Below are 56,935 nucleotides of genomic sequence, written 5' to 3'. Positions count from 1 at the left end.
CCGGGATGTGTGGGAGTCTGTGAGCGCTTTCGCAAACACTGCCGGGGGCCTCATCCTTCTCGGCCTCGACGAAAGCAACAGCTTCAAGCCTGCAAAGAGCTTCGCCATAGACAAGGTTCTCGACCAGTTCGTCGCCGGCATGGGCGACGGCGATCTGAGCGGCACTCGCGTTGCCCAGCCCCCTGCCTACCACCTCCATAGGTTTGCGTTCGAAGGATCCCCCGTGCTTGCGATTGAGATCGAGGAGCTCGAAGCGGACAAGAAGCCCTGCTATATAGTCGGAAGGGGCTTCGTAGGCGGAAGCTACAAGCGCGTAGACGACAAGGACATCAGGCTTTCGCCCACGGAGATCTACTCCCTCACGAACTTCCTCAAGCCCTCGCGCGCCGACAGGCAGCCAGTTGAGGCGGCAACCGGAGACGACCTGTCGTCAAAGCTCGTCAACGACCTGCTTGACCGCGAAAAGGATTCGCGGGCGCTGCGCGGCGCGAAGACGAGGGATGCCAAGATGGCACGCCTCGGCATCACCAGCGAAAAGGGCGACGTATGTCTTGCGGGCCTTCTCGTATGCGGAAGCTACCCCCAGCAGTTCTTCCCCAAGCTTGTCGTGGACGTTGCCGTTCATCCAGGGGCGCAGAAGTCCGATCCAGCCGCGCCGATGCGATTTCTTGATCGCGTGATATGCGAAGGCCCTGCGGGGGAGGTGGTAGAAGATGCCTATCGGGCCATCGCGAAGAACCTCAGGACGCGCTCGGTCGTGCGGGGCGTTGGGCGCGTTGACGAGCTCGAGATACCCGAGGAGGTGCTGCGCGAGGCGCTCGTCAACGCCGTCGTTCACCGTGAGTACGGGGAGTACTTCGTAGGGCAGGCGGTTTCGGTCGACATCTACCCCGACAGGGTTGAGGTGACCAACCCGGGTGGCCTCTGGGGCGGAAAGACCCTGGAGAACATCGGCGACGGCATTTCCGCCTGCCGCAACGCTGCTCTCATGAAGCTTATGTCGCTGATGCCTCTCCCAGGTGGCAGCGGCATGTCTGCTGAAGGGAACGGGAGCGGCATTCCCCTCATGAAGAGCGCCATGGCGTCTCGTACGCTCGCGGAGCCTCGGTTTGTCGCAGGCTTAGACAGCTTCAAGGTCGTTCTCGCAAGGGGCGATGCTGGAATTGCCGAAGGTGGGCAAGGGCCTAGCGAGATTGCGTATTATGTCGTCTCGCACGAGCAGGCCCGACAGCCCCGATGGTCGCGCGCGGAGTGGCGTCAGCGCATTCTTGCCGTTCTCGACTCAGACGAGCCTCGGGGCATACGCGAGATTGCCGAAGCGCTTGGCAGGCAGCCCGAAAACACGAGGGGCTACGTCAAGGCGCTTGTCGAGGAAGGAGCTGTGATAGCTACCGCTCCCCAGACAAGCAAGAACAGGAAATACCTCTTGAGCTCTCAGCCCTTCGCCGCTGATCACTCGAAGTTAAGTGACCAAGTTGAGTGAAGAACGAAGAGTTAAGTGAGTGATGCGCACGCCAATTTGAGTGAGTGGCGCAACCTTGTTCGGGTGATGCGCGGGGCTTGCGCCCGCATGATGACGAGCGCAAGCCCCACATTAAGTCCCACGTGAGCCCCAAGCGCCTTACGGCTCCGCGCTGCCGCTCGGCGAGCGGCCTTACGGCTTCATCAGCACCTTCGCGGCGGGGGCGTGGGACGTGATCTCCTGCTCGATGCGGTCGAAGCACTCGAGGATGTTGATGCCCTGGGGGCAGGCCTCCTCGCAGGCGCCGCAGCGGAGGCACTCGCTCGGCAGCTTCTTGCCGCCGTTGAACCGCACGACGAAGCCGAGCTGGTAGTGCGCCTCGGCGGGGTCGCCGTAGTTGATGAAGTGGTTGAGCACCGTGAGCGAGCCGGAGATGCCGATGCCCGCGGGGCACACCTTCGCGCAGTAGTCGCAGCCGGTGCAGGGCACGATGCCGCTCGAGCGCATCGCCTCCTGCGCGCGCTTGATGGCCGCGTGCTCGGCCGCGGTCAGCGGCTGGAAGTTCTCGAACGCGCGGCAGTTGTCCTCCACCTGCTCGAGCGTGTTCATGCCCGAGAGCGTGCAGAAGACGCCCTCGGCGCTGGCGGCGAAGCGCAGCGCGGCGGTGGCGTAGGAGTCGTTCGGCATCTCGGCGTCGAGGATCTCGCGCACCGCGCGCGGCGGGTTCGCCAGAAGGCCGCCCTTGACCGGCTCCATGGCCACGACGGGCTTGCCGTGCCGGCGTGCCACCTCCACGCACTCGCGCTCGCGGAACGACGGGCTGTCCCAGTCGTTGTAGTTCACCTGCAGCTGGACCATCTCGGCCTCGGGATAGTCGGCGATGAGCTGCTCAAGCTCCTCGGGCGTGCAGTGAGCCGAGAAGCCGATGTGGCGCGCCAGCCCGCGCTCCCTCGCGCGCTTCACGAACTCCCATGCGTTGAACTGCTCGAACGTCGCGGTGCGCCTGCCGCCGAGGTTGTGCATGAGGTACATGTCGAGGTACTCCACGTCCAAGTTCTCGAGCGTCTCCTGGAGCTGGCGCTCGAGGTCCTCCTCGCAGGCGCAGTGGGTCCACGTGACGCACTTCGACGTGAGGAAGAACGAGTCGCGCGGATGGCGCTTCACGAGCGCCTCGCGCAGCGTGACCTCGCTGTTGGGGTAGGCCCAGGCGGTGTCGAAGTAGTTGCCGCCTGCCTCTAGGTAGCGGTCGATCATCTTCGCGGTGCGGTCGATGTCGACGGTGTTCGTCTCGCGCCCCTCAAAGCGCATGCACCCGAATCCCAGCGGGCTTATCTTGCTCACGTCGAACGTCATGCCTTGCTCCCTTTCCTCCTGATCCAGCTTCCAGCGTATCTGCCGATGTGAAGAGTTTAGCGCATGGCGTGCTGCTTCCGCACGGGGAGGCGAAGGTCGCAGCGATGCCGGAGTATTTCGCGAAGTAAGCTGAGCTGGCGAAGAGAGCACGCCAGACACGGAGGTGCAGCTTGTTCTGTTCGTAGGCATGGGCGCGGAGGGTTATACTTTGCCCTAGCTGAAGCTTGTGACCTTTCGAGGGCGGAGAGCCTGATGGACGGGCTGTTTTCGCCTCCAAGTACGACATCGCCTACTGGTACGCGCTGCTTGCCGAAGAGCGCTACCTGTTCGAGATAGGGCGCACGCTCTCCCTCGAGGACGGTTTGCTGGGATTCTTCCGCCGTGTTCTACGGCGGGCACGGCGACACGTACACGCGCGAAGAGGTCCAGGCGCTTCTGGATTAGCGAGGGAGGGAGGCTGCTATGCGGCGAGCGCAGAAGGCGAGCGGGCGACAGGCGGCAGACGCTTGCGAGGGCAAGGTCATTCGATCGGTATGCGGCGGTTGCCACAACTGCTGCCCGATCATGGTCAAGGTGGAGAACAATCGCGTCGTGCAGGTGGAGGGCGTCCCCGGCGATCCCCGCACAGGGGGCGCGCTGTGCGCCAAGGGCCAGGCGGGGCCGCAGATCGCGCATGACCCGCGACGCCTCATGTACCCGGTTCGCCGGGCGGGCGAGCGCGGTGAGGGAAAGTGGAAGCGCGTGAGCTGGGATGACGCTATCGCCGAGCTGGCCGGCAAGATCAAGGCGGCCCTCGAGGAGCAGGGGCCTCGCTCGGTGGGGTTCATCCGCGGCCAGGCGCCGGGCTGGGGCTTCACCTACGACATGACCCAGCGCGTCGCCCATGCGGTGGGCACCGACGTGGGCATGGGAGCCTCGGAGTGCTTTGTCCCGCGCGCCGTCATGGAGGGGACGACTTACGGCGGCATGCCTTCGCACTGCGACTACGACAATGCCGACCTGCTGATCTTCTGGGGCAAGCAGCCTGCGTTCAGCGTGGCGCCTTCGTTGCGCAAGATCTACGACGCGCACGAGCGCGGCGCGCGCCTGGTGTGCATCGACCCGCTTCGCTTCCACCTCGGCGCCACGGCAGACGTGCTCCTGCAGCCCGAGCCTGGCACCGACCTCGCCCTGATGCTCGCCATGATCTACGTCATCGTCGACCGCGGCCTGTGGGACAGTGAGTTCGTCGACGCCTACACGAACGACCCGGGCCTCAAGCGCCTCTCGGCTCATGTGCGCGGGGAGAACAACCAGGGCGTTCCCTACACGCCGCAGTGGGCTGAGGACATCACCGGCGTTCCCGCCGCGGACATCGAGGCGCTTGCCGTGGAGTACGCCACCACCAAGCGCGCGGGCATCGTCTCCGGGCACGGCCTGGAGGGACGCGTCAACGTCTCCCAGACCACGCGCGCCCTGTGCATCCTGCGCATCATCACGGGGCACCTCGATCGCGTCGGCTGCGACGTGTTCACGCCCAAAAGCCCTGATCGTGACCCTAACTTCACCCTGATCGACCACATGGTCGAGGGCTTCGAGCCCACGCACCCCACCAAGATGTTCCACGTGCCGCCCTACAACCACCCGGACTCCAGCTGGCCGCTGCTGTTCAGCGGCCAGGGGCTCATTCCGACGCCCGATATGTACCGGCTGATGCGCGAGGGGCAGCTGAAGGTGGCCGTCTTCCAAGGCGCCAACATCATGGTGACCCAGCCGCAGCCGGGCGTGACGCGCGCGGCCATGGCGAACGTCGACTTCATCTGCGCCATCGACCCGTACCTGTGCGAGACGGCCCAGCTCGCCGACTTGGTTCTGCCCGCCGCCACCTATCTCGAGCGCACTGAGCCCGAGTGGTTCAAGTCCGACGTGTGGCTGCCCATCCTGACCTTCCGCCAGAAGTGCGTCCAGGTGGGCGAGGCCCTGCCCGATACGCAGATCATGATCAAGCTGGGGCGCGCCTTGGGGTTCGAGGAGGAGTTCCCGACCGAGGACATCGACTACTACATTGACGCCGATCTGCGCCCGTCGGGCATAACCGCAGAGCAGCTGCGGAAAAACCCCAGCGGCATAGCCTTCGCGGACATCGAGTACGAGAAGTTCAAGACGGCGGGGTTCCGCGCGCCGGGAGGCAAGGCCAACATCTACGGCGAGGTTTTGGAAGCCAACGGGTTCGACCCGCTGCCGAGCTGGATCGAGCCGGTTGAGTCGCCGCGCGCCAGGCCCGACGTGGCCCGGGACTACCCCTGCGTGGTGTTTACCGGCCGCAGCGGCCCCATGTACGTGCATGAGCAGCGCCGCACCATCCCCTGGCTGCGCGAGATGCAGCCTGAGGCGTACCTGTGGATCAACGGCGCATGGGCGCGCGAGCAGGGGATCGAAGACGGCGAGCTGGTGGAGGTGTCCTCCCCGCGCGGCTCCATTCGCATCAAGGCGGAGCTGACGAGTGTGCTGAAGCCCGGTTGGCTGTACGTCCCGGGAGGTTGGGCCGAGCAGAACTACAACGAGCTGGGGATCGACGACGAGCTCGACCCCATCTCGAGCCAGGCAAACTACACCATGTGCCTGGGCCGCGTGGACAAGATCGGCGCGGACGAGGCAGATGCGAAAGGCACGGTGAGGTAGACATGCAGCATGCGTTCCATTTCAACGTAAAGAGGTGCGCGCAGTGCTTCGCGTGCGAGGTTGCGTGCAAGTCTGCCCACGGCCTGCGCCCTCATGCGCAAGAGGAGCCCGGTGCGAGCGGTCCGCGCTTCCGCCAGGTGGTCACGCTTGAGAGCGAGGACGGGTCTGCTCCCGTTCAGTATGTGAGCATGGCCTGCATGCACTGCGGCGATGCCGCCTGCATGAGCGTGTGCCCGGCGGGCGCCATCTACCGCGACCATGAGTTCGGCGCTGTTCTGGTGGACCACGCGAAGTGCCTCGGCTGCCGCTACTGCTCTTGGGCTTGCGAGTTCGGTGCGCCGCAGTTCGACCGAGACGGCCTCATGGTGAAGTGCGACATGTGCATCGATCGCCTCCGCGAGGGCAAGAAGCCCGCGTGCGTGCAGACGTGCTGCGGCGGGGCCATCACGCTCGAGCCGGTTGAGGGCGGCGTCAACGCGCCGCGCGAGACGGCGGCGCGGCGCATGAGCGCGGCGAAGCGTCTTCTGTAGGGGCAGCGTTGTCCGTCATCCTGAGGGAGGAGAGGCGAAGCGAGCTGCCGCTCATCGCGTTCACGACGCTGGTGCCGGCAGCCGAGGGCGTGTGCCTGTGCGCTCTCGCGGGGATGGGCGCCAGCGCGCTTGCAGAGGGGGGCGCGTTTGACCTGGCGGGGCTGGGCGCTTTGGCTGCCCTCGCCTGGGTCCTGACGAGCATCGGCATGGCGGCTTCCGTCGCGCATCTGGCCAAGCCCTTGCGCGCCCCTCGCTCGCTTGCCAATCTGAGGTCGTCATGGCTCTCTCGCGAGATCGCCGCCGTAAGCGTCTTCTGGGCGCTGCTCTTGGCGTGGCTTGCGGCGTGCGCCTTAGGGCGCACGGTGCTTGCGGTGGCGGCGAACCTCCTTGCGGTGGCGGCAGGCGCGGCGCTGCTCGTCGTGGTGGCGCTGGCGTACAGGGTCTCTCCGCGTCCGGCATGGTGCGGCTCCGAGGGCCTGGCCGAGCTGTGGGCCTGCGCGTTGGGCGCGGGCCCCGCGGCGTCTTTCGCGTTGGCGGGCGGTGACCCGATGCCCCTTGCGGCTTCCTGCGCGTTCGTGGCCGTCAGCCTAGGCGGGTTGGCGGTTGACGTGTGGTCGCATCGCGCGCGCAGGAGACGGCTTCAGGCGATCGCTCCCCGATCTGACGAGCGGGTTTCGCTCACGTTGGCGCGCTATGCGCATCTGTGGCCTTGCGTCCGGAGGCTCTGGGCTGCGGAGGGCGCCTGCTGCGTCGTCTTCGCGGCGGCCGTTGCGCTGGCGGGCGTCGGGGTGCACGGCGTCGTCGTCGCGGCGCTTGCCGCCGCTGCGGCCGCTGGCCAGCTGTGTGTTCACGCGCAGCATCGCAACCTGTTCTACGAGCTTCCCGTCCAGGTTCGCTGGGCGGCCAAGCTGCGCAAGTAGTCCGAGTCAGGGCGAGGCCGGGCATGGTGGCACAGGCGTGCTTCCGTTTGGAGGGGTTTGACGCTGTCGAGATGATGGTTTTATTATGTGATGGAAGTTGATTTCCGAAAGGTAATCGCGCCTCGATCATGAGGCGATTTCAGGGGGAGCGCCGCTGCTTTTCCTTGGAGCGAGGGGGATAAAGTGCGCACCGAGCATATGCAAGAGTATCTGCAGTTGGTGGAAGCAGGCAGCTTCACGGACGCAGCAAAGCAATGCCACGTGTCCCAATCTGCTCTGAGCAAGCACATAGCTTCCATGGAGGATGAGCTCGGCATCGAGCTCATCAAAAGGCCATCGGTTCCCCTCGAGTTCACGAAGGCCGGGAAGGCGTTCGCCAATGACGTTCGAAGGATCGTCGCCGAGTACAAGAGCGCCGTCGCACGGATCGATGCGATAAAAAGAGGGTCGTCCGAGACGGTGACCTTAGGCTATTACCATGATGCGTCGCAGCAGATCCTCATGGACCTGGGTACGGCGCTGAAACGCGGCGGCGTGCCGTTTGAGGTAAAGCTCCTTTCCCTGTCGGACGCTCAGATCAAGGAGCTGCTGAAGGCGCGGGAGATAGACGCTGCCATCACCATCGACGTGGACGAAGACCTGGCACCTCTGTGCAATGCCGTTACCCTCAAAGAGGAGCGCATGCTGCTTGCCGTGAGCAAGAAGAATCCGCTTTCGAGGCATGACAGGGTCAAGCTGTGCGACTTGGAGGGAGAGGTGTTTCTGCGTCCCGAATCTCGCAGCAGGGTGACCATCACCAAGCACCTCGAGGAGGTGTTCGGCGCTCTTCCGAACTATCGCAACGGCATGCAGCTCGTCGACGTTGACACGGTGCTGATGAGCGTGATGAACAACACGGGGGTGGCCCTCGTCCTCGAGCACAACCGCTCCATCTACGGTGACAGAATCCGCTTTATCGAGGTGGTTGAGGAGACGCAGTCGGGCTACGTCATCCCCGTTCAGTTCATGTGGCTCAAGGAGGCAGAGGAGTCGCGCACGATGAGGCGCAACCTCTTCGAATTGAAGCGCCTCTTTAGCGCTGCCAAGAAGCGACGCGACGTCTAGCTTCCAAAATAGAATACCTCATTCCCCCACGACCTGCGCTTTTAGACGCAGGTCGTTTTTTTTGCCCCCTTACCCTGCGGTTTTGCGGCAACTAACCTCAAGGGCGAAGCAGGATTCCCTGCACGAGAGACGAGATGGGAGTGAGGATTCTATGGTTGACGAGTCAGTATTCGGCGCTCAACGCGAGAAGCTGCCGCCGAGAAACCCCAAGGGCAGGAAATGGTCGGTGATGGCTGGGCTGACGCCTCCGCCGCCGCCTCAAGGGGTGCCTGGCTACGAGGGCTCCTCTGACATCAGCGACGTGGGCAACTACTTCATCGATGACAAGAGCTTCAACGAGAAGGACACGACAGCCCAGGCGGACGCCGAGTAGCCCAGGAAGGGAGAGAGAACATTGAGCACATCTGAAAAGACTGTCCACAAGGGAATAGGCTTCTGCGCAACCGGCCTCGTGTCGAACATTTGCGACGTTGACGTTCCCGCGGACAAGAGCAAGGTCACGCGCATCCGTCCGTATCGCTTCGACAGCACGGGTCCCATGGACTGCCTGCATCCGTGGCAGATCAAGGTGGGCGACAAGGTGCTTGAGCCTGGCACCAAGACGACGCTGACGCCCATCCAGCTCGCGTACAAGAAGCGCATCTACTCGAAGAACCGCATCCTGTACCCGATGAAGCGCGTGGACTGGGACCCGAAGGGCGATCGTCATCCGGAAACCCGTGGCGTGAGCGGGTACGAGCGCATCTCCTGGGATGAGGCCCTCGAGATCATCACGGACGAGATCCACCGCATCGTAACGGAGTACGGCGTCTCCTCCATCTACGCCCAGGCCGATGGGCACGGTGAGGCGAAGATCCTTCACGGCACTCACGGATGCCAGACCCGTCTTCTCTCTCAGATCGGGAAGGGTGACTACGCCTTCCAGTGCCGTCAGGCGGACAGCTGGGAGGGCTGGTACTGGGGCGCCAAGCACATCTGGGGCATGGATCCCTTCGGCAATACGTGCAAGCAGACCAACTTGGCGAAGGACGTCGCCGAGCATTCGGACGCGCTGCTCATGTGGGGCGGCGATCCCGAGACGACGCCCAACGGCTGGGGCAGCCAGATGCCGGTGCGCCTCGAGTACTTCTTCACCGAGTGCGGCGTAAAGCAGATCCATATCGCTCCCGACTGCAACTACTCCAACGCGGCCCATGCCGACAAGTGGATTCCGGTTCTTCCGAACACCGACGCCGCCATGCAGCTGGCCATCGCCTACGTGTGGCTGACCGAGGGCACCTATGACGAGGAGTATCTGCGCACCCATGCGATCGGCTTCGAGAACTGGGCTTTCTACGTCATGGGCGGCGAAGACGGCATTCCCAAGACGCCCAAGTGGGCAGAGGCTCGCTGCGGCGTTCCATCCTACACCATCAAGGCGCTTGCGCGCTATTGGGCCAAGCACCGCGTGTCTATCGGGCACTGCAACGGCGGCAGCTATATCCGCGCAGCGTTCTCCCATGAGCCGGCTCGCCTCGAAGTCGCCCTGCTGGGCATGCAGGGTTTGGGGCAGCCTGGCTGCAACCAGATCCTCTTCACGGACTTCGCGCTGTTCAGCTCCAAGGAAGTCAACATCTTCCCCGGTGGCGAGGAAATCCCGAACGTTGGCGGCGCCTATCGCGGCCGCGAGGACATCTGGCGCGAAAACCAGATCCCCAAGACCATGGTGCCCCAGGGTCTGAAGGGCGAGCCCATCGAGTGGTACAGCCATCTGGCATGCGGCCTCCCTCGCGATGACCAGTTCACGGGCCCTTCCAGTTCCCGCAGCCGGGTGACGCCGGCGTCAAGATGATCTGGTCTGACGCTCCTTGCTGGACGACGTGCTGGAACGGTGGCAACAACTTCCAGGATGCCGTGCGCAGCGCCAACATCGAGTTCTACATGATCCAGCACATCTGGATGGAGAACGACTGCAACTTCGCCGACATGCTGCTGCCCATCACTACCAAGTTCGAGGATACCGACATCGCGACTGACGGCGACAACGGCGCTTACAACGTCGTGTTCTATGAGGAAAACGCCATCGCACCGCGTGGCGAGGCGGTCTCGGACATGCACTTTGTGAAGATGGTTGCCAAGCGGCTCGATGAGCGCTTTGGCAACGAGCCGGCGTTCGAGGACATCTACAACAAGTATTCCGAGAATGATCGCTCGGACGACGAGTGGCTCAAGCTCGGCTTCGAGAGCAACATCGCTTCGGAGAAGATGACCTTCGAGGAGTTCAAGGACGTCCAGTCTTACGTGATCCCCACGCGCGAGAACTGGGAGGAGGAGCCCGCCGGCCTCATCGGGTTTTACAACGCGCCGGCTTGGTTCCCGCTTTCGACGCCTTCGGGGTATCTTGAGTACTACTCGACGGCGTTGGCCCAGGTGTTCCCCGATGACGTGGAACGCGGCCCCATCCCTCGCTGGGTTGACGAGAGCCCCGAGCATCAGGACCGCATCACGTCTGAGCGCGCTAAGGAATATCCGTTCCTGCTGGTGAGCAACCACCCGCACTGGCGCATCCACGCCCAGTTCGACGATGTGACCTGGTTCCGCGAGATCCAGACCTGCAAGATCACCGGCCCCGACGGGTACAAGTACGAGCCCATCTGGATCAACCCTGTCGATGCTGCTCGGATGGGCGTCAAGACCGGCGATGTCGCGCGCCTGTTCAACGAGCGCGGCAGCGTGCTCGGCGGCGTGTACGTGACCGAGCGCATCATGCCGGGTGTCGTCTACCAGGACCATGGCGCTCGTACTGACACCATCGTCCCCGGCTATGGCGGCCTTGACCGCGGCGGCGCCAACAACCTCATTGCCCCGAGCGCGGTGACCTCCAAGAACTGCGCGGGTGAGGTGACGAGCGGTTACTTGGTTGGTTGCGAGAAGGTGGATGTGTTCGCTCTGGCGGCTCAGTATCCCGAGCAGTTCAACCGTCCGTATGACCCCGATACGGGATTGATCGCCGAGTCGCGTTTCAACCTTGACTAACGGCAGAGGAGAGGACGAGATGAAAGTCATTAAATTTGATGCCAACCGCTGCAACGGTTGCTACAACTGTCAGATAGCCTGCAAAGATGAGCATTGCGGCAACGACTGGATGCCCTACGCAAAAGCTCAGCCTGATACCGGCTCTTTTTGGTGCCGCGTCGAGGAGCGCGAGCGCGGCTCGGTCCCGAAGGTGCGCGTGTCTTACATCGTTCACATGTGCCAGCACTGCGAGGACTGCGTGCTGATGGCGAAGGCTCCTGAGGCGGTGTACCGCCGGGAGGACGGTCTGGTCATCATCGACCCGGCAAAGGCTGAAGGCATGAAGGACCTGGTCGACGCCTGCCCCTATGGCGCGGTGTACTGGAACGCCGAGCTGAACCTTCCCCAGAAGTGCACGGGCTGCGCTCACCTGCTCGACGAGGGTTGGGAGGCTCCGCGATGCGTTGAGGTTTGCGGCCCCGGCGCCCTTACCTATGTGGACCAGGAGGAGCTTGCCAGCGAGGGGTGTGAGCAGATTCTGCCGGACGCCGACACCAAGCCGCGCATGGTCTATGCGAACCTGCCCAAGCGATTTGTGGGCGGCATCGCCGTTGACCTGCAGGCCGACGAGGTCGTCATCGGAGCCAAGGTTCAGCTCCAGAACAAGAAGACCGGGGAGCTGCTTGAGACCGAGACCGACGAGTTCGGAGGCTTCTGGTTCCACCAGATCGAGCCGAATGAGTACAGCGTCTTCGTCTCGAAGGAAGGCTATACCACGAGGGTGATCGAGACTTCAACGGTCGACAAGGACCAAAACGTCGGCGTCATTGAGATGTTCGCCGTATAGCTCGAGGTCAACTTGCCAGCCCTAGCTGAGGAAGTTGCTTCGCATGCTTCACGGCGCGGTCGCCGGAGGCGCCTCCAAAGCCTTCGGCGGCTGCGCCTTCCAAGTTAAAACACAGAGGGGATTTAATAATCATGAGTGGGAATTCCGCTATCGCCTTCAGAAAGAGCACGCGTCCTTGGGCTGTGCTCGTATGCTGCTGCCTGATGCAGGCAATTGGCTTCTATGTTCCGTCAATGATGGTGAGCACTTTTGTAAAACCGCTTATCACCTGGGGTTTGTCGGAAACGGCAGCACCGCTTCTGTCTTACTATACCGTTCAGCTCCTCTTCTCCATTCCGGTGCTGCTGTTCAGCGGTGCCATGCTGAAGAAGCTGGGTGCCAGCTGTCTGATCGTGATCGGCGCAGTAGCCTGCGGCGGTTCTTGGATCTTGTTTGCGTTGTTCCCGTCCATGCCGATGTACTACGCGACAGCTGCGCTGAACAGCTTGTACCCGCTGTGCTCTCTGTTCATCATCCCGGTGCTCATCAAGAACTGGTTCTACAAGAACATCGGCCTCTGGACGTCACTTGCCCTGGCCTTCTCTGGCGTGGGCAGCTTCATCCTGAGCCCGTTCATCACCGATATCATCATCAACAGCGGCTGGCAGGCTGCTGCTCTCAGCATGGGCGCTCTGCTTGCGATCTCCCTGAGTGCCGTGGGCATCTTCGTTGTTCGTCTTTCCCCTATTCCGCTTGGCATCCTTCCTCAGGGTGCGACAGAGGAAGACGTCAAGAAGCTTCTTGAGAAGGAGAGCGAGAAGAAGAGCAAGGCTGAGGAGCTCCATCTGCCCGGTGTTGCGTGGCGTGAGGCCATCAAGACCCCTGCGTTCGCCTTCTTGACGGTTACCATGCTGCTCATCGGCGTCCTGAGTGCCTTCAACACCAACGTCAACACCCTCGTCCAGTCTGCCGGCTACGGCGCTGTGGTCGCCGGGTTCACCATGTCGGCTGCAGCAGTCGGCCAGATCATCGGCAAGCCCATTGCCGGCGCCATCAAGGATAAGTTCGGCGCGGGTGCGGGCAACGCCTTCGGGTTCGGCCTGTCGGCGATCGGCCTCTGCGTCTACATTGCGGCGCTCTACGTTCACAGCGACCTCGTCATCTACGCTGCTGGCTTCATCACCGGCACGGGCATTACGGTCACCCTCAACATGCCGGCGCTCATCACCGACGATGCGTTCGGCCTGAAGGACTTCGACACGCTCTACTCGATCAGCAGCTCGTTGCGCGCGCTGGGTCTCGCAGTCACGAATCCTATCGTTGGCACGATCCTCGACACGTCGGGAACCTATCTGTCGGGGCTCATCATCTGGGTCGCTGCCGCCGTGCTCGTCATCCCTGCGGCGTTCATCGCGATCCGCTTCGGACACAAGCTCTGGAAAAACTAGCGGGTAATTGAGAGACGGCAAAGGAGTGGCATCATGGGACATGTCGACTACAAGATAACGATCTTCGAGTACGGTTCAGGCGCTATTCCCGAGACCATGCAGTACAGCAATCAATACACGTCGAACAGGGATTACAACGTCTTTGCCATCGCGCTTCTGCAGGGTGGCGGCAAGAACATCCTCGTCGACACGGGTATGGACCTAGACGACCCGGTCAAGCAGGGCTTGGCCAAGAATTTCCTGGACTACTGCCACAGTCCGCAGGAAATGCTGGCGACGGTGGGCTTGACGCCTGATGACATAGACGACGTTGTTTTGACTCATAGCCATTTCGACCACATGGGCGCTCTCGAGGTGTATCCGAACGCACAGTTTTACCTGCAGCGCGATGACCTGGAGGCGTGGGAGGACATCGCGTCCGATCCCAAGAAGGCCCTGTTGATGTTCATGTCCGTCGACGCGGAGGACCTCAAGCGCGCGCGTGCCCTCGAGGCAGAGGGGCGCCTGACCCTGCTTGACGGGGATGTGGCTGATCTGCTGCCGGGAATCGACGTCATCAAGACGAGCAGCGCCCACTCGTTTGCTGACCAGCTGGTGGTCATCCGCACGCCCGACGGCCCTTATGTCGACGCCGGGGATGTGGCGACGCGTCAGGGCAACATCCTCGGTGTTGAGGAGAAGCCCTTCTACCTGCCGCCGGCCATGGGCAATGCGGCGCCCTACGGCGCCATGAAAGCGTACGACGAGATAATGGCCATCGTCGGCGACGACATCTCCAAGGTGATTCTGCCGCACGACTCCTATCGCGCTGATCGCATGCCGTACGACGAGCCCAAGGAAGGGCTTAAGGTGTATCAGCTTCGCAAATTGGGCGCTCTGGTCGGCCGGCTGCCCTGGCGGGGCGTTTTGCCTGCTGACTGTTGCGGCTAGCGACTATCTCGCCAGCTTCAAGCGCTCGCGAGAAGTTAGCGAGGCTCGCTTTACGTTGGGTGGGGGACGCGTGCGTGCGTCCCCCACTCGCTCTTTGGAGCGGTTCGAGCAGACGCACCAGATATCCCTCGAGTCGCTCATTCGCGTATCCATTGCGCTTGGCTGCGAAGACGACTTCGGCGCGCTTGAATACGTGCCCGCCCTGCCGCTTGCCAGCCAGCCGACCGTCCAGGACCTTGACGGCATCGCTGCAGAGTGCGCGCATGCTGTGCACCGGCTTCTCCGAGGATCTTGATGCGCTGTTCGCTTTCGGCGGGCTGCCTTCCTACGCTTCGGCGGGCCAGCTGCGGATGGTCTTCATCCCGAAGAGGGTGATGAGGGCCTCGTCGACGGCGGCGCGGTCGGGCAGCTCGGCGACTTCCTTCCGGCCGCTGGCGCGCTTGGTGAGCACGCCGTCCTTGAGGCCGAGGTAGCCGTCCGCGGTACGCAGGTTCGCTATCTCGTGGTCGCGGAAGAGCGTGCCCGGCTGCGCGCAGAGCAGGTTGAGTGCGTTGAAGTCGATGTCCTCGACGGCGGCGGTGCACAGCTCGAGCTCCACCTGGCGCCGCTCGGGCGCTTCGTCGTCATACAGGTCGCGTGCAGCGCGCGTGACGCGCTCGACCGTCCACCAGGTGCTGTCGATGCGGCGAGGCGTGTAGAGCTCGCCAGCGACGCGCTGCTCCACGTCGTGCTCCAGCAGGAGCGCGCCGGCGGGCATGGGGCCGCCGAAGCCCACGTCAACGAAGAAGTCACCGTCGTCGAGGCGTACGGCGAGGCCGCGGTGGTTGATGGGCATGCGCGCGTCGCGTCCTCGCACCGAGCGGCAGAGCACGGGTCGCGCGTCGAACCCGAGCGCGCGCAGCAGCTCCTCGAACAGCTTGTTCAGCTCGAAGCAGTATCCGCCGAGGCGGCGGGCGACTATCTTGCCGAAGAGGGCGTCGACTTCTAGGTCGGGCACGGCGCCGCGGCGGTGCAGCGTGACCGTCTCGAAGGGCACGCTGCGCTGGTGCCGGCAGACGAGCGCGTCGAGCGCGGCGCAGTCGGCGCGGACGGGATCGGTGAATCCGATGCGGTCCAGGTAGGCCTGGGTCATGTTCTCGGTGAGCATGAGGGGTCTTTCTTCTCGTCGGAGCGTTGCAGGCTCCGCTCGTCATTCTGCAGGAAAGAGCGAGCAACGCAAAGGCGCGCAGCCTATCGAGTCGCGCGCCTGACGCAGGTGCGGCTATGCGTGCGGCGCAGGCGCTTGCGCTGCACGCCTTAGGCGTAGATCTCCTTCTCCACCACGAGCTCGTTCTTGATCTTCCCGACGAGCTTCTGCAGCGCGTCGATGCAGCGCGGGCGGATGTCGGCGCCGATGAGCACGTACATGAGCGAGTCGCCCACCTTGCAGGTGCCCTCGTTCAGCCAGACGCGGACGTAGTACACGCCGTCCCAGGTGAGCGCTTCGTTGACGGCGGCCTCAAGGCCGGCGGCGTCGTAGGAGAACTCGACCTGCGCCACCTCGCCGAGGCCCTCGACGCCTTCGCGCACCTGCGCCTTCGGCGTCACGCGCACCACGCCGTTGTGCGTGAGGAACATGCCGCACTGCGCCGCCTTCGGGTCGGCCTTCGCCTCCGCGAGCCACTGGTCGATTGACGGTTCCTGCTTTGCCATGGGAATCTCCCTTCGCTAAAGATAATAGTTCCGCCCCATTATAGGGGACTTTGAGCGGGGCGAGGGCTGGGAGTTTATGCAGGTTAGGGCTTCAAGTTCGGCGCGGCTCCCGGCGCCTGCCTTCTGCGCGCCCTCTGGCCCGGCCCCCGGCGCCTGCCCCTCGCGCCTGTCACCTCCTTGACAATGGCGGCGGATATTTTCCCGACAATTTACCTGATGGAAAAACGCGCCTTTGTTCGTCACGGTATACTGTGTGGACTTCACACGCTCGATGCTAGACTGTCGGCTTTGCGCGCCCTGCGGCGCCGAAAGTCGGCCCACGAAAGGACCCGCTATGTCTCTGCCCGCCTCTGACCTGACGAAACAGCCCGACAACCGCACCACCATGGACCTCGGCGCGGTGCTGCCGATGACTGCGGAGGTGCGCGACGACCACCTGTTCATCGGCGGCGTGGACATGGTCGAGCTCGCGCGCGAGCAGGGCACGGCGCTCTACGTGTTCGACGAGGCCGACCTCGTGAGCCGCATGGAGTCCTACCGCGACGCCTTCCGTGCCCGCTACGAGGACTCCGACATCATCTACGCGTCGAAGGCGTTTCTGAACAAGGAGGTCGTGCGCCTGGCGAACGCCGAGGGCATGTGCCTCGACGTGTCGGGCGGCGGCGAGCTGGCATGCGCGCTGAGCGTGGGCTTCCCCGCAGAGCGCGTGTTCGTGCACGGCAACAACAAGACGCCCCAGGAGCTCGAGGAGGCCATCTCCGCCGGCGTCGGCCGCATCGTGGTGGACAGCCGCATCGAGCTGGCGCGCGTGAGCGAGATCGCCGGGCGCCTCGGCAAAGTGCAGGACATCTACCTGCGCATCACGCCGGGCGTGGAGGCCGACACGCACGAGTACATCCGCACGGGCTGCGAGGACTCCAAGTTCGGCTTCAACATGCGCGATGACTTCGCGTTCACCTGCGTGGGCACGGCGCTTGAGACGACGAACGTGCGCCTGGCCGGCCTGCACTGCCACATCGGCTCGCAGATCTTCGCGCTGCACTCGTTCCGCGAGGCGGCGGCCGTCATGGTGGAGTTCATGGCGCGCATCCGCGACGAGTACGGCCACGTCATCGAGGAGCTCGACCTGGGCGGCGGCTTGGGCGTCGCCTACACCGCCGACGACCGGCCGTCCTCCATCGAGGACTTCGCCGAGGTGACCTGCTCCGCCGTGCGCGAGCTGTGCGGGCAGCACGGCCTGCCGCTGCCGCGCCTGATGGTGGAGCCGGGCCGCAGCCTGGTGGCCACGCCGGGCGTGACGCTCTACACCGTGGGCATCCTCAAGACGCTGCCGGGCATCCGCAAATACGTGGCGGTCGACGGCGGCATGTCCGACAACATCCGCACGGCGCTCTACCACGCCGACTACGAGCCGACCATCGCGAACAAGGCGGGCCAGCCGCGCACCGAGATCGTCACGCTGTGCGGCAAGCACTGCGAGAGCGGCGACGCGGTGGTGGTCGACATGCCGCTGCAGCACCCTGACCTGGGGGACGTCGTGTGCGTGTTCGGCACGGGCGCGTACTGCGCCACCATGGCCTCGAACTACAACGGGCAGCCTCGCCCGGCCGTGGTGTTCGTAAAAGACGGCGTCGCGCGCGTGGTGACTCGCCGCGAAACGTATAATGATCTCTATCAGCGAGACCTGTAGGTTCAGCGAGACCTGCAGGTCCGAGGGATTCGCGCTTCGCGGCAGAACGAAGGAGAGAGCACGACATGGCGGTTAGAATTGGCTTGGTGGGCACCGGCACGGTGGGCGGCGGCTGCATCGACATCATCTTGAAGCACAAGGACGCGTTTCTGCGCCACTACGGCATCGACATCGAGCTGGCGCGCGTGTGCTCGCTCGACCCGTCCGAGGCCGAGGCGCACGGCGTGGGGCACCTGTTCACGGACAACTTCCGCGACATCATCGACGATCCCGACATCGACCTGGTCATCGAGTTGATCGGCGGCACCACGTTCGCGCGCACGGTGGTGCTCGACGCGCTGGGCGCCGGCAAGAACGTGGTCACGGCCAACAAGGCGCTCATGGCCACCTGCGGCAAGGAGATCATGGAGACGGCCGCGGCCAAGAACCGCGAGATCGCCTTCGAGGCCAGCGTGGGCGGCGGCATTCCCATCATCGGGCCGCTGAAGCACTCGCTGATCGCCAACGAGATCAGCTCGGTCATGGGCATCGTGAACGGCACCACCAACTACATGCTCACGCGCATGGACGAGGACGGCATGGACTACGACGCCGTGCTCGCCGAGGCGCAGGCGAAGGGCTTCGCCGAGGCGAACCCGTCAGCCGACGTCGACGGGTTCGACGCCGCCGCCAAGATCGCCATCCTGGCGTCCATCGCGTTCAACTCGCGCGTGACCATGGACGACGTGTACACGCGCGGCATCACCAACATCACGCCCGTCGATCTCGAGACGGCGCGCGACATGGGCTACGTGGTGAAGCTGCTGGCCATCGCGCACCGCACCGAGGGCGGCATCGACGTGCGCGTCCATCCCACCATGATCCCGGTCGACCACCAGCTGGCGAAGGTGAACGGCGTGTTCAACGCCATCTACGTGACGGGCGACTTCGTGGGCGAGACGATGTTCTTCGGCGAGGGCGCCGGCGCGGGCGCGGCGGCGAGCGCGGTCATGGGCGACGTGCTCGAGGTGGCGCGCCACATGCAGCAGGGCATCGACCCCATCGTGGGATGCACCTGCACCGACGAGCTGCCCATCCTGCCGATCGAAGAGCTCTCGATGAAGTACTACATCCGCTTCACCGTGTCGGACCGCCCGGGCGTTCTGGCGGCCATGGCGGGCGTGTTCGCCAACCACGGCGTGAGCGTGCACTCGGTGGTGCAGCGCGGCCAGAAGAACGGCGGCACAGTCGAGATCGTCTACGTGACGCACACGGCCAAAGAGCGTGCGATTCGCGAGGTCATCGAGGAGATCCGCGGCCTCGACGACGTCCTGCACGCCGAGCCGTCGCTCATTCGCGTCGAGGAGTAGCGAGCTTCGCCCGGGCCTGCCTCGTTGGCGTGACGGCGGGGCGGGTCGGATTTCGGCAGGTGACGAGGCTTCGGCAGGCAGCCGGCTTTCGGCGGGCAGCCTCGGCAGGCGACGGGGTTCCGGCGGGCAGCCGAGTTTGATGGGAGTTTCGAAGGGGGTCGAAGAGGCCCCCTTCTTTACTCATAGATGCAGAACGCAGGGTGGTTTGTCAAACGTGCCTAAGAGGCGGAGAAGGAGTGCATTGATGCAGGAGAAGCGCGTGGGCGTTGTTTTCGACTGTGATGGGACGTTGCTTGACTCGATGGCGGCATGGCGGGAGCTGGAGTCAAGTCTGGCTGAGCGCGCGGGCGCGGAGCTCGCGAAGGAGGACACCGACGTCCTCACCACCATGACCATTCCCGAGTGCGGCGCGTATCTGCACGGCAAGTTCGGGCTGGGGGAGTCAGGCGCCGACGTCGAGCGGATGATCGACGAGATCATGCGCGACTACTACGAGAACCGCGCGATGGCGAAGCCGGGCGCGCTCGAGCTCGTGCGCGCCCTTGACGCGCGCGGCGTGCCCCTGGCGGTGGCGTCCTCCTCGCCCAAGCCGCTGCTCGACGCGGGGCTGCGCTCAGCGGGGTTCACGCCGTATCTGCGGGCGGTGGTGTCAGTTGACGACGTGGGGGCCTCGAAGCGCGAGCCCGCGGTGTACGACCGCGCGCGCGAGGCGCTCGGCACCACGCGAGAGCAGACCTGGGGCGTGGAGGACGCGATCTACGCCATCAGGACGCTCAATGCGGCCGGCTACCGCACGCTCGGCGTCCACGACTGCGACTTGTCCGCAACCAGGGATGACCTGAGGAGGGAAGCCGACCTGTTCGCAGAGTCCCTCGTCGAGGTAACCGTCGACATGCTCCTCGGGGACTCGTAAGGGACTCCCAGGGAACCCCTGGGGGTCCCTGGGGTCCTTGGGGGACGTTTTGCGGAATGCGTTTCGTAAAACGCAGCGGCGAAAGTGCGTTTTGAGAAACGTGGCGGCGAAAACACGTCGCGTAACACGTTGCGAAAGCGTGCGGCGAAAGCGCGTTTCGTAAAACGCGTTGGAAAAGACACTTCGGGAAGCTGTTTTGCGAAACACGTTGTGAGAAATGCCACAAAGTTGCGTTGCGAAAGTGCGTGGCGGAACGCGTTTCGATAATCGGCGGCGGTTGCGCGTGGCGGCTAGTCCCAGGGGTTCGCTTCGAAGAGGGGCTCGCGCTCGGCGGGGCGGTCGGAGTAGGGATCGTAACCGTCGTCGTCCTCGTTTTCCGCACGCAGGAAGGGATCGGGCGCATCAGCGTCACGCGGGACGACCGGCTTGTACACCACGCGCACGTGCGGCTCGCTGCTTGGCATCGCGAATCTTCCTCCTTGACGGCAGAACGAGTGTTTCACGTGAAACATTCTACACGTTGCCTCCGCCCCGCGCACCTCGCAGGCAGGTGCGCGTATCTGCGAGGTGCGCTTGCATGCGCTTATGCAAGATCGAGCGCAACTGCAAACGATGCGTCCGCGCGGGGCGCTCGCTGCGACGAATGCGACCAGCGTCCGCAACCGCCCTTCGCGCCCTTCGCCGCCCCGCGGATGCGCGCTACCCCTCTTCGTGCTTGCCGGTCAGGTTGATGTCGTAGGGCGTCGTCTGGTACACGTAGTAGTTCAGCCAGTTGGTGTAGAGCAGCTGGGCGTGGGCGCGCCAGGTGGAGCGCGGCGTGGCGGTGGGGTCGTCGTTCGGGTAGTAGTGCGCGGGCAGCGCGATGTCGAGGCCGCGCGCCACGTCGCGGTCGTACTCGGCCTTGAGCGTGCCGCGGTCGTACTCGGGGTGCCCGAACACGAAGAAGTTCGACGAGTCCGTCGACTTCGCGATATAGACGCCGGCCTCGTCCGACACGGCGACCAGCTCCAGCTCGGGGTGCGCCTCGATGTCGGCCGCGTGCACCTCGGTGTAGCGGGAGTGCGGCGCCTGGAAGACGTCGTCGAACCCGCGCATGAGCGGGGAGGTGCGCTTGACCACGTCGTGCTCGAACACGCCGAACACCTTCCGCGACAGCTCGTGCTTGGGCACGCCGTAGTGGTAGTAGATGCCGGCCTGCGCGCCCCAGCAGATGTGCAGCGTGGAATGCACGTTGGTCTTCGACCACTCCATGATGGCGCAGAGCTCCTCCCAGTAGTCCACGTCCTCGAAGTCGAGCAGCTCGACCGGCGCGCCCGTGATGATGAGGCCGTCGAAGTGGCGGTCGCGCACCTCTTCGAAGGTGGTGTAGAACGTCTCGAGGTGCTCGGCCGCCACGTTCTTCGCGTCGTGGCTGGCGGTCTGCAGAAGCTCCACCTCGATCTGCAGCGGCGTGTTCGACAGCTTGCGCAGGATCTGCGTCTCGGTGGTGATCTTGGTGGGCATGAGGTTCAGAAGCAGCAGCTTCAGCGGGCGGATGTCCTGGTGCATGGCCCGGTACTCCGTCATGACGAAGATGTTCTCGCTCTCGAGCGCGGCGGTTGCGGGCAGTGAGTCGGGAATGCGGATGGGCATGGCAGAAATCCTTTCAGACGGTACGTTCCGTCCACTATAAAGGAACTGCGTGCGCGGCGGCGCCATGTGTTCGGCTGCGCGCAATACGAAGATCTTGCAACTGGCTATCGAAGAAAACGCGCATCGGACTATCGGTTGCAAAACTATAATAGGCAAATCATCGCATTCGATGCCGTTGTGCGCCACGACGCAGCGCAGCGTGCGCGCCCTGCGCGCAGCACGCGCCGCGCCGCGACGCGCGACGGGCTAACCCAAGCCGAAGGAGCATCCCCATGACCCAGTCGATCAGCACCACCTGCGTGCAGGGCGGCTACCGCCCGGGCAACGCCGAGCCGCGCCAGATCCCCATCTACCAGAACACCACGTGGAAGTACGACACGAGCGAGCACATGGGCAAGCTCTTCGACCTGGAGGAGTCCGGCTACTTCTACACGCGCCTGGCGAACCCCACGAACGACTACGTGGCGGCCAAGATCGCCGAGCTCGAGGGCGGCGCGGCGGCCATGCTCACCTCGTCGGGCCAGGCGGCGAACTTCTTCGCGGTGTTCAACATCGCGGGCGCGGGCGACCACGTGGTGTCGTCGGCGTCCATCTACGGCGGCACGTACAACCTGCTCGCGCACACGATGCGCCGCATGGGCGTGGAGTGCACGTTCGTGGACCCCAACTGCACGGACGCTGAGCTCGAGGCGGCGTTTCGGCCCAACACGAAGTGCGTGTTCGGCGAGACCATCGCGAACCCGGCGCTCACGGTGCTCGACATCGAGCGCTTCGCCGCCGCCGCGCACGCGCACGGCGTGCCGCTGATCGTGGACAACACGTTCCCCACGCCGATTCTGTGCCGCCCCATCGAGTGGGGCGCCGACATCGTCACGCACTCCACCACCAAGTACATGGACGGCCACGGCGCCACCGTCGGCGGCGTGATCGTGGACTCGGGGAAGTTCGACTGGACGGCGCACGCGGACAAGTTCCCCGGCCTCACGCAGCCCGACGAGAGCTACCACGGCGTGGTGTACACCGAGCGCTTCGGGCTTGCGGGCGCCTACATCACGAAGGCGACGGCCCAGATCATGCGCGACTTGGGCTCCATCCAGGCGCCCCAGAACGCGTTCCTCATCAACATGGGCCTCGAGAGCCTGCACCTGCGCATGGCGCAGCATGCGAAGAACGGCCTGGCGGTGGCGCGGCACCTGGCCGCGCATCCGAAGGTGGCCTGGGTGCGCTACCCCGGCCTCGAGGGCGACGCCGAGTACGAGCGCGTGCGGAAGTACCTGCCCGAGGGCGCGTGCGGCGTGGTGAGCTTCGGCGTGGCCGGCGGGCGCGCGGCGGCCGAGACGTTCATGGCGAATCTCAAGCTCGCGCAGATCGCCACGCACGTGGCCGACGCGCGCACCTGCGTGCTGCACCCGGCCAACACCACGCACCGTCAGATGAACGACGAGGAGCTGGCGGCGGCCGGCATCTCGCCCGACCTGGTTCGCCTGTCGTGCGGCATCGAGGCCGCCGAGGACCTGATCGCCGACCTCGACCAGGCGCTCGCCGCCGTCTAGCTAACTAGGCGAAGATGATGAGCAGCCCCAGCATGAGGCCCACGATGACGGCGAACGCCGGGGCCTTGCTGCGGTACATCAGCACCGACTGGGGGATGATCTCGCCGAACACCACGTAGAGCATGGCGCCCGAGGCGAACCCGAGGCTGGCGGCCAGGCCGAAGGGCCCCACGTCGCCGAGCCACAGGCCCAGCCACGCGCCCAGCAGCGTGGGCAGGCCGCAGGCCGCCGTGAGCGCCACGGCGCGCGCGCGTCCCATGCCGCCCGAGATCAGGGGCACGCTCACGGCCATGCCCTCGGGGATGTTGTGCAGGCCGATGAGCACGGCCATGACCATGCCCGTGCCGAGCATGAGGTTGTCCGATATGGCGAAGCTCGCGCCGATGGTCATGCCCTCGGGCACGTTGTGCAGCGCGATGGCGCAGGCCATCACCACGCCCGCCACCATGAGGCTCGCGCGCGAGTCGTTGTTGCGCTTGTGCTCGGCCCAGTGGTCGGCGTGGATGAGCTCGTCGATGTCGTCGTGCGTCTTGGGGTGCTCGGCGGAGGCCACGTGGGGCACCTCGTCGTGCGTCCGCCGGTCGATCACGTAGTTCAGCCCGTACACCACGCCCACGCCCGCCACCACGGAGGCGATCACCAGCAGCACGCCCGGATCGAGCACCTCGCCTGCGGCCTCGACTGACTCGGCGAGCAGGTCGAAGCACACCATGGCGGTCATCACGCCGCCTGCGAACGCCAGAAGCAGGCTGATGGTGCGGTTCGAGTCGCTCTTGCACAGCGCGCCGACCACGCCGCCGACGCCGGTTCCGCCTGCGCCCGACAGCAACGTGACCAGCGTCACGAACCAGAACGGGTCCATCATCTCCATTGCGAAAGCTCCTCCTCGCCTCGTGCGCTGCGTGCCGCGTTGCCGTCTGCGCGGGCGCGACGTCGCTTGCAGTCGCGTTCGCCTGCGCCGCGCAGGACGTGCGCGCTCTTCGCGGGCCGTGCCTGCCTGCGCCGTCTGCTCGCGTTGCGTCCGTCCGCGCCGTGCTGTCTCACGCATGTCGCGCGAGGCGTAATCCTCCCAAAAGTTTCGTACGGCTCACTATGATAGAGAAAAAAGCAGCGGGGCGATTCCGAATTCGGAAACAGCATAAGCGTTAGCCAAGGCTAACCCTACGCCGGGCCCGGCAGCTGGTCCAACGTCGACCCGGCATCAACCTAGCAGCTTGCCCGGCGCGGACCTGCCCCCTTCGCCGCTTCCGCACCGCCCCGCCCAACCCCCGCCCCGTCCCACCCAACTCTCGCCCGGCTCCCGCCCAGCTCCCGCCCAACGTCCCGCCCAACTCCCGCCCAGCCCCCGCCCAACTCCCCGCCACCTCAGCCTCCATCGGGTATTCTCGCGGCTTTTCCGCATTTCTCGTTGACTTTCTCACGCGCGCGTATATACAATGCAAAAGTTCGCTTTCAAAAGCCCCGTAAACGCAGAGCGTGCTGCGGAGCGCGGAAAGAGGGAGTCCAGGCCCACACCCCGCGTGCTGGCGTAGGAAACCAGCGCCAAGGCAACCTGCACTTTTGAAAACAAACACATCCTGCAAGGCGCGCCAGCGCGCAAGCAATGGCGGTGAAACGCCATGTAGGACAAGCATTTATTGGAGGAACTTAAGTGAAGACGTATTATGCGAAGCCCGGTGAGGTTGAGCGCGAGTGGGTCGTCATCGACGCGGAGGACCAGGTTCTCGGTCGCGTGGCTGCCAAGGCCGCTCACATCCTGAAGGGCAAGCACAAGCCGCAGTACACCCCCCATGTTGACACGGGCGACTTCGTGATCATCGTCAACGCGGACAAAATCCGCCTGACGGGCACCAAGGCTGCGCAGAAGACCTACTATCGTCACAGCGGTTATCCCGGCGGGCTCAAGTCCGAGACCTTCGCGGAGGCCATGGCGAAGCACCCCGAGCGCGTGATCGAGCATGCCGTCAAGGGCATGCTGCCGAAGAACACGCTGGGTCGTGCCATGGGCAAGAAGCTGAAGGTTTACGCTGGTGCGGAGCATCCCCATGCTGCGCAGCAGCCCCGCAAGATTGAGATGGAGGGTTAATCATGGCGAATGAAGCTCTGTACTACGGCACGGGCCGTCGTAAGAACGCAGTCGCTCGCGTGCGTCTCGTTCCCGGCACCGGCAAGGTGACGATCAACGGTCGCTCGGGCGACGAGTACTTCGGCCGTGATGCTCTGCTCAACTACGCGAAGACCCCCTTCAAGGTGACTGACACCCAGGGTCACTTCGACGTGATCGCCCGCATCAACGGCGGCGGCATCTCGGGCCAGGCCGGCGCGCTGCGCCACGGCATCTCCCGCGCGCTGCTCGAGGCCGGCGACTACCGCGCCGAGCTGAAGAAGGCCGGTTTCCTGACGCGTGACGCCCGCGTGGTCGAGCGCAAGAAGCCGGGCCTTAAGAAGGCTCGCAAGCGCCCGCAGTTCAGCAAGCGCTAGTTTACGCAGCGGCATACGCTTTGCAGCAGACGGCTCGCCAGCAACCTGGCGGGCCGTTTCCTTTTGCGCGGTGAAGGCGTACGTTCCTGCACTCTGTGTCTTACGTGCTCGTCCGCGCTTGTTACCAGGGCACTTCCTCGTATATGATTCCGCGGGCCTCGAGCTCGGCGAAGAGCTGCTCGGGCGTGAGGGCCCTTATGGAGGAGCGGGCGAAGTCCTTCACGTTGCGCGTGATGATGTAGTCGGCGCCGACTTTGCTGGCGCAGCGCGCGACGAGACAGTCTTCGAAGTCGCTCCACTTCTGCGCAAGGGCCTCCTTCACGTCTTCGGGCGTGATCCCCACGATCTGCAGGAACGACAGGTCCTCCTCGATCATGCGCTGCGCCTCGGAGCTGCCGTAGTCCTTGCGCAGCAGGTAGTAGACGTCGGTTGCCATGTTAGCTGAGATGTACGTATTCGCCTCGCCCGTTATGCCGAGCAGACACACGCGGCGCGAGAGCTCGTAGAACGGCTCGCGTCTCCCGATGTGGTCGAGGATGACGTTGACGTCAATCATCAAGTCCATAGCGCTCCCTCAACCGCAGGTCGCGAAGCTCCTCGTCGGAAAGGCCGAGCGGTTCTTTCGTGTGGCATGCGTCGAATGCGGCGATGCGCCGGGCAGCTTCCTCGCGCGAGGGCTTCGGCGCGCTCTCGAAGGGGAGGGCGTCGTTTCGGACGGCGTATGCGAAGAGCTCCCTGACCGATTGCGAGGGAGTGAGGCCGTAGCGCCTCATGACGCGCGTGCCGCGCTCCTTCGTCTCCGCGTCAAGGCGAACGGTGAGCACTGACTCCATGATCCCTCCTCCAACAGGATGGTATTACATGTAATACAGTATAGGGAGATTGCTTTGCCTTCGCAAGAGCCTGCCCGCTCGCCCGCCTCAGCCCGCCTCGCTTGTCCGTGCCCCGCCCCCGCTCCCGCGCCATCGCTCCTCGCGCCCGCTTTCGTTACATATGCTTCTCCCGCCTGAAAACTTCCCGAAACATTCGGCCAGTAGTTTGATGAGGGTAAGTTACCGAGGGTTTTTCGGCGCGGGCATGGTATCGTATCTCCATGCGTCGTCGACGTTTTGCGAGGTCGGCGCCGTGCATGAGACATCCGCTTGAGCGCAAGTGAGGAGCGACACTTTTATGGCAAGGGTATCAGAGATCTACGGCTCAATGGTCTTCAACGAGCACACGATGCAGGAGCGCCTCCCATCGGCCACCTACAAGCAGCTCATGAAAACGATCAGAGACGGCGCGCCGCTTGACATCGAGGTCGCGAACGTCGTCGCCCACGCCATGAAAGAATGGGCCATCGAGCAGGGCGCCACGCACTACACGCACTGGTTCCAGCCGCTGACGGGCATCACGTCCGAGAAGCACGACGGCTTCATCGACCCCTGCGGAGACGGCCGCGCCATCATGAGCTTCTCGGGCAAGGAGCTCATCCAGGGCGAGCCCGACGCGTCCTCGTTCCCCTCGGGCGGCCTGCGCGCCACCTTCGAGGCCCGCGGCTACACGGCGTGGGACCCCACGTCCTACGCGTTCATCAAGGACGAGGTGCTCTGCATCCCCACGGCGTTCTGCTCCTACACCGGCGAGGCGCTCGACAAGAAGACGCCGCTCCTGCGCTCCATGAAGGCCCTCGAGGAGCAGGCCAAGCGCGTGCTCGCGCTGTTCGGCGAGTACCCGGCGCGCGTGACCACCACGCTCGGCGCCGAGCAAGAGTACTTCCTGATCTCCGAGAAGGACTACGAGCAGCGCCTTGACCTGGTGCTCACCGGCCGCACGCTCTTCGGCTACCCGCCGTGCAAGGGCCAGGAGCTCGAGGAGCACTACTTCGGCGCCATCCGCCCCACGGTCAACGAGTTCATGAAGGAGCTCGACGACGAGCTGTGGAAGCTCGGCGTGCCGGCGAAGACGAAGCACAACGAGGTGGCCCCCGCGCAGCACGAGCTGGCGCCCATCTTCGCCAACACGAACCGCGCCATCGACGAGAACCTGCTCACCATGGAGAAGATGCGCCTTCTGGCCAGCCACTACGGCCTGGTGTGCCTGCAGCATGAGAAGCCGTTCGAGAACATCAACGGATCCGGCAAGCACAACAACTGGTCCATCTCGGCGGGCAAGAAGAACCTGCTCGACCCGGGCGAGAACCCCATCGAGAACCTGCGCTTCCTGGTCTTTCTGACCGGCGTCATCCAGGCCGTCGACGAGTACCAGGAGCTTCTGCGCATGTCGGCCGCGAGCGCGGGCAACGACCACCGCCTCGGCGCGAACGAGGCGCCACCGGCCATCGTGTCCATGTTCCTCGGCGACGAGCTGGGCGCCGTGGTGGACGCGCTCATCGACGAGCACGACTACACCTCGGCCGAGCGCGTGGCCATGGACCTCGGCGTCGACGTGCTGCCGAACTTCCTCAAGGACAACACCGACCGCAACCGCACGAGCCCCTTCGCCTTCACGGGCAACAAGTTCGAGTTCCGCATGCCCGGCTCGACGCAGAACCTCTCCGACTGCAACATGGTGCTGAACGCCGCCATGGCGAAGTCGCTCAAGGAGTTCGCCGACGTCATGGAGGGCAAGTCGGGCGAGGAGCTCGAGGCGGCCGCCATCGACTACATCAAGCAGACGCTGCGCGACCACCAGCGCATCATCTTCAACGGCGACGGCTACTCCGACGAGTGGCCGGTCGAGGCCGCCCGCCGCGGTCTGGCGAACAACCACACCACGGCCGACGCGCTGCCGTGCCTCGTGAGCCAGAAGTCGATCGACCTGTTCAGCGAGTTCGGCATCCTCTCCGAGACCGAGGTGCGCAGCCGCTACGAGGTGAAGCTCGAGAAGTACAACAAGGTGATGAACATCGAGATCCGCACGATGAAGCGCCTGACCCGCCGCGACTACCTGCCGGCTGTCAACAAGTTCGCCGCCGAGGTGGCGCGCCACATCACCGAGGTGCGCACGGCGATGCCCGACGCTGACCTGTCGAGCCAGGAGGCGAAGCTGCGCGCGCTCGTCGAGGGCTCGGCCGAGATCAGCAAGCACCTCAACAAGCTGCACGAGCTGCACTACGCGTCGCTTGAGATCGCCGACCAACAGGAGCGCGCGGACATGAACGCGCACGAGATCATCCCCGTGATGGACGACCTGCGCGCCGCCGTGGACAACATGGAGATCATCGTGGAGCGCGAGTTCTGGCCCGTGCCCACCTACAACGAGATCCTGTTCTACGCGTAGGAGCCGCCGGTTCGGGCGGGCGTGCGCGCAGGCCGTTGTCGGTGTTCGGTGATTTGCCGCGGCTCCGCTATGCTCCCTCCTTCAGGGACGCAGCCACGGAGCTGATGATGTCGTTGCGCTTGATGTGCCCGATGACCCGCGCCATGGGGGCGGCGGCGAGCGGCAGGCCGGCGTCGCACAGGCTCACCAGGGCCTCCGCCATCAGCTCGACGGCCTCGTCGGTCGGCGCGATCGGGACGCCCGCGGTGCGCAGGACGGCGCCTGCCTCGGAGCTGTCCATCGGGTCGCGGTCTCCCATCTCGCGCAGCAGGTCGGACAGCTCGCGCGCGGCGGGCTCGCCCATGCTCGACGCGCGCGGCACGCGGCTGTAGCACGCCGCGGCCTCCTCGCGCCGACCCGTCTGCCAGAACGCGTAGGCCAGCCGGTAGTACAGGTAGAACACGCTGTCGTCGATCACGGCGTAGCGCAGCGCCTGCTTCGCCACGTCGATCACGAGGTCGTAGCGGTCGGCCTCCACGTAGGCGGTGATGAGGTCCTGGTAGGCCGACGGGCCCGACGGCGCCATCTCGACGCACGCCTTCGCCTGCGCGATGCCGCCGTCTGTGTCGCCCATGTCGGTGTAGAGGTGCGAGAGCGCCGTGCGGGCCGCGTGCGCCATGTCGGAGGCGCGGGCGTAGCGCATGCCCGGCTCGGCGCCGAGCCCCACGAGGTAGCGTGCGAACAGGCCCTCGCAGTACAGCGGCGCCACCTTGCCGGCTGCGGCGGCCTCGGGGTTCTCCTCGCGCAGGGCGGCGAGGTTCGCTGCGGTGAGCTCGTCGCCCTTCTGCACGATGTCCTCGAGCTGCGCGGTGGCCAGAAGCGGTGAGTCGTCGCGGTCGGCCATGGCGGCCTCGAAGCGCTCGCGCATGGCGAGGTCCTGCTCGCTCAGCACGTCGAGGTCGCACACGCGGTCGGCGTGCAGCGTCTCGGCCAGCTCGGGCGGCAGCGCGCGCGTGTCCTCCGCGAGGGGGATGCGGCGCTCGGGGAGGTTCGCGGCGAGGGGCTCGACGGGGAGGTTGTGCCCGGACGCGTCGGGCGATATGGCGAACTTCGCAGGCTTGATCAGGCCGAACAGCGTGGCAGGGTCACACTCGGTGCCTGGCGCGGCCATCGCGCCCTCCTTGACGGAGGGCATGACGCCCATCACGAAGGCCATGCGGTCGAACTCGAGCGAGAGGACCGCATCGCTGTCCAGGCCTCTCTCGTGCCCGTTGATGAGCACGCGCGTGATGCCCACGCTCGAGCCGAAGGCGGCTGCGGCGATGACCGTCGCCAGGCGCAGCGCGTAGGCGGCCGCGGCGGCGGGCTGCTGGCTCGCGCAGTCCTGCCACGCGCCCGCGCTCTCCACCCACCGCGAACGCGGCATCTGGTCGGGGCAGGGCAGCGTGACGTCGGCCACCACCGCGCCCGACGTCGTGTCGACGTCGAAGCGGTACTCGAGGCGGTAGGGCAGCATGAGCGACTCGCAGGAGCGGGCGAAGCGCGTGCTCACGTCCCAGTTGCCGCCGCGCGCGCCGGTCGCGCCGCTTATGGTGAGCAGCTCGTTCTCCTTCTCGGCCTCGGCCAGGCGCGTCTCGGCGAAGCGCGTGATGGAGCGGATGTTCTGCCAGTCCCACTGCGCATAGGCCGACTCGGGGTGGAAGATGGTGCGAGCCTCCGCCCGCACGGTCTGCCTGACGAGGATGAGGCGGTTCAGGGCCGACTCCACCCGCAGCACGCAGGCGCGCTGCTCGGGCGTCATGGAGCTGGCGTCGAAGCTGATCCAGTAGAGCCCGGTGAGCGAGAGGTGCCGCAGCTCGATCGGGTGCTCGACGGCGATGGGGCGCAGGTTGGCCGCGCCGGCCTCGGCGAGCAGGCGCGCGGCGTAGCGCTCGAACGAGGTGACGTCGTCCTCGCCCGGCGCGGCCATCGACACGCGGAACAGCAGCCCGTCGATGGCGTCGGGCAAGGGGGCCTCCTTGAATGCGGCGAGCACTTCCTGGGGGGTCCGCCTCGTTTCGGGCGCGGCTTCGGGCTCGGCGTCGCTGCCGGAGGCGGCGTCGGGGGCGGTCCCGCTGCCGGAGGCGGCGTCGGAGTCGCGGGGGTCTTTCCTATGGAAGAAGTTGAGCATGGGGACGCTCCTTGCGTGCTTGGGTTCCGCGCGTCGCGCCCCTGTCGGCCGGGCGCGGCGCGCCTGTCGATTGGGCGTCGCGTTCCCGCTGATCGGGCGTGGTGTGCGGCATGATGCTTCAGGGCATGATTGTGTCACAACTGGCGCCTTGGCGAAAGCCCTTTTCCCGTGCGTTGACGTGCAGGAAGGCTGTCAGCGCCTCATGTCCTCGGCCAGCATCGCAAGCGCTGCGTCTCCGGCCGGCACCGCAGGCGCCGCGTCTCCGGCCGGCATGGCCGCTGCGTCTCCGGCTGGCATGGCGCGGCCGGTCCTCGCCCCTGCCGCGACGCGGCGCCCGCATCCCTTCCCTTCGCCTCCTCTTTTCGATCCTGCCGGCGCGCCTCGTTTGCGGTAAGATGATCTGATCCAAACGGGGCGCGGCTCGCGTGCAGCGCGGCTCGCGGGTGCGTGCGGCTCGCGGGTGCGTGCGGCTTGCGGGCGCGTGCGGGTCCATGCGCAACACAGCTCGCGCGCACGGCTTGCGGGCTTGCGAGCTCGCGTGCAGCCCGCACGCGCCGCGCCCAGACGCGAAGGGGAGGTACCGTGGACAAGCGCGTCTACACTTACGATTCCACGCTGCGCGACGGCGAGCAGTGCGAGGGCATCACGCTGTCGCTCGAGGACAAGCTGCGCATCGTGCGCCGGCTCGACGCGTTCGGCATCGACTACGTCGAAGGCGGCTTCCCCGCCTCCAACCCCAAGGACATCGCCTTCTTCGAGGCCGTGCGCGCCATGCCGCTCGCCCACGCGAAGATCGCGGCGTTCGGCAGCACGTGCAAGAAGGGCGTGCCCGCCGCGGAGGACCAGGGGCTGGCCGATCTGCTGGCGTGCGGCGCCCCGGTGGTCACCATCGTGGGCAAGACGTGGGACGCCCAGGTCACGCGCGCGCTGCAGACCACGCTCGAGGAGAACCTGCGCATGATCGCCGACTCGGTGGCGCACCTGAAGGCGGCGGGCCGGCGCGTGGTGTTCGACGCCGAGCACTTCTTCGACGGCTACGCGGCCAACGCCGACTACGCACTGGCGTGCCTGCGCGCGGCGCACGAGGCCGGCGCCGACTCGATCGACTTGTGCGAGACGAACGGCGGCGCGCTTCCCTTCGACGTCGAGCGCGTCGTGTCCGAGGTGGTCGCCGCCTTCCCCGGCCAGGCGTTCGGCATCCACTGCCACAACGACTCGGGCTGCGCGGTGGCCAACACGCTCGCGGCCGTGCGCGCCGGCGCGTCGACGGTGCAGGGCACCGTGAACGGCATCGGCGAGCGCGTGGGCAACACCGACCTGCTCACGGTGATCGCGAACCTCGAGCTCAAGTGCGGCGTCACCTGCGTGGGCGCGGGCAGCCTGCGCAACCTCACGAGCCTGGCGCAGTACGTGGCGGAGCTGTGCAACGTGTCGGTGCCCGCGCACCATCCCTACACGGGCACGTCGGCGTTCGCCCACAAGGGCGGCCTGCACGCCAGCGCCATCGCGCGCTTCCCCGAGGCGTACGAGCACGAGCGCCCCGAGGCCGTGGGCAACGGCGCACGCATGCTCGTGAGCGAGCTGGCGGGCAAGGCGTCGCTCGTGCAGAAGGCGGCCATGCTCGGCATCGACCTGATCGACGCAGGCGTCGACGTGCAGGCCATCCTTGATGACATCAAGGAGCGCGAGGCGCGCGGCTACACCTACGAGGTGGCCGACGGCTCGCTCGCCCTTCTGCTGCGTCGGCATTTGGGCACGTACCAGCCGGCGTTCACGCTCGAGAGCCTTCGCGTGATCATCGATGACCGCGAGGACACCGGCGCCCTCGCGAAGGACGCCACCTCGGAGGCCACCGTGAAGATCCACGTGGGGGACAAGCGCATCGTGGCCACGGGCGAGGGCGTCGGCCCGGTCGGCGCCCTCGACAACGCGCTGCGCATGGCCATCAGCGAATGCTATCCCGAGGTGAGCAGCATGGAACTCGTGGACTACAAGGTGCGCCTGCTCGACGAAAGCCAGGGCACGGGCGCCATCACTCGTGTTACCATCACAACAGCCGACGGCCGCGGGAGCTACGGAACCGTGGGCGTGTCGGAGAACGTGATCGAGGCGTCGTGGAACGCGCTGGTCGAGTCCATCGAGTACGGGTTGTTGCGTCTTTGCTGACTTTATACAGCACGAGGTCTGCCATAAAAGATGAAGGTGAAGAAGGCGAGAGGCGAATGAGCGAGATCAGAACGAGGGAAGTGGACGACCTGCTGCGCGTGCTGTCCGCGCTTGACGACGAGGACACCATCTTCGCGCTGCTCGAGGACTTGTTCACCATCCGCGAGATCCGCGAGACGTCCCAGCGCTTGGCCGTGGCGCGCCTGCTGTCGGCGGGCAAGTCGTACGCGGTCATCGAGGAGGCCACGGGCGCCTCCGCCACCACCATCGCCCGCGTCTCGAAGTGCCTGAGCTACGGCACCGGCGGGTACGCGTCAGCGCTCGAGGTGCTCGCGCGCACCGAGTAGGGCTCGGGCGGGATGCCGCTGGCGAAGCGCGAGAGCTGCGCGGGGCGTCGCTGACGGTACCGTGATAGCTGCGCGGGGCGCCGCTGGCGAAGTTCATGCATTGTCGCAAGCGCTCGGGCGCATGCTGGCCGACAGGCGTTGATCGCCTCATGCTGTCGATATTCTTCTTTTCGTACTCCTTCTTTTGCCGTTGGCGAAGCCGGAGCGCCCGCTGACATGAGGCGCGGCAGCGCGCCCCTCCTTTCCCCGCGCAGGGGCGTACCATGGGCGCTCACCCAATTAGCCTGCCATGCGGCTTTGGGCGAGGCAGCGCGGCAACGCGTGAGCGAAGGGACGAGGGGGATCTCAAGATGGTTCTGTTTGTGAACGCCTGCATTCGCGGCGAGCAGTCGCGCACGCTGCAGCTGTGCCGCGCGTATCTGGGCGCGGTCAAGCGCACAGGCACGGTGGTGCGCGAGGTCAACCTGGAGCAGCTGCACCTGACGTCGCTGTCGGCGCAGAAGGTGGCGTTCCGCTCGCAGCTGCAGCGCCGCGGCGTGTATGATGACGACGTGTTCGACCTGGCCCACCAGTTCGCCGAGGCCGATGACATCGTCATCGGCGCGCCGTACTGGGACCTCACCTTCCCCGCCGCGCTCAAGACCTACATCGAGCACGTGAGCGTGGACAACGTCACGTTCCACTTCACGCCCGACGCGCGCTACGAGGGCCTGTGCCAGGCGCGCCGCATCACCTACCTCACCACGGCGGGCAGCCGCCTTACGCGCAACCTCGGCTATGACTACATCTGCGCCCTCGCCGAGATGTTCGGCATCCCCGAGGTGCGCTACGTGGTGGCCGACGGGCTCGACGCCGAGGGCGTCGACATTGACAAGGAGATGGGGAAGGCCCGCGCGCAGATCGCGCAGCTGCTCGCCGAGGACGGCATCGAGCTGTAAGGGCGGGGGTGCTGCACCCTGGCGTTGCTGCGCTGGACGTCTCGGCATGTCGCTGCGCCAACGAGTCCTGGTGTGCCGAACGAGCACGTGCCGCTGCGCCAGCGCTCTGTCGTCGTATGAGCGCGCCTCGTGTTTTGCATGCTCCGCGTGCCGTGCAGATTTTCTAGGTGATTTTGGCAGAAATCTTCAGATATTTGTCGATCAGCTGCCCGCTGAGGGCAGCTTTCGCACTTGCGATATTATTCTATCGTGCAAAGTACCTGATCGCAGCTGCGATATCTTTTCGTAATGAGCAGAGTGGCAACTTCAGATGGGCTCCATGTCACAGAAATCGACAAATATCTGAAGATTTCTGCCAAAATGCCGGATTTTTTCTGCAAGCATGCGGGAAGGCGGCCAGGGGGTGGGGCCGCCTTCCCTAAAAGGAGGAGTGATGCCGTTGGCGGCGGCATCGGCCCGAGGTCGCCGGGGAGGGCGGCTCTCGGGCGGCGCTGGTGGATGAGGCCAGCGCCTAAGGAGAGAGAAGAAGGAAAGGATGGGAAAGCAAGGTGACCCTTGCTTCGTTTCCATTCCGCGATGAGAAGTATGCCAGCTCGCGCGCCCTGCGAGTGCGGGAGCGCCGCACGGTTACCGGGCCGTTGACGGCTGTTGGCCGGGGCGTTGCGCGAAGGCGTCTGGCCGCGCGTTGCGCAAGGCGCGATGGCGCTCGGCATGCCGTACAGGGCGCGAAGGCGCTTCGGCGCTTGGCAAGGTGCCTGCGTTCCGCGATGAGCTGCCTGCGTCGTGTGGCGCTCGTGTTGCGCGAAGGCGTTTGGCCGCGCGCTCCCTTCCCGCTGTGCGGCGCATGCTATCATGGACGCCATGACATGGGTGGGCATCATATCTGACACGCACGGCGCGCTTGACGCGCGCGCCTTCGCGACGCTGTCTGACTGCGACCACATCATCCATGCGGGCGACATCTGCGGGCCGTCCATCCTGCGCGAGCTCGAGTGCATCGCGCCGGTGACCGCCGTCCTCGGCAACAACGACTTTCCCGAGTACGGCAGCGCGGTCACGCGCTTCGCGCGCCCCGTGATCGACGGCGTGCGCTTCTTGGTGGCGCACTACCCGCAGGACGTGCGCATCACGTACGCGGGGTCGAGCGCGCTGGCGCCGGGCGACCCCATCCCGCAGGTGCTCGTGCACGGCCACACGCACGTGCCGAAGCTCGAGACAGGCCCCGAGGCGCGTCCCGCCAGCCTGCTCATCTGTCCCGGCTCGGCCTCCCTCCCGCGCGGGGGCTCTCCCCGCAGCATAGCGAAGGTGCAGGTGAGCGAGGGGCGCATCCTGGGGGCCCGCGTGGAGTCCCTTGGCGGGAAGCCCATCCTGACCTGGGGATAGCAAACTGACCTGGGGCGGCAGCCGAAAAAAGGAAGGACCGCCGCAGCAGTCCTTCTCCCACGCACGTTGTTGCGTCAGCAACGACGGAACAAACTGCTAGAAAGCCTTGAACTTGTCCTTCGGGCAGAGGCAGATGGGGCACTTGTCGAAGTCGTCGCCCTTGTGGATGTAGCCGCACACGGGGCACAGGTAGTATGCGTCGTCATCGGCGGCGTCGATGTCGTTGTACGCCTGCAGGTACAGCTCGGCGTGCACGGACTCGGCGAGCTTGGCGCGGGTGAACACCTGCACGGCCTTCTTCTCGCCCTCCTCGACGGCCTTCGCGATGAACGCCGGGTACATGTCGGAGGTCTCGTAGATCTCGCCCATGGCGCCCGCGATCAGGTTGAGGTCGGTGGCAGCGCCCTCGGCAGCCGGCGCGGCGGGGCGCTCGTAGTCGGGCTCCATGCCCTTGATGACGGCGGCCTCGAGGCCGATGTGCACCTGCTCGGCGGCGGAAGTGGCCTCGAACAGGCGGGCGATCTGGTCATAGCCCTGCTCGCGCGCAGCGACGGCGCAGGCGGCGTACTTCGCGGAAGCGCCCGTCTCGCCGCACACGGCGGCCTTCAGGTTCTCGAGCGTGGTGCCCACGGTGGTGGTGCTGTCAGCCACGATGTTGAAGTTGGTGGAGTTGTCGGCGGTGGGGATGTTCGCGCGAACCTTCATGTAAAGCTCCTTTTCCTCGTCTCCTGGGGTGATGCCCCGTTGATGGATCCCGCACATTATAGAAGCGCCGCGCTCAGGGTGCCAGCGCGCGCGGCGATATTCCACGACAAGAAAAGGACGTAAACCGCGGATAACTTCCATCGGATGCTCGACAAGCGCCTTGGGGCTGGCCGACGTTTGACGGGAAGTCGACGGCGGTCTGGCGAGAGCTCAACGAAGTTGGCAAAACCGGCAAAACTGGCGGAAGCCGACGGGAATCGGCGGAAGCAGGTGGAAGCCGACGGGAATCGGCGGAAGCGGGCGGAACGCTCTGCGCGCGCAAATGTTTCACGTGAAACATCCGTACGGTGACCTGCTCGCGCGAAACCGCCGTACGCCGTATAATGGGCGGCGAGACATGACGGGCAACTGATCAGCCGCGAAAGCCGGCTGCGAGGGCCGCACCCGCGCGAGGCGGGCGCGCCTTCGGGAAGGAACGTGGATCCATGGAACGTGGGGTGGCGTGGAAGAAGTACGACGAGGCGGCGCTGGCCGAGGTTGACGCGCTGGCGGCCGACTACATCGACTTCATCTCGAAGTGCAAGACCGAGCGCGAGTGCGCTCAGGAGATGGTGAAGCTGGCGGGGAAGGCGGGGTACCGCAGCCTCGACGCATGCGTGGAGAACGGGCTTGCGCTCAAGTCGGGCGACAAGGTGTGGACGCACGCACACGGCAAGGCGATCGTGCTCGTGCACGTGGGCTCCGAGCCCCTGCAGGACGGCATGAACATCCTGGGCGCGCACATCGACTCGCCGCGGCTCGACCTCAAGCAGAACCCGCTGTACGAGAAGGACGGGTTCGCCCTGCTCGACACGCACTACTACGGCGGCATCAAGAACTACCAGTGGGTGGCGCTGCCGCTCGCGCTGCACGGCGTGGTGGCGAAGACCGACGGCACGGTGGTCGACGTGGTGATCGGCGAGGGCGAGGGCGACCCGGTGTTCTGCGTGACCGACCTTTTGCCGCACCTCGGCCGCGCGCAGATGGAGAAGAACGGCAACAAGATCGTGGAGGGGGAGGACCTCGACCTGCTCGTGGGGAACCGGCCGCTCTGCTGTTCCGCTCGCCCTGACGGGACGAGCGGACAAGTCGACGCTGCGGCTTCCCGTGGCACCCAATCTTGCCACGCTGACGGAGGCTCGCCTACCGAAGTAGGCTTCGCCCCCGCCAGCCCGTCAATCTCGGGCACCACGGAAACCCTCGCTGACGTTACGAACGACCAGGGAGAGGAGGTCAAGGAGCCGGTGAAGGCGCTCGCGCTCAAGCTGCTCGAGGAGAAGTACGGCATCTCCGAGGAGGACTTCCTCTCCGCCGAGCTCGAGGTGGTCCCCGCCGGCCGCGCGCGCGAGCTGGGATTCGACCGCAGCATGGTCATCGGCTACGGGCAGGACGACCGCGTGTGCGCCTACACGTCGCTCGTGGCGCAGCTGGCGCTGGCCGCCGACGGCGCGCCCGTCCCGCGCCGCACGGCCGTGACCGTCCTGGTCGACAAGGAGGAGATCGGCAGCGTGGGCGCCACCGGCATGGAGTCGATGCTCTTCGAGAACGCCATCGCCGAGGTCATGGAGCTCGTCGGCGAGGGCGGCACGCTGCCTCTGCGTCGCGCGCTGGCGAACTCGCGCATGCTCTCGTCCGACGTGAGCGCGGGCCTCGACCCGGCCTACGCGAGCGTGTTCGAGGCGAAGAACGCCGCGTTCCTCGGCCGCGGCCTCGTGTTCAACAAGTACACGGGCGCGCGCGGCAAGAGCGGCTCGAACGACGCGAGCGCCGAGTACGTGGCGCGCGTCCGCCGCGTGATGGACGATGCGCAGGTGAGCTTCCAGACCGCTGAGCTGGGCAAAGTCGACGCGGGCGGCGGCGGCACCATCGCGTACATCCCCGCGCGCTTCGGCATGGACGTCATTGACTCGGGCGTGCCGGTGCTCTCGATGCACGCGCCGTGGGAGGTCACCAGCAAGGCCGACATCTACGAGGCGCGCCGTGGCTACGAGGCGTTCCTCCTGAACGCGTAGCGCAGTCCGCGCGCTCCGCGTGCGACCCCGCCTCCCCCTCGCGCGCAATTCCGCGTGTTGATCCGCGTGCGACCCTGCTCCCCTCGCGTGTTGATCCGCGTGCTTCGCGCGGCCTCCGCGCATGAGCTTGCGCGCGACTGCCCTGAGTGTTTCACGTGAAACACTCGGGCGGTTTTGCGAAACGTGTTTCGCAAAACACGCCAGAAGAAAACGGGAGGAAGGAAGGGGAGAGAGAAAAAACGAGCTTCCGAGAGACGAGGAGAATCCCATGATCATGAACGAACGCGACCTGCGGCACGCGCAGGCGGTCGACATCGCGCAGAAGATGATGGTGGCGGCGCGCACGGCACCGAAGGGCAAGGGCGTCGACATCGTGGAGTGCGCCGTGGTCGACGGCGACGACGCCGAGCGCCTCGCGCAGGAGATGGAGCGCGTGTCGGAGGAGACGGGCTTCAAGTTCTTCCTGCGCGACGCGGGCAACGTGCGCGCGAGCGAGTGCGTGGTGCTCGTCGGCACGCGCGAGCAGGCGCAGGGGCTCAACTGCGGGCACTGCGGCTTCGCCACCTGCGAGGGGCGCTCGCAGGGCGTGCCGTGCGCCATCAACAGCGTGGACGTGGGGATCGCGCTCGGGTCCGCCTGCGCGACGGCGACGGACCACCGCGTCGACACGCGCGTCATGTTCTCGGCGGGCCTCGCCGCGCAGCGCCTGGGGATGCTCGGCGAGGACGTGCGCCAGGTGTACGGCATCGTGGTGAGCATCTCCTCGAAGAGCCCCTTCTTCGACCGCAAGTAGCTGGCCGTCCGCGAGGCGCTGCGTGCATGTCGCCCGCGCACCTCGCTCGCTGGCGCACCTCGCCCGCGCCCGCCCTTCGCCCACGCTCGCCGCACTTCCTCACTCCCTCATCCGCCCGCCCTGCGCCCGCGCCTCTCACCAGGCGCGGGGCGGGCGCTTCCGCTTCCGCTCCGCCCGCTGCCCGCCACCCGTGTGCGAGGCGCCGCATACCCGTGTGCCGTTTGCGGATGCTCTCGAAAACTTCGCTATTCTCGGTGGAATTGCGCTGGTCAGGCTTTTATAATGGGCAATCATTCTGATTCGCGCGCATCCGCGTATCGGCACGCTCGCGAGCCGGCGAGCCAGCGCAAGCGCAGGCGCATCGGCGCTGCGGGACGTGCCGCATCGCGCGCGAAGGGGGAGAGAGTCAACGCGTCTGAATGAGAGAAGGAGCACACAGACATGGCCTACTACTACGATGAGCCATCGCGCACGTTCAACGAGTATCTGCTGGTTCCCGGGCACACGCCCTCCAGCTGCGTGCCGACTGCCGTCAGCCTCAAAACGCCTTTGGTGAAGTACCGCAAGGGCGAAGAGGAATGCCCCATGTCGCTCAACATCCCCATGGTGTCGGCCATCATGGCGGCGGTGTCCGACGACCGCATGGCCGTGGCGCTGGCAACCGAGGGCGGCCTGTCGTTCATCTACGGCAACCAGTCCATCGAGGACGAGGCGGCCATGGTCAAGCGCGTGAAGGACTACAAGGCCGGCTTCGTCACCTCCGACGCCAACCTCTCGCCCGACATGACGCTCGCCGAGGTGGTCGAGCTGCGCGACCTCTACGGCCACTCCACCATGCCCGTGACCGATGACGGCACGGCGCACGGCAAGCTCCTCGGCATCGTGACCGAGCGCGACTACCGCCTGAGCCGCATGAGCCTCGACGAGAAGGTGGTCGACTTCATGACCCCGCGCGAGAAGCTCATCGTGGCGCCGGCGGACACCACGCTGAAGGTGGCCAACGACATCATCTGGGACCACAAGCTGAACTCCCTGCCCATCGTGGACGACGCCGACCACCTGGTGGCGCTCGTGTTCCGCAAGGACTACGACTCCCACAAGTCCAACCCCAACGAGATGCTCGACTCCCACAAGCGCTACATGGTGGGCGCGGGCATCAACTCGCGCGACTACGCCGAGCGCATCCCGGCGCTCGTGGAGGCCGGCGTCGACGTGGTGTGCATCGACAGCTCCGAGGGCTACTCCGACTGGCAGAAGATGACCATCGAGTGGGTGCGCGAGCACTACGGCGACGACCTCAAGATCGGCGCGGGCAACGTGGTGGACGCCGAGGGCTTCCGCTTCCTCGCCGAGGCGGGCGCCGACTTCATCAAGATCGGCATCGGCGGCGGCTCCATCTGCATCACGCGCGAGACGAAGGGCATCGGCCGCGGCCAGGCCACGGCGGTCATCGAGGTGGCGAAGGCGCGCGACGAGTACTTCAAGGAGACGGGCGTCTACGTGCCCATCTGCTCCGACGGCGGCATCGTGTACGACCACCACATCTCGCTGGCGCTGGCCATGGGCTCCGACTTCGTGATGCTCGGCCGCTACTTCGCCCGCTTCGACGAGAGCCCGTCGAACAAGGTGATGATCAACGGCACCTACATGAAGGAGTACTGGGGCGAGGGCTCGGCGCGCGCCCGCAACTGGGGCCGCTACGACCTCGGCGGCAAGAAGTCGCTGGCCTTCGAGGAGGGCGTGGACTCGTACGTGCCCTACGCCGGCCCGCTGAAGGACAACGTGGCGCTCACGCTGTACAAGGTGCGCGCGACCATGTGCAACTGCGGCGCGCTCACCATCCCCGAGCTGCAGGAGAAGGCCAAGCTCACCGTGGTGTCCTCCACCTCCATCGTCGAGGGCGGCGCGCACGACGTGGTGCTGAAGGACAAGAACACCTACGCGAGCAACGTCTCCATCCGATAGATAGAAGAAAGAGCGAAGAAAAGAGCGAGGGGCCCCGCCACCTGCGCGAGCTTGCAGCAGATGGCGGGGCCCTTTTGCGCTTCCGCGCTGTTTGCGCGACCTACTGCACTTTGACGAGGGAGAACACCTCGACGTCGGTGGCGGTGGCGATGGTCTCGCGCGGGTTGAGGAACGCGAGCTCCATCAGAAAGCCCATCCCCGCGAGCTGGGCGCCGAAGCGCTCGATGAGGCGCACCTGAGCGTTGGCGGTGCCGCCCGTGGCCACGAGGTCGTCCACGATGAGCACCACGTCGTCGGCGGTCAGCGCGTCGGTGTGGATGTGCAGCTCGTCGGTGCCGTACTCCAGCTCGAACGCCTCGCAGAGCGACTCGCGCGGCAGCTTGCCCGGCTTGCGCGCGGGTACGAACCCGGCCCCCAGCGCACGGGCCACGGGCGCGCCCACCATGAAGCCGCGCGCCTCGGCGCACACCACCTTGGTGATGCCGCGGTCGGCGAAATGTCCGGCGATCGCGTCGACGACGGCAGCGAACCCCTCCGCGTCGGCCAGAAGCGGCGTGATGTCCTTGAACACGACGCCCGGCTCGGGGTGGTCGGGGATGCTGATGATGAGGCTCTCGAAGTCGAAGTCGGCTGTGGAGGCCGCGGAGGCGGTGGTTTCAGGGGCGGTGGCCGCGGGGGCGGCTGCGGTGGTGGTCATGGGGTGGTTCTACCTTTCCTGTCTTCAAGCGGTCGGCGCCTGACGAGGGCGCGGACGCGCGGTTTCCCTGTGCTTTGCGAAGGAACGCGCGGGCGGGCGCCGGCCGCTGCCAGGCGCCTGATGACGCGCCCTTCGCACGTTTCCTCAGAAGCTCGTCTCCTCGCACTCCTTGATGGCGCTCGTGATGAGCGCGCGCAGCTCGTCGATGCCGTCGCCCTTCTCCGACGACGTCACCACCATCGGCGTGCCCTTCGGCAGGTCGAGCGCCTTCTTGATGGCGGCGCGCTGCTTCATCTGCTGCTGGCGGGAGAGCTTGTCGGCTTTGGTGAGCACGACGGCGAACGGCAGCTCGGCGGACTTCAGGAACTCCACCATGTTGCGGTCGAGCGCGCTGGGATCGTGGCGGATGTCGATGAGCGAGGCCACGAGCGCGAAGGCGCGGTCCTGGTTGAAGTAGCCCTCGATCAGCTCCGACCAGCGGTGGATCTCGGACTTCGCCACCTTCGCGTAGCCGTATCCGGGCAGGTCCACGAAGTCGTAGCCGTCCACGTCGTAGAAGTTGATGGTGGCCGTCTTGCCGGGCGTCTGCGACACCTTCGCCAGGTTCTTGCGGTACATCAGCTTGTTGAGCAGCGACGACTTGCCCACGTTCGAGCGCCCCGCGAACGACACCTCGGGCCGTGCCGAGGCGGGCAGCTGGGCGGAGGTTCCGTAGGCGGCTTTGAAGCTGGCGACGTGGAAGTTCATGGCGTTTCCTTACCTGCGGTTTCGAGACGGTTCGCTTATGGTAACCGATGGGAAAACCAATGTCACGACCAGGGGGTCTGCAGATTTGCGGGAGTATCGTGGAACAGGAGTATGAGCATGCTTTAATGAGGGCGACGCGATAGGGCACGACATGAGACGCGCGAGGGGCCGCGAGATTGCGAAGGGCCGCGAGCGTGACGCGAAGAGCGCGAGGGAGCGCGAAGGGCCGTGAGCACGACGCGAAGAACGCGAAGGATCGCAGGGGAACGACATGAGACGCGCGAAGGGGCGCAGGAAAGCGAGGCGATTATGACCGCATCGAAGATCAAGGCAGACAACGGCGCGTTTGACGAGGACGGCGCGCTGCACATATCGGGTCTCGACGTGATCGAGTCGACCACGCGCAGCGACTGGCCGGGCGTGACGTTCAAGGGCGCGCCTGAGCCGGAAGACAGCATGCCGCGGGCGCACGTGACGTGCCCGAAGTGCGCGAGCACGTGCCCGGCTGACGCGGAGGTCTGCTGGAACTGCGGCGCCAAGCTGTAAGGCCGCGCTCGCCAGGCGCGCCTGCGCTCGGCGTCCGCCAGGTACCCGCTAATCGCAGGCATTCGCTAGTACTTCTGGGCGATCTGCAGCGCCTTGCGGTAGCTCTCGTAGTCCTCGGGACAATGGGCGTCCGAGGCGATGTAGTCCACCAGGTTGTTCTTGAGGAGCTCGAGGGCTGTCTTGCGCCGCTGGCTGCGCCATCCGCCTTCCACGAAGTTGCCGGACAGCTGCAGAAGGCAGCCCATCTCCTTCATCTCGTAGGCGATCTCGATGTTGCGCTGGACGGGTCGGTAGCGCTCCGGATGCGCGATGATCAGCTGGATGCCGGCTCCTTGCAGCTCGTAGACGATGCGCTGCCAGCTTGCCGGAAGCGAGCCGCAGGAGAACTCGAGCAGCATGAGGTTGGTGTTCTCGAAGCACAGGGCGGAGGCGGTGTCTAGGCCGAGCTCGGCGAGCTTCTCCCAGTACACCTCGAATCCCAGGTCAAGCTGGATTCCCATCTGCTCTGCTTGGGCATAGAGCGCCTCGAAGTGGTCCACGATGCGCTCGTAGTTGAACTTCGAGGAGCGGCAGTGCGGCGTGCAGACGATGCGGTCGATGCCCGAGGCGCGGGCCTCCTTGAGCATGGCGACGGACTCGCGCATGTCGCGCGAGCCGTCGTCTACGTCAGGGATGATATGGCAGTGAACGTCAAACATGGCAGGCCTGTCCGTAAGTCCATCCGCTCAGCCCGCTAGATGCGCCTGCTCTTGTGGCGCGGCTGCTTCCCGTCAGGGGCGGCGGGCTTGAAGGCGCCCGGCGTGAACGGGTTGCCGCCCGAGGGCGCGCTTCCCCTGCCTGCGTAGCCGTAGGAGCCCGCTCCGATGCCGGCGTTTGCCCGCGGGTTGTTGGATCGCGGGTTGTTGTTCTGCGGCCGTCCGTTGCCGCCGCCGACGCGCCCGACGTTGCCGGCATTGCGCACCTCGCGAGCCTCACGCGCCTCGCGTTGCTCGGCGGCACGCTGCTCGCGGGCGCGCTCACGGCGCTCGCGAGCCTCGCGGCCCTCGTGGGTGGTCTCAACGCCCGCGCGACGCGCCCAGGCGTCGATGTCGTCATCAATCAGGTCATGCGTGGCCTTGAGGGCAGAAGCCTTGGAGTCGTTCTTCTTGACGCGCTCGCCCTGCTCGTTGTAGTAGGCGTAGTAGTAATCCGAGTTGGTCTCGCTCGTGAACGTCATGACGGCGCCGAGGATGCGCGCGTTCGCCGCCTGCAGCTGCTGGATGGAGTTCGCGATGGCCGTCCTCTTCGCACGACGCTCGCGCACGACCAGGATGGTGCCGTCAACCAGGTTGCTGATGAGCGCCGCGTCAACGAACGCGCCGAGCGGGGGAGCGTCGAAGATGACGAAGTCGTAGGTCTCGCGCAGCTTGTCCACCAGCGCGGAGAAGCGCTTCGTGGACAGCAGGTCCGGAGGGCTGGGGATGTTGGGCTCGGCGTCCATGAAGTACAGGTTGTCGTACTTCGTGGGGACGATCACGTCATCCAGCTGGGCGTCGCCCGACAGCACGGCGTAGATGCCGTTGCGCGGATGCAGGTCGAGCATGGAGGCGAGGCAGCGCCGCCTCATGTCGGTCTCGACGATGAGCACCTTGTGGCCCGCCGAGGCGATGGCCAGGGCGAGGTTCGAGGAGACGGTGGTCTTTCCCTCGTCAGGCGTCGACGAGGTGATCACGAGGGTCTTCACGCGCTCGTCAACCGAGGCAAAGCGGATGTTGGCCAAAAGCGTCTGCGAGGCGTTGCGCAGCCCCGATATCTCGAACTGGCCGAGCTTCTTGTGATTCTTCTTGCCCATTTACTTCCCCTTCTTCACGGTGGGCATGTTGCCGAGCACGGGCAAGCCGAACAGCTCTTCCATTTCCTCGTCGGACTTGACGGTGGTGTCAAGCAGGTCGAGGAGCACGATAAGCGCGATGGCGACGAACAGGCCGGCCAGGAAGGCGACGGCGGTGTACATGATGCGATTGGGGCCCGAGGGCGTCAGGGGGACTTGCGCCTGGTCGACGATGTTGACGGCGCGCACGTCCATGACCTCCACGGCAGCGGTGGACACCTGCTTGGCCAGCTCGTCGGCTACGAGCGCTGCGGACTCGGGCTTCTTGCCCGTGACGCTCAGCGTGATGACGCGGTTGGTGGTAGCCGAGCTCACCTCGACCTCGAAGTCGTCGAGGTCCTCCATGCCCAGAGCTTTGGCGGTCGCCTCAGTCACGCGATTGGTCTCGGCCAGCACGGCGATGTCGTTTGCAAGCTGCTGGCTGGCGGTCATGTCGGAAGAGGAGACGCCGCTCGAGGTTTCACCAGCTTCGTTCTTCGCCAAAACGTACAGCGACACGTCCGATGTGTAGTCATTCGACATGAACCCCCAGCAGTATCCGGCCGCCAATCCGGCGAACACGAGGGGGAAAATCACCACAAGATACCATTTCTTGCGTAAAAGCTGCAGTAGCTCAAGCAGGGTCATAAACGTCTCTCCTCATTCCTAGTCAACTTGCAGTCTTTAGTCAACTTGCGTGTAGTATACGTCGAGCACGGTCTGGTACACAGCGTCCTTGTCAAGGATGAACTCGGCGTATTTCTCGCCCTGGGTCATCTCGCCCTGGAGCGACACGACTTCGAGCTCGGTGATGCCGTTTGACACCAAACAGCTTGCGAGATAGCTGAACTCGCTGGCCCCCAAGTTGGTGGTTGAGTAGGCCGCGGCCGTGTTGAACAGGTCGAGCAGCACTCCCACGTCGCCCTTTGCTGCCGTGAGCGCCTGCGAGGCGTACGCCTCCAAGAACTGGACTTGGCGTGCCTGGCGGTCAAGCGACGAGTTGAGGTTCGAGTGGTCGCGCCACATGATGTACTTCAGGGCGTTGTCGCCGAAGAGCACGGTGGGCACGTCCTTCTCGATGCTCGTGTCGGGAATCGACTGCAGGGGGGTGAGCGCTACGCCGCCGATCGCGTCGGCCATGACGCTCACGCCGCTCATGTCGAGCGCGTAATAGTAGGAGATGGGCATGTTGTACAGCACGCGCTGCACGATGGCGGTGGTGTACTCGCAGCTGGTGACGTCGTTGTTGCCGTAGCTGTACGCAAGGCACACCTGCATGGTATCCATGCCGAGGAACGCCTCGCCCACGTACTCGCCCACCTCGACCATGCTGTCGCGAGGAACGCCGATGGCGGTTGTCTTGCCGGTTGCGGTGTCAAGCGCCAGCACCATGATGACGTCGGCCTGTCCCGCGTGTCCCGTCTGGTCAGACTGGCGACGGTCGTATCCGATGACGCAGATGGAGACCATGTTCTCGTTGAGCTTGTAGGTATGGCCGTTGCGCTCGATGGTCTTGCCCTCGTCATACGTCACGGCGTTGTCCGCCGTCTGGATGTCGGTCGCCTGCTGGCGGAGGTTCTTCTCGCCGGACTTCATCAGGCTCCACGCGCCGAAGGCGCTGGCGCCGACGAGCGCGACGACCACGGCCACCACGATGAGGGCGATGCGCAGGTGCTTGTTGCGGCGCGCATGGCGCTTCTTCCGCTTGCGAATGAGCACCTCCTCCTGCAGGGGGCTTGAGGAGGTGCCTGCAGCTGCGGATAAGGCAGAAGCCTTCTGGGCGCGCGAGGCAGCGGCTGCGCTTCGGGACCCTTGAGGCACCTGAGAGCCCTGAGGTGCTCGGGTGTCCTGGCGCCCCTGAGGCGCCCCGTGGGGAGCGCTAGAAGGTTGCTTGGTCATCAGTCAACACCCCGCTCACGATGTACCGGCGATTTGAGGACGACGACCCGCTAACGCAGGTGCTCAATTGCACGATCTTGTCCGTTGAGGCGTCCAGCTTCACGTCAGGCCGCACGTTGCAAATGAGCGCGTCGGGATTGGCTACGTAGTCGAAGTAGCTTTGGGTGACGGCAGGGTCTGAGAAATTGAACGAGTTCAAGATATGGCGGTCGTCGTACTGGTATGCGGAGATGATGCGATACGTCAGGATGTGTCCCGGCGTGTAGAGGTACATGAGTTCGTTCTCGTTGAAGAAGTCGGCGTTCTCGAAGTAGTGAAGCTGCGTGAACATGGTGTTGTTCAGCAGGTTGTGCCCGTACAGCAGCGTTACGGGGTCGGAGAAGTCCGTTGCGTTCAGCGACTGCGAGTAGATGGCCCCCTCGACGGCGTAGTCACCGTTGACGTTGTGGTCGAGGTAGAAGTTGTCATCGGTAAGATGCTGCAGGACGGGCAGGTTGATGTTGGTGTTGGGAATGTAGATCCATGCGTAGATGTCAGGGTTCTCGACTTTAAGGGACGCGAAGTCGATCGGGTTCTCCATGCGGTCGTCAGTCGAGGTAGTTTGCGCAGGGGTCTCAGGTACGGGCTGCGCGTTGATCTCCTGCGCGGAACGGTCCAGCTCGGACTTCTGCCACGCCATATAGCCTACGCACGCGAGGACGCCGACAATGAGCACCACGAGCACCACGGCGAGAACGGTTATCGAGCGTTTCTTGCCAAGGGCAGGCCCCTTCTTCATGTGGCGCGGAGAGAAGTCATCTGACGTCGCAACCTTGCCCGGCTTGCCCGCGGGACTTTTCGCTCCGACGTTCCTCATGTTGTCGTTTTGGGTCATGTATGCGTGCGCTTCCTTGTTATGTGATCGGCAGATCTGTTCAATGCTCCCTCTGATGAACGAAGGACTCCCCAAGCGGGGTTGCGGGGGTCCTTCGTTCATCAGGCTCGGCTGAGACCCGTAGATCGTGAGAAAAGAAGGGACCTGTTGTTCGCAGGTCCCTTCTTGGGTCTACCAGACATCTCGGCTCAAGCCAGAGACGTGATGCAGATGGTAGCAGATGCGCTACTCGGTGACCTTCTTGCGGAGGGCCACAGCGACGCAGCCAGCGGCAGCCGTCATGACAATGGCAGCGCCCGCAGTGCCTGTGAAGTCAACGCCAGTCTGCGGAGCCTTGTCAGCAGAAGCAGCACTGCCAGTGGTGGCGCTGCCAGTGGCAGTGCCCGCAGGAGTCTGGCCTTCTGCAATGGCGATGGTCACCCAAGAGAGGCCGTCCATCGTGAAGGAGACGGTGCCGTCAGCGGCAACCTTGACCTCCTTGTAATCGGTGCTAGTGGCATTGTTGATGTCGTTGCCGTGCTGGATGTAAACGCGAGCAATCATGTTGGCGTACTGCTTGCCAACGCTGACGGTGACGTTCAGATCGGAGACGTCAGCGTTGCCCACAGCCGTGATCTCAAAGGTGGTGACCAGGGCGTCCTTGACAGCGCCCTCCTTATAGTTCGACGCCGTCGTGCCAGCCTGCTCCGGGGTAACTTTAACCTCGCCGCCCTTGCAGCTCACGTTGACCGACGTCTGTGTGCCGTCGGTGCTGTTCACCGTACCGGAGTTGTACGGGCTGGGTGCCGCCCATGCCAGCGTCGGCAGAGCCAACATCAGCATGGCGGCACACAAGACAGATGTTATCTTCTTCTTCATGGGTACCTCGCTTACTTGAGCCGATAACTGTGCTTTTAATACAAGCGTATCCATTATAGAGCGAAAGCAAAGGGGCAGGCGGTTCGTTCGTTGCAGAAAAGGCGTCAGTTACGCATCGTTTTCCCTGCTGAGCTGCTTGCGAGAGGAGATCGGGCGAACTCTTTCGGGTGCTTCCGGACGCTCTCGGGCATGCGAGGCGGACGCTCTCGGACGCTTTCGGGCACGCGGGAGGGCCCTCCCATATTGCCTCAAAGCACGATGCGCCAGAGCCTGTTTCATGCTCTCGCGTGCCTGTCTGTATCGAAAGACTTCATTAGTGTAACAAACGATTATGGGCGAAAATTCTCCCCCTGCTATACTTTTTTCTGCAACTATCCGCTGCTCGCGCAAGTCTGCGCGAAGCTTCGGCTCAGGGGCTTTTGCGTTGGCCGTATGAGCAGGTTGGGCTGTCGTTTCGTGGCTGGATTCGAGAACCACGGGAGCGACAGCTTTTTTACGGGCGGTGGTTGCGAGTGGACATGAGAGCGGAGCGACGCCGCGTGCGCGCATCGTTCGGTGAATAGCGTTATTGCAATGGCGAGGCCCAGCGAGGCCAAAGCTTTGTCATGTCTTCCTGCAAGACCGCCTTGGGCGGCATGCGCAGCATGCGCGTTTTCGCGGCATTCGGCGTGTGGGCAGGAGCATGGCAGGCTGTGGTTTTCTGCGCTTTGAGGGCGAAGCCATGTCTGAAGAAGGACGTGCGCGTTATGTGGTACGTGGTGCAGACGTATGCTGGGCGGGAAGACGCCGTATGCGGCCTGATCAGCCAGCTGGTAAGCAACAGCTTGGTGCAGGAGTGCTTCGTTCCGCGCTACCTGACGATGGTGAGGTTCCGCGGCGAATGGCAGAGCTGCGAGAAGCCTCTGTTCCCGGGCTATCTGATCGTGGTGACCGACTGCGTGGAGCAGGTTGAGTACGAGCTGCGTCGCGTGCCGGCGTTCACGCGCCTTCTGGGCAACGACGACGCGTTCATCCCGCTGCAAGCGGACGATATCGCATGGATTAGCGCTTTCACCACGAAGAACGATCGCGTGATCGGCATGTCCGAGGGAATCATAGAGGGCGACGAGGTCGTCATTCTCAAGGGCCCGCTCATGAACCACGCCGGCTGGATCAAGAAGATCAACCGCCACAAACGGCTGGCGTATCTGGAGATCCAGATGTTCGGAAGAGCCATAACGACAAAAGTCGGCTTAGAGATTGTCAGAAAAAGAGCCTGAAAACGAGATAGCTGAAGCGGCGCTGGGTGAAGCGGCGCTGGGCCGATCGGCTTGGCGGACGGAGGTCTGCGTGGGCCTGCACATGGAGCTGGCGTCTGCGAACAGCCGCCAGCCGGTCAGGCGCGGGCCGCGCGGGTCGGTTTGCGCTTTCTCGCGCGCCGTGACTTCCGAAAAGGCCGATTTCAGGAAGTTGGGGGGCGATGGCGAGGGCGGCGCGGCCTGCGGGCGCGGTGCGGCCTGCGGGCGCGCTTCTGTCCCTGATTCGGTACATCGAGCCGCCTCGGGCGCGCCCCGCGCCCCGCGTCCGGATGGCTCGCTGGGTCAATTGACCCAGCAGACCCGACATGTCCGGCAACATGTCCGGCAGGAAGCGGGGGCCTGCTCATGAGCGTCGCCGCGCAGGTCGCGGAGGGCTGCGTCACGCCCGAGGAGCGCAGGGCCGCGGCTGAGGCCGACGCGGCCGGCAGGCACGAGCCGGGCCTGCGCGAGGGGGGCATCCCCGCCGACGTGCTTAGGAGGCTCCTGCCGGGCGATGACGTGGTCGTGCTCGAGGAGCCGCATGTCGCGGGCGGCCTGGGGTACCGAGCCGTGAAGCGCGCGTTCGACGTGTGCGCGTGCGGGCTGGCGCTCATAGTGCTCGCGCTCCCCATGGCGGCGGTGGCGCTCAGGATAAAGTCGGAGTCCCCGGGGCCCGCGATCTACGCGCAGGAGCGCGACGGCCGGGGCGGAAGGGTGTTCCGGGTGTACAAGTTCCGCTCCATGTACGCCGACGCCGAGGCGCTAGGCGCCCGCTGGGCGGCCGACGGCGACCCGCGCGTCACGCCCTTCGGCCGCTGGATGCGCGACCACCGCGTCGACGAGGTCCCGCAGTTCTGGAACGTCGTCAGGGGCGACATGTCCCTCATAGGCCCGCGCCCGGAGCGCCCCGCCTTCTGCGAGGCGTTCGAGGAGAGGATCGTGGGCTGGCGCTACCGCACGAAGGTGCGCCCGGGCCTCTCCGGCCTCGCGCAGGTGAGCGGCGGCTACGACCTGCTGCCGAGGGAGAAGGTGGTGCTCGACCTGGAGTACATCGAGAAGAGGAGCCTCGCGCTCGACCTCGGGCTCGTCCTGCGCACCCTCGGCGTCCTCGGCACGGGGAGGGGTGCGAGGTGAGCGACGCCGCGAGGCTCGCCGGCTTCCCCGGCCGCGGGAGGGTGCTGTTCAGCGCGACGCTCGTGCGAGGGCACATAGCGAAGTTCCACATCCCCTACCTCAAGTGGTTCAAGGAGCAGGGCTGGGAGACCTGGGTGGCGGCCAGAAACGACTACCCGGACGGTGTCTGCGAGATACCGTACTGCGACCGCTTCGTTAACGTGGACTTCGCGCGCAGCCCGTTCTCTAAGCAGACCTTCGTTGCCTATGGGCAATTGTGCGAGCTCTTCTCCCGAGAGCGCTTCGACCTCGTGCACGCCCATACCCCCGTGGGCGGAGTCTTGACGAGGCTCGCGGCCCGCGACGCGCGCCGAACCGGCACGAGGGTCGTCTACACCGCGCACGGCTTCCACTTCTACGACGGGGCTCCCCTGGCCAACTGGCTCCTCTGGTACCCGGTCGAGAGGCTCATGAGCCACTTCACCGACGTGCTCGTGACCATCAACCGCGAGGACCACGAGCGTGCCGAGCGCTTCGCGCGCTGCAGGGTGGAGTACGTGCCCGGGGTCGGCGTGGACCTCTCCCGGTTCGCGGCGGCGAAGCCGCGCGGGCCCAAGCGCAGTGAGCTCGGAATCGGCGATGACAACTTCGCGATCCTGTCGGTGGGCGACCTCATCCCACGCAAGAACCAGCGTGCCATAGTGGAGGCGCTTCCCTTGCTGCCAGGGGCGGTTCGCTTGGTGGTATGCGGGGAGGGCTCCGAGCGCGAGAGCCTGCTAGAGCAGGCGAGGGAGCTTGGCGTCTCGGATCGCATCTCGCTTCTGGGCTTCCGCGACGACATGGCCGGCATCATGGCCGCATGCGACTGCCTGGTGTTCCCCTCCGTTCACGAGGGGCTGCCCGTCTCGGTTATGGAGGCCATGGCGAGCGGCCTGCCCGTGGTGGCGAGCTCCATCCGCGGCGTCGACCCCGACCTGTTGGTCGACCGGGAGAACGGGCTGCTGCTGTCTGAGGCGACGCCTGAGGCCATCGCCTCCGCGGTCTCCGAGCTTATGGGAGACCCAAGTCTTGGGCCGCGCCTCGCCGAGGGCGCCCTCTCGTCCGTGCGACGCTTCGAGCTTGGCGCGGCCATCAGAGAGACCGCCCTTGTGTACGCGAGGGTCGCAAGCTGACGCCATGGGCGCGATTCGCGAATCCAAGATAACTGTGCTCATGCCCCTCGGAGGGATGGGTGGCGTGCAGCGTGTAATGTCCAATCTCGTCGCAGGCTTGTCCGCTCTCGGCTGGAGGGTCGACGTGCTCTGCGGAGACGCGTCGGAGGGTGTCGGCGGTCTGCCCTCAAGCGTCAAACTTGTGGACTTCGGGAAGGCGGGCGCGCCAACCAGGAAAACGACATCATGCGACCTTGAGCTCAGGTGGGCTTCCGGGCACAGGCAAGTGCGTCACACTCAGCCCCTAGCGCTTCTTCTTGCGCTTGGAAGATTTGGAGACAAAGGCAGCGGCTTGAGCCTTCTTCCTCCTTGTGTAGGCAGTGGCGCCCTCAACAGCATTCGGTGCACCGAAGGCCAAGAGCAGTCGTCTTCTGGTCTCCTTGAAGGTGCCGAACCCGCGGCTTTTGCGTTTGAGCTCCTTGATCTTGTCGTTGGTCGACTCTGCCCGTGCCGTGTTGATATGACTTATCGTTGCCGTTACCAGGTAGCGCTTGTACCTGGCGACGGTTTTGGCAAATCTCCTCATCTCAGGCACCTCGAGCGCGCTTGCCTTGCTAATCCAGCTGTCAAGAGCCTTCTCGCATTCGCATCTGTCGGTCCAGTGATGGTCTTGCCATATGTAGTAGAGCTGAAGTGTCAGGTAGGCCTGCCTGAGGTGAGAGTGCTTGGTATCGCAAATGGCGAGCATGCCGCATATCGTCTTCTTCTCGACCTCGATCCACGGCGCGTCTTTGTGCTCACGTCTTCTCTTTCCCCGGTTGGCCGCAAGCTTTCGGTGACGTCTCTTAATGTCGGCTCCGTTGCTCGCGCCCTTCTGCAGACGACACCGGGCATCATCCATGCAGGAAACACCAGTCTTTGCGACATGGAACCGGTCAACTCCTATGCATGCGAGCCTACGCCACTTCTTTGCTGCGTTCAGGCAGGCGTCGTGCATGTCCGAGCAGAAGAAGGCGACGTGTTTGCGCTCATCGAGTCCGAACTGCTTGAACCACTGATCCATATCATCTGCGTCTCTACCTTCAATGACATCGATCAGATATCCTGTGGCACCGTCGTAGGCGCAGGCCCAAAACGCACAAACCTGCTTTCCCGTGTCGGATTCCCGGTAGCTCATGGCGTGTATCTCGTCTATGAGCATTATGCAGGGAAGTGCTGGCTTTTTGATATGCACGCCGTTTACGACAAGGCGCACCGTGTCGTGCGAGACGTCGCGGACACATGCCACCTCGGTGATGGTTTGCCTTCTCCTCAAAAGATTGATGACGTGTTCCTCGAGCGCATCGGTGATGGCGGGGCTTACGGCAGAAGCGAAGGGGACGTCGGCGCTTTTCGTGGCCCCGCATCTTCTGCACCTGAGCCTTTTGACCTTGACAGTCAATGCGCAGGGCGTCTCGCCCACGACGTGCGCCATGCGTTTGGCATAGCTGCCGTGTCCCGTCATGGTGCGCCCGCACCCAGGGCATGCAAGATCGGGGGCATCGATAGTGACGTGGAGGTCGGTAAAGTCGGCGTTCGGACCTGCCTTGTCGACGCGGACGCTGTTCGGCAGGCCAACATCTGCTGGGCGTATCCTGCTCATGAGGCCATCACCCAGCCTTCAAATCCTAAGATGGCAAACCTGCACCACCCGGGGCAGTCTTCAATTGCACCATCATTAAAGGCACATCCGCGCGAGAAGCACTTCTCTGAGAGTGCCTCAACGCACAGTACGTCCCATGCGCTGTGTTCGTTTTGCTTGATTCTTTCAAGTGCGGCGAGTTCGACTTCATGTGCAGAAAGCACATCTCCGTCGGGCTTTACGCACTCGCTTGCGTATGCGTCGGGCAGCAGGCCCTCTGTATATGCGAGCCTTCTTTTCCTGTTGGCCTCTCTGCTGTTCACGGGAGTTCTCCAATCCTCCGATGACGCAGATGCCGCAATGGGGGTGTGGGGCGGTGTCGGCGCCCTGCGCCCTCCTTATTCCCGCTTCCGATACGCTTCGGCATCCGCGCTATCGGAAATAGTTGTCGGTAGGTTTACTCGGAAGCTCGAGACAAGCATGAAAGTTGCCGCATGAAATCGCAATACCCCAGGTCAGGGCAGGTGGGCAACACAATTCTCCATAAGAGTCGTGTTGCTGGACCCGAAACGGGGACAGAAATTGACAAAACAACACCAGATTCAGGAAGGCCACAAAACTAAATCGATGACTTCTAGAGGATTGCGGGTGGATTGAAGGGCATTATGGAAGCAGATCAAGATTGCGGAAATGTTTTACGCCAGCTTACGTTGCAAGAAATTCAGACTGAAGCATACAGGATGCTGTGCGAGTTCGACGACGTATGCGCTTCTAGCGGCTTAACGTATTCGCTTGCTTATGGAACTTTGCTAGGGGCAGTAAGACACGCTGGTTTTATTCCTTGGGATGATGATATCGATATTGTTATGACGCGACCTGAATATGACAGATTAATTACGCTGGCTCCACGGATGAATGAATGTAGATTGGTGGAGGGGGGTAATGGCTGTCTTTGGGTGAAGATTGTCAGCGAGAGGACGTCCCTGGTTGATCGGTCTATGAAAAAGTCAAATTGTGACGGTGGCGTTTTCATAGATGTTTTTCCATTGGACGGAGTTCGCTCTAGGCTTCACTACCAAGTTTGCCGTTTTTTGCGTGGTGTCAGGAATAGTGCTTACGTTATTGATTTTGAGAATTGCGAATGGGTTTCTCATAAAGGTTTGAGGCGCGTTGCTGGGATTGCCGGACGTATTATTCCTGAGCGATCATATGACAAGCTTATCTACCGATTTGCGACAGCTTGTCCGAAAAAAGGAACTCAACAGATCGCAAATATGTTTTCGGCTTATGGATATGAAAAGGAGTGCACGCCGATAAACGGTATGCGCCATCGACGATTCGTAGATTTCGAAGGACGGTCGTTTCCTGTGCTGTTTGATTCAGAACAATATTTAGAGAGAGTGTATGGCAAGAATTGGTCTGTGCCCGTTGAGCGTCCTCGACAGGATCACGGAGAATACTATTGGATAAAGCATCGGTGATTGTGTGGATAAGACAAAAACCCTCTCTTTGGGGCAAATACAGAGCGAAGAGATCAGACTCCTGAATGAGTTTGTTTCCATATGCCATCAATACGGACTGCGATACTATCTTGCGTATGGTGCTGTGCTTGGGGCTATACGCCATGACGGCCCTATTCCATGGGATGACGATATTGATTTGTATATGCCTCGTCCTGATTTTGATAGACTGATCGCTCTGACGCCCGCATCTGTTGACTGCAAGCTTCTTGATGTAAATGCACCGGATTATGCATGGTATGGCGTGGGGAAATTTGTGAGCACCAGAACGCAGTTTTCTGAACCTGATTTGGTGTGCCCTGAAGATTATGGTGTCTTCTTAGATATTTTTCCATTGGATGGCGTTCGGGCAGATAATGCAAAAAAGTTGTACGGTTTGCATCGAGTGGTAAGAAAGCTGGAAAAGATCGGATATCACTTTGATTCTAAAAACACAACTCTTTCGGGTGGAGGGTTGTTGCTTCGCAAAGTGTTTGGCGGTTTTGCCAGGCTTGCGCCGATGTCGAGATATCGCAAATTGCTTTGGAAAATAGAGCATACGGTAGATTTCAGCGAAGCCGAATACTTGGTTAATTTTTCCTCAGTTTATTCTCTTGAAAAAGAGCTTAAAGAACCAAACTGTTGCGATGGTGATTTGGTTGGTTATTCCGGGAAGGCTTACTTTACCGTAAAGAATCCCGAGGGTTATTTATGTCAGGTATATGGACAAAACTGGAGAACGCCAATAAAGAGAGAAGAGCCGTCTCATGGTAGAGCTGAATGGCGTGCCTGAAAAGGCTGTTTGTAACGAAGTTTCAAGCAAAATGGAAGATGCAGTTAGCTTATACCGTGGCAGTGGAGATAACAACGGGCCTATTCGGGTTCTCCAGGTAATTGGGTCTATGAATGGCGCGGGAGCGGAATCGATGATTATGAATCTTTATAGATCGATTGATCGCTCCCTGGTTCAGTTTGATTTTTTGGTTCATACGAAAGAGAAATGCTATTTCGATGACGAGATTCGTGACTTGGGCGGCAAAATCTATTCCATAGAAAAGCTAGATGGATTCAATATTGCCAGCTATCGTAGACAATGTATTCAATTCTTTTCGGAACATCCTGAATACCGCGTTGTTCATGGTCATATCGGAAGCAGTGCGGCTGTTTACTTGGCTATAGCAAAAAAATTTGGCTGTCACGCAATCGCACATTCTCATCTGGCTTCAGAGGGGCTTTCTCTCCATAAGATTATGTGGAGTGTCTTTTCTTATCCAACTAGATTTATCGCGGATCACATGTTTGGGTGCTCTCTAAAAGCAGGCTTGGCGAGATTCGGCAAGCGTGCTGTGGCTTCTAACAAATACACGACTTTTTCAAACGCTATCGATTTAAAGCGTTTTTCTTATTCGGATGATTGCAGAGCCGCCAAAAGAAAAGAGCTGGGGCTGCGTGAAGGGTCGATGACATTCGGCACGGTTGGCCGCATCCAAGAGCAAAAAAATCCAAAT

General features: G+C 64.1%; 51 protein-coding genes and 1 pseudogene (1 of these 52 cut by a window edge). 32 read left to right on the top strand and 20 right to left on the bottom strand.

The genetic code is table 11. The features are described from left to right. A protein-coding gene (locus HRL41_RS01755) for an ATP-binding protein (RefSeq protein WP_172135250.1) crosses the window boundary here: on the top strand, positions 1-1,483 show its 3' portion. The gene continues 98 nt to the left of window position 1, outside the view; 1,483 of the gene's 1,581 nt are visible here — the last part of the coding sequence; its start codon lies beyond the left edge, outside the window; the stop codon is at positions 1,481-1,483. 171 nt (positions 1,484-1,654) lie between these two features. Here HRL41_RS01755 and HRL41_RS01750 read toward each other — a convergent pair whose 3' ends face one another. Further along, positions 1,655-2,815: an aldo/keto reductase gene (locus tag HRL41_RS01750; protein ID WP_172135249.1), complete on the bottom strand. Its 1,161-nt coding sequence runs from the start codon at positions 2,813-2,815 to the stop codon at positions 1,655-1,657. A gap of 462 nt (positions 2,816-3,277) precedes the next feature. On the opposite strand from HRL41_RS01750, the gene HRL41_RS01745 reads away from it, so the two are divergent. The 10 genes from HRL41_RS01745 to HRL41_RS01705 all read left to right on the top strand — a co-directional run bounded on the left by HRL41_RS01745 (position 3,278) and on the right by HRL41_RS01705 (position 14,228). Next, positions 3,278-5,476, top strand: coding sequence for a molybdopterin-dependent oxidoreductase (locus HRL41_RS01745; protein ID WP_172135248.1), 2,199 nt, complete (start codon positions 3,278-3,280; stop codon positions 5,474-5,476). Positions 5,477-5,478: 2 nt separating this feature from the next. Then, a complete protein-coding gene (locus tag HRL41_RS01740; protein ID WP_172135247.1) occupies positions 5,479-6,006 on the top strand; it encodes a 4Fe-4S dicluster domain-containing protein in 528 nt (175 codons plus the stop codon). A gap of 8 nt (positions 6,007-6,014) precedes the next feature. Further along, complete coding sequence (locus tag HRL41_RS01735) at positions 6,015-6,926, top strand: DmsC/YnfH family molybdoenzyme membrane anchor subunit (RefSeq protein WP_172135246.1); 912 nt, start codon at positions 6,015-6,017, stop codon at positions 6,924-6,926. 198 nt (positions 6,927-7,124) lie between these two features. Continuing rightward, a complete protein-coding gene (locus HRL41_RS01730) occupies positions 7,125-8,030 on the top strand; it encodes a LysR family transcriptional regulator (protein WP_172135245.1) in 906 nt (301 codons plus the stop codon). Positions 8,031-8,181: 151 nt separating this feature from the next. Continuing rightward, positions 8,182-8,403: a hypothetical protein gene (locus HRL41_RS01725; RefSeq protein WP_172135244.1), complete on the top strand. Its 222-nt coding sequence runs from the start codon at positions 8,182-8,184 to the stop codon at positions 8,401-8,403. A gap of 21 nt (positions 8,404-8,424) precedes the next feature. Further along, complete coding sequence (locus tag HRL41_RS12060; protein ID WP_253904639.1) at positions 8,425-9,861, top strand: molybdopterin-dependent oxidoreductase; 1,437 nt, start codon at positions 8,425-8,427, stop codon at positions 9,859-9,861. After that, a complete protein-coding gene (locus HRL41_RS12055; protein WP_253904638.1) occupies positions 9,858-11,045 on the top strand; it encodes a molybdopterin dinucleotide binding domain-containing protein in 1,188 nt (395 codons plus the stop codon). Before HRL41_RS12060 ends, HRL41_RS12055 begins: the two co-directional genes overlap by 4 nt. A gap of 19 nt (positions 11,046-11,064) precedes the next feature. Continuing rightward, a complete protein-coding gene (locus tag HRL41_RS01715) occupies positions 11,065-11,871 on the top strand; it encodes a 4Fe-4S dicluster domain-containing protein (protein ID WP_172135243.1) in 807 nt (268 codons plus the stop codon). 131 nt (positions 11,872-12,002) lie between these two features. Further along, complete coding sequence (locus HRL41_RS01710; RefSeq protein ID WP_172135242.1) at positions 12,003-13,298, top strand: MFS transporter; 1,296 nt, start codon at positions 12,003-12,005, stop codon at positions 13,296-13,298. 33 nt (positions 13,299-13,331) lie between these two features. After that, on the top strand, positions 13,332-14,228 hold the full coding sequence (locus HRL41_RS01705) for an MBL fold metallo-hydrolase (RefSeq protein ID WP_172135241.1): 897 nt from the start codon (positions 13,332-13,334) through the stop codon (positions 14,226-14,228). A 325-nt stretch (positions 14,229-14,553) separates the two neighbouring features. Here HRL41_RS01705 and HRL41_RS01700 read toward each other — a convergent pair whose 3' ends face one another. Together HRL41_RS01700 and HRL41_RS01695 are read right to left on the bottom strand one after the other, a co-directional pair. Continuing rightward, positions 14,554-15,375, bottom strand: a complete 822-nt coding sequence (locus tag HRL41_RS01700) for an arylamine N-acetyltransferase (RefSeq protein WP_172135240.1) — start codon at positions 15,373-15,375, stop codon at positions 14,554-14,556. 149 nt (positions 15,376-15,524) lie between these two features. Beyond that, the gene (locus HRL41_RS01695) at positions 15,525-15,920 is read right to left on the bottom strand and encodes a molybdenum cofactor biosynthesis protein MoaE (RefSeq protein ID WP_165171455.1); all 396 of its coding nucleotides are present in this window, start codon (positions 15,918-15,920) and stop codon (positions 15,525-15,527) included. Positions 15,921-16,254: 334 nt separating this feature from the next. Between HRL41_RS01695 and lysA the strand changes: the two genes are divergently transcribed. From lysA to HRL41_RS01680, 3 genes are all read left to right on the top strand, one after another. Then, the gene (gene lysA / locus HRL41_RS01690; RefSeq protein WP_172135239.1) at positions 16,255-17,610 is read left to right on the top strand and encodes a diaminopimelate decarboxylase; all 1,356 of its coding nucleotides are present in this window, start codon (positions 16,255-16,257) and stop codon (positions 17,608-17,610) included. A 65-nt stretch (positions 17,611-17,675) separates the two neighbouring features. Continuing rightward, a complete protein-coding gene (locus tag HRL41_RS01685) occupies positions 17,676-18,959 on the top strand; it encodes a homoserine dehydrogenase (RefSeq protein ID WP_165171459.1) in 1,284 nt (427 codons plus the stop codon). A gap of 244 nt (positions 18,960-19,203) precedes the next feature. Next, complete coding sequence (locus HRL41_RS01680; protein ID WP_172135238.1) at positions 19,204-19,872, top strand: HAD family phosphatase; 669 nt, start codon at positions 19,204-19,206, stop codon at positions 19,870-19,872. A 290-nt stretch (positions 19,873-20,162) separates the two neighbouring features. On the opposite strand, the gene HRL41_RS01675 is transcribed toward HRL41_RS01680, so the two are convergent. Both HRL41_RS01675 and metA read right to left on the bottom strand, forming a co-directional pair. Next, complete coding sequence (locus HRL41_RS01675; RefSeq protein WP_172135212.1) at positions 20,163-20,336, bottom strand: hypothetical protein; 174 nt, start codon at positions 20,334-20,336, stop codon at positions 20,163-20,165. A gap of 235 nt (positions 20,337-20,571) precedes the next feature. Further along, the gene (metA, locus tag HRL41_RS01670) at positions 20,572-21,504 is read right to left on the bottom strand and encodes a homoserine O-succinyltransferase (protein WP_172135237.1); all 933 of its coding nucleotides are present in this window, start codon (positions 21,502-21,504) and stop codon (positions 20,572-20,574) included. A 272-nt stretch (positions 21,505-21,776) separates the two neighbouring features. Between metA and HRL41_RS01665 the strand changes: the two genes are divergently transcribed. After that, a complete protein-coding gene (locus HRL41_RS01665; RefSeq protein WP_172135236.1) occupies positions 21,777-23,057 on the top strand; it encodes an O-acetylhomoserine aminocarboxypropyltransferase/cysteine synthase family protein in 1,281 nt (426 codons plus the stop codon). A 4-nt stretch (positions 23,058-23,061) separates the two neighbouring features. Here HRL41_RS01665 and HRL41_RS01660 read toward each other — a convergent pair whose 3' ends face one another. Then, positions 23,062-23,928, bottom strand: a complete 867-nt coding sequence (locus HRL41_RS01660; RefSeq protein WP_241157265.1) for a ZIP family metal transporter — start codon at positions 23,926-23,928, stop codon at positions 23,062-23,064. Positions 23,929-24,708: 780 nt separating this feature from the next. Here HRL41_RS01660 and rplM point away from each other — a divergent pair. Beyond that, positions 24,709-25,143: a 50S ribosomal protein L13 gene (gene rplM / locus HRL41_RS01655; protein WP_165047013.1), complete on the top strand. Its 435-nt coding sequence runs from the start codon at positions 24,709-24,711 to the stop codon at positions 25,141-25,143. Positions 25,144-25,145: 2 nt separating this feature from the next. Next, positions 25,146-25,538: a 30S ribosomal protein S9 gene (rpsI, locus tag HRL41_RS01650; RefSeq protein WP_165171467.1), complete on the top strand. Its 393-nt coding sequence runs from the start codon at positions 25,146-25,148 to the stop codon at positions 25,536-25,538. Between the two features lie 121 nt (positions 25,539-25,659). On the opposite strand, the gene HRL41_RS01645 is transcribed toward rpsI, so the two are convergent. Together HRL41_RS01645 and HRL41_RS01640 are read right to left on the bottom strand one after the other, a co-directional pair. Then, positions 25,660-26,103, bottom strand: a complete 444-nt coding sequence (locus tag HRL41_RS01645) for a PIN domain-containing protein (RefSeq protein WP_172135235.1) — start codon at positions 26,101-26,103, stop codon at positions 25,660-25,662. After that, the gene (locus HRL41_RS01640; RefSeq protein WP_172135234.1) at positions 26,087-26,371 is read right to left on the bottom strand and encodes a type II toxin-antitoxin system RelB/DinJ family antitoxin; all 285 of its coding nucleotides are present in this window, start codon (positions 26,369-26,371) and stop codon (positions 26,087-26,089) included. The genes HRL41_RS01645 and HRL41_RS01640 overlap by 17 nt, the downstream gene beginning before the upstream one ends. 337 nt (positions 26,372-26,708) lie before the next feature. On the opposite strand from HRL41_RS01640, the gene HRL41_RS01635 reads away from it, so the two are divergent. Next, positions 26,709-28,799 (top strand): glutamine synthetase III, encoded by a 2,091-nt coding sequence (locus tag HRL41_RS01635; RefSeq protein ID WP_165171469.1) that lies wholly within the window; start codon positions 26,709-26,711, stop codon positions 28,797-28,799. A gap of 67 nt (positions 28,800-28,866) precedes the next feature. Here HRL41_RS01635 and HRL41_RS01630 read toward each other — a convergent pair whose 3' ends face one another. Continuing rightward, positions 28,867-30,948, bottom strand: a complete 2,082-nt coding sequence (locus HRL41_RS01630; RefSeq protein ID WP_172135233.1) for a hypothetical protein — start codon at positions 30,946-30,948, stop codon at positions 28,867-28,869. A 582-nt stretch (positions 30,949-31,530) separates the two neighbouring features. On the opposite strand from HRL41_RS01630, the gene cimA reads away from it, so the two are divergent. The 4 genes from cimA (at position 31,531) to HRL41_RS01610 (ending at position 35,782) form a co-directional block, all read left to right on the top strand. Beyond that, on the top strand, positions 31,531-33,114 hold the full coding sequence (gene cimA, locus HRL41_RS01625) for a citramalate synthase (RefSeq protein WP_172135232.1): 1,584 nt from the start codon (positions 31,531-31,533) through the stop codon (positions 33,112-33,114). A gap of 56 nt (positions 33,115-33,170) precedes the next feature. Continuing rightward, positions 33,171-33,461, top strand: a complete 291-nt coding sequence (locus HRL41_RS01620; RefSeq protein WP_172135231.1) for a YerC/YecD family TrpR-related protein — start codon at positions 33,171-33,173, stop codon at positions 33,459-33,461. A gap of 350 nt (positions 33,462-33,811) precedes the next feature. Next, positions 33,812-34,399: an NAD(P)H-dependent oxidoreductase gene (locus HRL41_RS01615; protein ID WP_172135230.1), complete on the top strand. Its 588-nt coding sequence runs from the start codon at positions 33,812-33,814 to the stop codon at positions 34,397-34,399. A gap of 852 nt (positions 34,400-35,251) precedes the next feature. Beyond that, positions 35,252-35,782 carry a metallophosphoesterase family protein gene (locus HRL41_RS01610; protein ID WP_253904637.1) on the top strand — a complete coding sequence of 177 codons (531 nt, stop codon included), beginning with the start codon at positions 35,252-35,254 and terminating at the stop codon, positions 35,780-35,782. A 96-nt stretch (positions 35,783-35,878) separates the two neighbouring features. Here HRL41_RS01610 and ngr read toward each other — a convergent pair whose 3' ends face one another. After that, positions 35,879-36,487 (bottom strand): nigerythrin, encoded by a 609-nt coding sequence (gene ngr / locus HRL41_RS01605; RefSeq protein ID WP_165171479.1) that lies wholly within the window; start codon positions 36,485-36,487, stop codon positions 35,879-35,881. Between the two features lie 485 nt (positions 36,488-36,972). Here ngr and HRL41_RS01600 point away from each other — a divergent pair, with 485 nt between their 5' ends. From HRL41_RS01600 to HRL41_RS01590, 3 genes are all read left to right on the top strand, one after another. Beyond that, positions 36,973-38,538: an aminopeptidase 1 gene (locus HRL41_RS01600; RefSeq protein WP_172135229.1), complete on the top strand. Its 1,566-nt coding sequence runs from the start codon at positions 36,973-36,975 to the stop codon at positions 38,536-38,538. Between the two features lie 268 nt (positions 38,539-38,806). Beyond that, complete coding sequence (locus HRL41_RS01595; RefSeq protein WP_172135228.1) at positions 38,807-39,331, top strand: ferredoxin domain-containing protein; 525 nt, start codon at positions 38,807-38,809, stop codon at positions 39,329-39,331. 441 nt (positions 39,332-39,772) lie between these two features. Next, positions 39,773-41,296, top strand: coding sequence for an IMP dehydrogenase (locus HRL41_RS01590; protein ID WP_165171485.1), 1,524 nt, complete (start codon positions 39,773-39,775; stop codon positions 41,294-41,296). Positions 41,297-41,396: 100 nt separating this feature from the next. Here the strand turns inward: HRL41_RS01590 and HRL41_RS01585 are convergent, their stop codons facing one another. Together HRL41_RS01585 and yihA are read right to left on the bottom strand one after the other, a co-directional pair. Beyond that, positions 41,397-41,993: an adenine phosphoribosyltransferase gene (locus tag HRL41_RS01585; protein WP_172135227.1), complete on the bottom strand. Its 597-nt coding sequence runs from the start codon at positions 41,991-41,993 to the stop codon at positions 41,397-41,399. A gap of 144 nt (positions 41,994-42,137) precedes the next feature. Next, positions 42,138-42,740, bottom strand: a complete 603-nt coding sequence (yihA, locus tag HRL41_RS01580) for a ribosome biogenesis GTP-binding protein YihA/YsxC (protein WP_172135226.1) — start codon at positions 42,738-42,740, stop codon at positions 42,138-42,140. Between the two features lie 309 nt (positions 42,741-43,049). Here yihA and HRL41_RS01575 point away from each other — a divergent pair, with 309 nt between their 5' ends. Next, positions 43,050-43,286 (top strand): hypothetical protein, encoded by a 237-nt coding sequence (locus tag HRL41_RS01575; RefSeq protein WP_172135225.1) that lies wholly within the window; start codon positions 43,050-43,052, stop codon positions 43,284-43,286. A gap of 65 nt (positions 43,287-43,351) precedes the next feature. On the opposite strand, the gene HRL41_RS01570 is transcribed toward HRL41_RS01575, so the two are convergent. The 6 genes from HRL41_RS01570 to HRL41_RS01545 all read right to left on the bottom strand — a co-directional run bounded on the left by HRL41_RS01570 (position 43,352) and on the right by HRL41_RS01545 (position 48,766). Next, complete coding sequence (locus tag HRL41_RS01570) at positions 43,352-43,984, bottom strand: tyrosine-protein phosphatase (RefSeq protein ID WP_172135224.1); 633 nt, start codon at positions 43,982-43,984, stop codon at positions 43,352-43,354. A gap of 35 nt (positions 43,985-44,019) precedes the next feature. Further along, positions 44,020-45,117: a CpsD/CapB family tyrosine-protein kinase gene (locus HRL41_RS01565; RefSeq protein ID WP_172135223.1), complete on the bottom strand. Its 1,098-nt coding sequence runs from the start codon at positions 45,115-45,117 to the stop codon at positions 44,020-44,022. After that, on the bottom strand, positions 45,118-45,783 hold the full coding sequence (locus tag HRL41_RS01560) for a YveK family protein (RefSeq protein ID WP_172135222.1): 666 nt from the start codon (positions 45,781-45,783) through the stop codon (positions 45,118-45,120). A 36-nt stretch (positions 45,784-45,819) separates the two neighbouring features. Further along, a complete protein-coding gene (locus HRL41_RS01555; RefSeq protein ID WP_172135221.1) occupies positions 45,820-46,854 on the bottom strand; it encodes an LCP family protein in 1,035 nt (344 codons plus the stop codon). 160 nt (positions 46,855-47,014) lie between these two features. Then, positions 47,015-47,908: a class B sortase gene (locus HRL41_RS01550; RefSeq protein WP_253904636.1), complete on the bottom strand. Its 894-nt coding sequence runs from the start codon at positions 47,906-47,908 to the stop codon at positions 47,015-47,017. A gap of 225 nt (positions 47,909-48,133) precedes the next feature. After that, positions 48,134-48,766, bottom strand: a complete 633-nt coding sequence (locus HRL41_RS01545; protein ID WP_172135220.1) for an NPXTG-anchored protein — start codon at positions 48,764-48,766, stop codon at positions 48,134-48,136. A gap of 746 nt (positions 48,767-49,512) precedes the next feature. On the opposite strand from HRL41_RS01545, the gene loaP reads away from it, so the two are divergent. The 3 genes from loaP to HRL41_RS01530 all read left to right on the top strand — a co-directional run bounded on the left by loaP (position 49,513) and on the right by HRL41_RS01530 (position 52,328). Continuing rightward, positions 49,513-50,025, top strand: coding sequence for an antiterminator LoaP (gene loaP / locus HRL41_RS01540; protein ID WP_172135219.1), 513 nt, complete (start codon positions 49,513-49,515; stop codon positions 50,023-50,025). Positions 50,026-50,409: 384 nt separating this feature from the next. Continuing rightward, the gene (locus tag HRL41_RS01535) at positions 50,410-51,177 is read left to right on the top strand and encodes a sugar transferase (protein ID WP_172135218.1); all 768 of its coding nucleotides are present in this window, start codon (positions 50,410-50,412) and stop codon (positions 51,175-51,177) included. Then, on the top strand, positions 51,174-52,328 hold the full coding sequence (locus HRL41_RS01530) for a glycosyltransferase family 4 protein (protein WP_172135217.1): 1,155 nt from the start codon (positions 51,174-51,176) through the stop codon (positions 52,326-52,328). The genes HRL41_RS01535 and HRL41_RS01530 overlap by 4 nt, the downstream gene beginning before the upstream one ends. Before the next feature lie 283 nt (positions 52,329-52,611). On the opposite strand, the gene HRL41_RS01525 is transcribed toward HRL41_RS01530, so the two are convergent. Both HRL41_RS01525 and HRL41_RS01520 read right to left on the bottom strand, forming a co-directional pair. Then, a complete protein-coding gene (locus HRL41_RS01525) occupies positions 52,612-53,949 on the bottom strand; it encodes a transposase (protein WP_172135216.1) in 1,338 nt (445 codons plus the stop codon). Then, on the bottom strand, positions 53,946-54,251 hold the full coding sequence (locus HRL41_RS01520) for a hypothetical protein (protein ID WP_172135215.1): 306 nt from the start codon (positions 54,249-54,251) through the stop codon (positions 53,946-53,948). Before HRL41_RS01520 ends, HRL41_RS01525 begins: the two co-directional genes overlap by 4 nt. Before the next feature lie 342 nt (positions 54,252-54,593). Here HRL41_RS01520 and HRL41_RS01515 point away from each other — a divergent pair, with 342 nt between their 5' ends. From HRL41_RS01515 to HRL41_RS01505, 3 genes and pseudogenes are all read left to right on the top strand, one after another. After that, a complete protein-coding gene (locus tag HRL41_RS01515) occupies positions 54,594-55,409 on the top strand; it encodes a phosphorylcholine transferase LicD (RefSeq protein ID WP_172135214.1) in 816 nt (271 codons plus the stop codon). Between the two features lie 4 nt (positions 55,410-55,413). Then, positions 55,414-56,220, top strand: a complete 807-nt coding sequence (locus tag HRL41_RS01510; RefSeq protein WP_172135213.1) for a LicD family protein — start codon at positions 55,414-55,416, stop codon at positions 56,218-56,220. Next, positions 56,195-56,935, top strand: a pseudogene (locus HRL41_RS01505) (hypothetical protein); the annotation flags it as partial. The gene HRL41_RS01510 and the pseudogene HRL41_RS01505, both read left to right, overlap by 26 nt.

This window comes from Adlercreutzia sp. ZJ473, assembly GCF_013185065.1.
GTDB lineage: Bacteria > Actinomycetota > Coriobacteriia > Coriobacteriales > Eggerthellaceae > CAAEEV01.
Note: the sequence above shows the minus strand (reverse complement) of the source record. Positions and strands in the feature narration are given on the sequence as shown.

Bases quoted from the DNA above. Each gene is read 5' to 3' on its own strand.
- HRL41_RS01750 (WP_172135249.1), bottom strand. From the start codon at position 2,815: ATGACGTTCGACGTGAGCAAGATAAGCCCGCTGGGATTCGGGTGCATG.
- HRL41_RS01745 (WP_172135248.1), top strand. From the start codon at position 3,278: ATGCGGCGAGCGCAGAAGGCGAGCGGGCGACAGGCGGCAGACGCTTGC.
- HRL41_RS01740 (WP_172135247.1), top strand. From the start codon at position 5,479: ATGCAGCATGCGTTCCATTTCAACGTAAAGAGGTGCGCGCAGTGCTTC.
- HRL41_RS01730 (WP_172135245.1), top strand. From the start codon at position 7,125: ATGCAAGAGTATCTGCAGTTGGTGGAAGCAGGCAGCTTCACGGACGCA.
- HRL41_RS01725 (WP_172135244.1), top strand. From the start codon at position 8,182: ATGGTTGACGAGTCAGTATTCGGCGCTCAACGCGAGAAGCTGCCGCCG.
- HRL41_RS12055 (WP_253904638.1), top strand. From the start codon at position 9,858: ATGATCTGGTCTGACGCTCCTTGCTGGACGACGTGCTGGAACGGTGGC.
- HRL41_RS01715 (WP_172135243.1), top strand. From the start codon at position 11,065: ATGAAAGTCATTAAATTTGATGCCAACCGCTGCAACGGTTGCTACAAC.
- HRL41_RS01710 (WP_172135242.1), top strand. From the start codon at position 12,003: ATGAGTGGGAATTCCGCTATCGCCTTCAGAAAGAGCACGCGTCCTTGG.
- HRL41_RS01705 (WP_172135241.1), top strand. From the start codon at position 13,332: ATGGGACATGTCGACTACAAGATAACGATCTTCGAGTACGGTTCAGGC.
- HRL41_RS01700 (WP_172135240.1), bottom strand. From the start codon at position 15,375: ATGCTCACCGAGAACATGACCCAGGCCTACCTGGACCGCATCGGATTC.
- HRL41_RS01695 (WP_165171455.1), bottom strand. From the start codon at position 15,920: ATGGCAAAGCAGGAACCGTCAATCGACCAGTGGCTCGCGGAGGCGAAG.
- lysA (WP_172135239.1), top strand. From the start codon at position 16,255: ATGTCTCTGCCCGCCTCTGACCTGACGAAACAGCCCGACAACCGCACC.
- HRL41_RS01685 (WP_165171459.1), top strand. From the start codon at position 17,676: ATGGCGGTTAGAATTGGCTTGGTGGGCACCGGCACGGTGGGCGGCGGC.
- HRL41_RS01680 (WP_172135238.1), top strand. From the start codon at position 19,204: ATGCAGGAGAAGCGCGTGGGCGTTGTTTTCGACTGTGATGGGACGTTG.
- HRL41_RS01675 (WP_172135212.1), bottom strand. From the start codon at position 20,336: ATGCCAAGCAGCGAGCCGCACGTGCGCGTGGTGTACAAGCCGGTCGTC.
- metA (WP_172135237.1), bottom strand. From the start codon at position 21,504: ATGCCCATCCGCATTCCCGACTCACTGCCCGCAACCGCCGCGCTCGAG.
- HRL41_RS01665 (WP_172135236.1), top strand. From the start codon at position 21,777: ATGACCCAGTCGATCAGCACCACCTGCGTGCAGGGCGGCTACCGCCCG.
- HRL41_RS01660 (WP_241157265.1), bottom strand. From the start codon at position 23,928: ATGGAGATGATGGACCCGTTCTGGTTCGTGACGCTGGTCACGTTGCTG.
- rpsI (WP_165171467.1), top strand. From the start codon at position 25,146: ATGGCGAATGAAGCTCTGTACTACGGCACGGGCCGTCGTAAGAACGCA.
- HRL41_RS01645 (WP_172135235.1), bottom strand. From the start codon at position 26,103: ATGGACTTGATGATTGACGTCAACGTCATCCTCGACCACATCGGGAGA.
- HRL41_RS01640 (WP_172135234.1), bottom strand. From the start codon at position 26,371: ATGGAGTCAGTGCTCACCGTTCGCCTTGACGCGGAGACGAAGGAGCGC.
- HRL41_RS01635 (WP_165171469.1), top strand. From the start codon at position 26,709: ATGGCAAGGGTATCAGAGATCTACGGCTCAATGGTCTTCAACGAGCAC.
- HRL41_RS01630 (WP_172135233.1), bottom strand. From the start codon at position 30,948: ATGCTCAACTTCTTCCATAGGAAAGACCCCCGCGACTCCGACGCCGCC.
- HRL41_RS01620 (WP_172135231.1), top strand. From the start codon at position 33,171: ATGAGCGAGATCAGAACGAGGGAAGTGGACGACCTGCTGCGCGTGCTG.
- HRL41_RS01615 (WP_172135230.1), top strand. From the start codon at position 33,812: ATGGTTCTGTTTGTGAACGCCTGCATTCGCGGCGAGCAGTCGCGCACG.
- HRL41_RS01610 (WP_253904637.1), top strand. From the start codon at position 35,252: ATGGACGCCATGACATGGGTGGGCATCATATCTGACACGCACGGCGCG.
- ngr (WP_165171479.1), bottom strand. From the start codon at position 36,487: ATGAAGGTTCGCGCGAACATCCCCACCGCCGACAACTCCACCAACTTC.
- HRL41_RS01600 (WP_172135229.1), top strand. From the start codon at position 36,973: ATGGAACGTGGGGTGGCGTGGAAGAAGTACGACGAGGCGGCGCTGGCC.
- HRL41_RS01595 (WP_172135228.1), top strand. From the start codon at position 38,807: ATGATCATGAACGAACGCGACCTGCGGCACGCGCAGGCGGTCGACATC.
- HRL41_RS01590 (WP_165171485.1), top strand. From the start codon at position 39,773: ATGGCCTACTACTACGATGAGCCATCGCGCACGTTCAACGAGTATCTG.
- HRL41_RS01585 (WP_172135227.1), bottom strand. From the start codon at position 41,993: ATGACCACCACCGCAGCCGCCCCCGCGGCCACCGCCCCTGAAACCACC.
- yihA (WP_172135226.1), bottom strand. From the start codon at position 42,740: ATGAACTTCCACGTCGCCAGCTTCAAAGCCGCCTACGGAACCTCCGCC.
- HRL41_RS01575 (WP_172135225.1), top strand. From the start codon at position 43,050: ATGACCGCATCGAAGATCAAGGCAGACAACGGCGCGTTTGACGAGGAC.
- HRL41_RS01570 (WP_172135224.1), bottom strand. From the start codon at position 43,984: ATGTTTGACGTTCACTGCCATATCATCCCTGACGTAGACGACGGCTCG.
- HRL41_RS01565 (WP_172135223.1), bottom strand. From the start codon at position 45,117: ATGGGCAAGAAGAATCACAAGAAGCTCGGCCAGTTCGAGATATCGGGG.
- HRL41_RS01560 (WP_172135222.1), bottom strand. From the start codon at position 45,783: ATGACCCTGCTTGAGCTACTGCAGCTTTTACGCAAGAAATGGTATCTT.
- HRL41_RS01550 (WP_253904636.1), bottom strand. From the start codon at position 47,908: ATGACCCAAAACGACAACATGAGGAACGTCGGAGCGAAAAGTCCCGCG.
- HRL41_RS01545 (WP_172135220.1), bottom strand. From the start codon at position 48,766: ATGAAGAAGAAGATAACATCTGTCTTGTGTGCCGCCATGCTGATGTTG.
- loaP (WP_172135219.1), top strand. From the start codon at position 49,513: ATGTGGTACGTGGTGCAGACGTATGCTGGGCGGGAAGACGCCGTATGC.
- HRL41_RS01535 (WP_172135218.1), top strand. From the start codon at position 50,410: ATGAGCGTCGCCGCGCAGGTCGCGGAGGGCTGCGTCACGCCCGAGGAG.
- HRL41_RS01525 (WP_172135216.1), bottom strand. From the start codon at position 53,949: ATGAGCAGGATACGCCCAGCAGATGTTGGCCTGCCGAACAGCGTCCGC.
- HRL41_RS01515 (WP_172135214.1), top strand. From the start codon at position 54,594: ATGGAAGCAGATCAAGATTGCGGAAATGTTTTACGCCAGCTTACGTTG.